We start from the raw sequence: 57671 nt of genomic DNA, 5'->3' as shown, positions 1-57671 counted from the left end.
TCACGATAGCATATTGCCTTTTCTAAAAAATCTATGTTCATTCCTTGTTATGAACTATTGCCATTCATATATTGTTAATCTGGATTTACTCAACTCAAATCTTATCCAATTGACTTCATATGAGCAATGGTGCATTTTATGAGAGTGAAAGACGTCAATTTTTCTGTTAATAGGCTTTAGCAAAATACGATTAATGTCGATATTTTTTAATAAGTTAATATGTCATAAGGAGTAGAACATGGAAAGAAGCACTAAAGATGAAGGTTTTGTAGGAAGAGCCTTGGACATGTTGGAACCTAATGATGCTCGTGTTATAGCGAATCAAGATTATTTCAATGGACATGATTCAGAGGAAGTATGTCAGATAGTTAAGGCTACACTTGTAACGGCAACTAAGATTTATATTATTAAATACAAACTTCCTCCTGAAGCTATGAAGGAGGCAATCAATGTTCAAACACTTGGTGAAACAAGAGAATTTATAGATAAATGTGATATTAAACTACGAAATGGGTAAAAATGATAACAACTGTTAGTTGTGCTAGTTATGACTAGATCTGACACAGATTTCTAAACACTACCGAGTAGTCGGTAGTGTTTAGCACTGCTTATTTTCTTTTTAATTCTTATTTTGTATGTACGAACTGACGTTTCGTACCACTTTAGTAGTTAGACCCAACACTTATCAATAGTCCAGCAATAGGTCGAACTTAGTATCAATCTTAACCTTGGCTACAATATCCTTTTAGTTATTAAACTAACATCTATTTTCACAAAAAGTTTGTGCTTTATAGAAAATTATCATTTCTGCTTTTTTCATTAAAGACAGCTCTAAATCTACTTTGTAACATGGTGTTCTGTAGACTGATATTTTTCCGAGAACTATCATGGATAAGGACTAACATAATGACAAAGCTAGGAAAATTTGCGTCAATTGCAACGATTATTGGTACCGCAATTGCTGGAGTAAGTTACTTAAATGCGTCTCCGCAAGTGGTGAACAACAACCAAAACAACTCTGGTTCTATTGTTAATCAAAGTGGTGAGTCCTTTACGACGAATAACTTTAACTTAGCACCGCAATCTGAGCCTAAGCTTGTAATCGATTCAATAAACAATGGAAGTTGGCTTTTGAGGAAACCTGATATTCTTGCAGCCCATGGAGTAAATAACAAAGATTTACATATTGAGCGCGTTAATAACGGAAGCAGAATTGAAGTTATTGACTCTGCCAAACTTGACGTCGAAGGGCAAATGACATCTTGGTACCAAGTGCGTGTTATACAGGGAATGCATAAAGGAAAAGTTGGTTGGGTAATGCAACCGGACGTTAGATATCAATAATAAATATCAGTCTCATACATAAAAATACAAAATAGGTCACATATTGATATTGATTCATAGTTGAGCGTTGACAATCACCCAAAAATGGAGCACTATTTCCAGGATGCAAAACCTCGCCCACCTCGGCGGGGTTTTCTTTTATCTACGGTTTATTACTTAAATGCGCCCCTTTCTTAACCGAAAGTCGGGCGCTTTTTTGTGGGCGCTATATATGTCAAATTCATGCAGCGATAAACATACTCAAGTTCAGCACGATTCTAACCAAACTAAAATTTTGGTTACCGTTGCCTCTGCAGTGATTGCTGCACTACTTCTTTGGATTGGTGGAACGGTGAGTAGTAATCAAGTTTCTCTCGCAACACTCCAAGCTGACATGCTCAACCTTCGAGTAGATATTCAAGAAGCGGCTGATAGAAGTGAGCAGTTTCGAAAAGAATACAACTCGGATAAACGAGATCTTGAGCACCGCCTACGAGCATTAGAGAGAAAGCAATGACTCAATTCTTTTTAGGCAAACGCAGCCTAACTCGTTTGCACAAACTACACCCCAAAATAGCAGCATGTGTTGCTCTTGCTATCACCTTTCTTGAAGAGGTCGATATTTCAGTTAGTGAAACAGTACGAACTAACGAGCGTCAACGCCAACTGTATTACGGCAAACCAAAAAGAACATGGACGCTGAATAGCAAACACCTTATTCAAGATGATGGCTTTTGCCACGCGGTTGACCTTGTTCCTCTGCTTGCTGGCAAAGTGGCTTGGGATAAATGCCCGGTAGTAGCCGAGGCGATGTTCAAAGCCGCAGAGGTGATCGGCATTCGTATTCGATGGGGTGGAGATTGGAACCAAAACGGCTCTAGTAAAGATGAGCACGAACGGGGCAGTTATGATGGCCCCCACTTCGAACTCCTGAATGAATAGATAGGAATCTTATAACCAGCAGCCAATTGGCTGCTTTTTTTATGGAGGTGATCTGTGAAGCAAACAATCCAATTCGTCCTCGCTGCCTTTACGATGTTGGCAGCATCCGCCGTGTTTGCGGCCTCAGGCTTAGCACCAGACCCAGAAGTACCCAATTGGGTATATATGGCTATTGGTATGCTAACCACTATAGTGGGCTTTATCGCCCATGCAGATGCTCAGGTAAGCGAAGAGTTCAAAGCCAAATGGCCTTGGTGGCTTCGCTTTGTTTGGGATTTTGCCGCAGGTAACTATAAGCACTCCCAAAATATCGGAAGTGTTTAGATGAATCGTGCAGCCGAGGTGCTAGCAAGGTTCTTTGCAGCAGCTCTTAACCTGTTAAACCGAAAAAAGGCCAAAGAGTATGCGGATGATCCTGCTGCTGCTATCGCTAATTCTGATGACGGCGTGCTCAAGTCCGATAAGACCTTTGCCGAGCTGGCCTCAGAATCTAAACGTGATAGATCTGAGTGATGGTGGTGTTTGTTTGGACAAAGATAGCGCAATTCGCCTCGCTGAGCTCCGGGCTCAGTTAGAAGCGATGTAAATCACTTCGAGTGTTTTACTGACCGCACTTGTTATCAGTTAGCGTCAGCATGTGATTGCAACGTATCCCGCATGTAGCCAATAGGCAGGGATGAGGTAGGGCTAGCAACCCTTTAAGGCATAAGTAGCTTCAAGACACGATGTTTTACAAATGGCTTTCGAACGAGAGCCATTAATAAAGCAACAATAATCACCACTTGGGCAGTCAGTGCTAGTGACTTTGCGATGCCGTCGAGCATTGCCAGGCTTCGGCCATTTAACAGCAGTGCCCAAAGTGGTGACCCTATTCCTACGCCTATCTAGGCAAGCGTTGGTTTCTCGCTGTTTCTCTATGTTAGCTATAACCATGAAGTAACCTGACCCGTTGCTTACTCCTTACATGTGAGCGCACAGAAAAAGTCAAAAAGAAACAAGCCAAGGGCGAAATCCCCTCATTACGGCTAACGTCAAGCTCAGGCGAAAAAGGCGTGACACTCGGAGAGACGAGACAACCAAATTTAACCAGTTCAGGGGTCATTATGAATAATGAAAAGCGCCTCTGGAATCTGACTGAGCTAGAGGTATTTGGCTATCATCGTTCTACCATTCGCAAAAAGCTCAAAGCAGCAGGCATAGAGCCATTGGCCTACAAAGGTCAAACGCCACTTTATGATCTTGTTCAGGTGATGCCTTATTTAGTTCAAGCTCCACGCAAAGAGTCTGATGCACCAGATCTTATGGGTTTCAAAACCGCCGCTGAGTTTCGCGCTTATATCCAAGCGCAAGGCGAAAAGCTCAAGTTTATGAAAGACACTGAAGAAGTTGTTGATGTTACGGATTATGAGAGTGAGTTAGGTCGGTGCATAACGGCTATCAAAAGGTTTAAAACGACTGCAATTACAAGGGTAGAAACCGCTGTTTCCACGATAACGCCACAGCAACTTGAAGAACTAGAACGACTATTTAATTTTGATCTACAGGCGGTAACGGATGAGCTTGAACAAGTTTGATGATTGTTTAGGGGTAAAATTTGCTGATGCTGCAGTTATTCGCCGGAAATTGGCTTACTTGTGTAGGCCAGAAGACAAAACCCCAGTTGAAGCAGCAGACGAAGACTTGTGGATATCTAACGGTACAGATGTGACCAAGTTCCTGTCCAGCCAAGTTCCCTATATGTGCGAACCCATGAATAGCTTACCGCGTCGAATCTATGATGTTGTCGGTTTGATGGGACCTGCGCGGAGCGGAAAAACCAAAGCACTGGTAGAAGGTTGGATCAATTACGCACTTACCCAATCCCCTGGTGATATGCTGCTGATCTACTCCACCAAGAAGAAAGCAGAGAGCATGGCAAAGAAAGACCTTGCTCGTTGTTTTGCTGCTACTAAAGGGATTGCTCAGTTAAGAACGGGGCGAAAGTCAGACGATACGCTGACTTATAAGCACTTTCTTAATAGGATGAACCTTAACCTAGATTCAGCAACCGAAACCAGTTTATCAGCCGAAACCTATCGCTATGTTGCTTGCTCTGACTATGACCGTGATGATGACGGAATAGGGCAAGAGGGTGATAAATTCTCGCTGATGCGCAAGCGTGTTCAAAATGCTAAATCTTCTGGCATGACAATGGCAGAGAGTTCACCTGGACGATTAGTCAAATCCCCCATTCCTGATGAACAGTTGGGCGCACACCAGTCGCAACCATGCGGTGGTATTGCGGAGATCTATAATCAAGGCGATCGCCGCCGCTTTTATTGGTGGTGTGGTGATTGTGATCACTGGTTTATGCCTGTGTTTGAAACTCTGCACTGGGACGATTCACTAGAAAACGACATTGACATTTCAAAAACAGCGCATGTGAAATGCCCGCGGTGTATTCATGTTATCCGTGAAGAGCAGAAACAAGATAAAAATCTAGAAGGTCGATGGTTCCGAGAAGGCGCTATTGATCAATATGGCAAAGAAGTGACTGATGAGAGCCAGATAAGGAAGTCCAAATGGGCGACATTCTGGTTTGAGGGTGTGGTAGCGACTTACCAAAGTTGGGACGAGCTTGTTCGTCTGTATCTCGCGGCACAAAGGCAGTTTGAAGAAACGGGGGATGAGAATAAGCTAATGTCCTTCTACAACGTTGACGTTGGTAGGCCTTACATTCTCCAAACCGAAAGCAATGATTTTGGTGCTCATGAGTTGATGGAAAAATCGGTGGATTACCCTCGCGCTGTTATTCCTAAAGATGGTCGATTCCTAATTATGAGTATTGACGTGCAAGGCGGTAAAAAGAATGCTCGTTTTGTGGTTCAAGCTCAAGTCTATGGTGAAGGTTTACAGCGTTGGGTCATTGATCGTTTTGAAATTCTAACCAACTCAAACCGCAACAATGAACGTTTGAACCCTGCAGTGTATGCAGAAGATTGGGAATTGCTCATTGAGCAAGTCATTAAAAAGACTTACCCACTAGGAGATGGCTCTGGCCGTGTCATGAAGCCAGTGCTTACCCTATGTGACTCAGGTGGTAGCGGTGATAAGAAAGACGGGAAGAAAACGTCAGTAACCGATCAGGCCTATCAGTTTTACAACAGCTTAAAGCCTAAGAGCTTGGCGCACCTGTTTCGCGTGGTTAAGGGAGCAAGTCGAGACATCGACAAGCTAGTAAAAGAAACCCGTCCAGATAAGCGCAGTAAGATCGCGCATGGTGAAGTACCTTTACTTCTGCTCCACACTAACCGATTAAAGAACCGCGTGGCTGCCAGCTACTCTCGTTTAGAGTTCGGCTCTCGTTACTTCCACTTACCCAAATGGGCAAGCCGCGAGTGGTACGAAGAACTCACTGCTGAGTTTATCAATGACAAAGGTGATTGGGAGTGTCTAGCGAACACGGCCAACGAAACCACAGACCTTTGCTCTTATGCAGAAGCAGGTATGCACTACTTAGGGGGTGATGATATCGACTGGTCAAAGCCACCTCATTGGGCTACCGAGTGGCAACTAAATAGTAATGTGGTAGACGCCGATGTTAAACCCGAATTCGAGCGCAAACCAAAGCGCCGATACAACCATTCAAGAGGCATTTACGGATGACACCAATAGTAACCAATCGGGAACGCCTTGCATGGTATTTAGCTGCTGAACAGAAAATCTTAATGCAACAGTCAGTCGAAACGGCAGAGGGAGAAAAGCTTACTCTTGCTAACCTCAGTACTGTTCGCGGTGAAATAGAGCGTTTGCAGCGATTGATTGTAAGTGAAAAACGCAGTGTGGTACGGAGGAACTACCTTGAATAGTCCATTAAATGTTGTTGACCGCATTGTTGCCGTATTTAGCCCAGAACAAGGCTTAAAGCGGTTGTATGACCGAAGTTTGCTAAACAAGTACAGAGCTTCACTGCCTACTGACCCTAAAACTAAACAAAAGCGAGGCTTTTCCAAAGAGACTCCGAATCAGCTAAATAAGGGAGCAAAAGCCATTGCGCAGCGAGCGCGAGACGGGGATGAAAACAACCCGTTTGTGACTGCGATTCTTGATGAGTTGTGCGCGAATGTAGTGGGGCCTAACGGGATCATGGTTGAGCCACAACCGCTTGATCTTGATGGCAACGTACATATCGAGTTTGCACAAGAAATTGCCCGTTGGCATGAGCAGCATTCTCTTAGTCAGAACATTGATGCAGAGACATCCCGAAGTGAAACAGAGCTACTGGCCTGTCGAACATGGTTACGAGATGGTGAAGTGTTTGGGCGAATGTATTTAGGAAAGCACCGTGATATTACTTATCCAGGTGAAACGCCTTTTGCTATTCAACCGTTCGAACCTGACTATATCCCTCGCCATATTACGGAAGAAGAAGGCGGGATCATCGAGGGCATTAAACGTAATGCGCTTGGTCAGGCGATAAGCTATTTAATCCAGCGTAACTCAAAGGGCTTTGAGTTTTCTGAGGTGGGTGCAGAGTATATGTGCCACCTCAAGTTTACTCGTCGATTGCACCAAAATCGCGGTATCTCTTTGCTCCACTCATCACTTGACCTGATTGGTCGCTTAGAAAGTTACGATCACTCTGAAATGGTCAGCGCAGAGATTGCTTCTCGTTTTGCTTATTTCATCAAACGAGACGTCAATACGCCAGATGGTGACGATTTTGATCGTGGTGGGGATATCTTCCTTGGAATGGGTAACTCGTTTGAGTTGAGCCGTGGTGAAGATGCAGGGATTGTCGAATCAAACCGTAAAGAGGCAATGAGTTCTCCGTTTCGAAGTAGTCAGCAACGTTTAGTGAGTGGCGCTGCAGGGGTGAATAACTCTTCAGTAACACGCGAATATGACGGTAACTACTCATCGCAACGACAAGAACTGGTTGATTCGTTTGGGCGCTATCGCGTATTGCAACGTAAGTTCGTACTGAATTGGACTCGTCCTCAGTATCGCCAAGGATTAACGATGGCGATATTTAATGGTGAACTGCGTATTCCTAACAGTGTTGACCCAGCGAGCGTGCTCAACGCTATCTATCAAGCGCCAGTTATGCCGTGGATAGATCCTGCGAAAGAGATGACGGGCATCGAGAAAGGCACTCGTTTAGGTCTGGTTTCACTCAGTCATTCTCAGCGTGAGCGCAACATCAATCCATTATCTACTCGCAAGGAAATTAAAGCAGAACGAGAGCAAATGAATAACGATGGCATCGTTAGCACCTCGGACCCTGCTCATAACCTTGCGGATAAAGTTCAAACCAACTCCAAAGGTGAGGGAACATTTAATGCCTAAACAAGTGCCAACGCCAACCAAGAGTTGGTATACGTTAAAGAATGAAGCTTCAGATAAAACCGCCCAGCTTTATATATACGGTGATATAGGTGGCTGGGACATCGAAGCGATTGATTTGGTGAAAGCACTTCAACAAATTGGCGACAAAGATTTGATGATGCGTGTTCAAAGCTACGGTGGCAGTGTCTATGAAGGCTTAGCGATGTTCAATGTCATCAAAGCTCACAAAGGCAAAACGATCGGTGTTGTTGATGGCCTAGCTGCGTCAATCGCCACTTACATGTTGATGGCTTGTGATGAAATTCATATGCCAGAAAACTCAACGTTTATGATTCATAACCCAAGTATTGGTGCATGGGGAGAAGAGGACGAGATTGAGAGCGCATTAACTCAAGTCAAAAATGCGAAAACGACGGTCTCTAGTGCCTACGTGGAACGAAGCGGGAGGCATCTAGAAGATGTTCTCGCAGCAATGGCTCAAGAAACATGGTTCACCGCGCAACAGGCTTTGGAGTGGGGGCTGATTGATAAGGTCATTGACTCTGTCGATCTGACCAACTGCTTTAAAGAATCAGACGCCAGTGAAATCGCCAAGTTCAAAAACGCGCCAGAATCCCTATTGAATTGCATCACGTTTGGTAAGCCAGAATTGCCATCCAACAAAACGGCACCTGCCGAACACTTTCAACCAGAATCAACCCAATCTGAACAGGTAAGCGACATGCCGAAACCAAATGAACTAATCAATGCTGTAAAGGCAGAGAACCAACGTCAACAAGCGATTCGCACATTGTGTAACAAGCATGGTGTTAAAAGCGAACTGATGAACACCATGCTTGAAGACATGGACTGCACTGTTGAAATGGCCTCCGCTCGTATTCTCAGTAATATGAACAACGACCGTGAGAATCTGCAGAATCTCTGCAATACGCTCAACTTAAGTGAAGAGCAAACCACTAAGGTTCTAAACGATCCTAATTTTACGATGGAAAATGCGTCGCAAAGTCTCATGAATATCATCGGCCAACAAAGCGCTGATGGTGGAGCGAACGGCATTACACCAACGCAAATCCATACAGGCAACGGCAACCACGTAAAAGATGAACTGCAAAATGCACTCAATGCACGTTGTGGAGTGGGTAAACTAGAAAAAGACAACAGCTTTGGGCATGAATCTTTGCTTAACATGGCGCGTGCATCCCTTGGTGTAAATGCTCGTAGTGCCATGACCAAAAACGAATTGGTCAACCGAGCGATGAACACTCAAGACTTTAGTGAAATCGTCACTGAGTCTGTTCGGACTGTTATGCGTGATGAGCGTGAAGCCAGCTCACCTCTATGGCGTGAATTAGCGAACGTTGAAGACTTGCCAGACTTCCGTGAAACCGAACTGACCATGGTGAACGATGCGCCAGACCTGATGAACGTTGGTGAAGACGGTGAATACAAAGAAGCGATTTTAAAAGGTAGCGGTGAGCGTATTCAGCTTGCGACGTTTGGACGTGAAATTAAGTTTACTCGTCAGTTCATCATTAATGATGAGATTGGCCTTATCTCGAAAGTACCACGTAAGTTTATGCAAGCGGGATATCGTCTAGCAGATAAGCTGATGTTTAACGCCATTCTCAGTGGTCAGATGGGTGATAGTAAATCAGTTTTTGCGAAGAAGGTACTAGGTGAATGGGGTAACTTAGTCGAAGGTGTTACAGCAGGTAAATACGAAGAATTAATTATGGAGTTACATAAGGTCTTTGCAACTGCGACTACTACCCCACTTGAAGGCAAAAAAGAGGGCGACCCTCTCGACCTTCGCGGGCAAATTCTTGTTGCGAGTCCAGACCATGCATCCATACTTGAAGCTGTGTTGAATACCGCAAGCAAGCCGGATACATTCAATGCAGCCTACAAGAAGTTTGGTAAGGTCATTGAAACGGCCCGTGTTAACTCAATCAATGGTGCGATTGGTCTGACAGGTAAAGATTTTGACACCGTGTTAATGGGCTTTTTAGACGGTCAGCAAGACCCTTGGCTTGAAACGGGCGATGGTTGGAGTAGTGACGGTGCCAAGTTCCGTATTACTTACGACATCACCTCTAAGGTGTTGGACCGTCGTGGTATTGCGAAAGCGACTTTCGCTGCTGCTAGATAGTTGCTGGAAGTTCTAATCGAAGAGAGTACTTAGGTGCTCTCTTTTTGTTTGTCATTACAAAATTCAGAGAGATTCCTATGCAGATTGCAGAAGGTAAAAAAATTGCTGTTGTGGCTCCGGCAGGTGGTTTTGTGAAAGATGTGCCTGTACTCGTTGGGGCACTGGTTGTTGTACCAAGCTTTAAAGCTGAAGTTGGTGAAGTGGTCACTTGTACTTATAAAGGCTTTTACGATGGGCCAATCAAAGAAGGTGACTCGCCATCGTTTGGTTGTGAACCTGCATATCTTGAAGCTGGATCATTCACCAAAACGAAGCCAGCCATAGAAGGGGAAGTAGAACAACCCATTGGTGTGTTCATTGATGGCGGTGTATTGCTTACAGGTGAGGTAATCACCCAACTGGTTGCTTAAAATGAGTAGCTTTTTTGATAATGCTCGGACACTTGTTCGGGCATCCATTGCTGATTGCTTTAGCTCGCCTCAACAGGTGTTTGTGAGTGATGGTTCACCAATAAAGGTGACGGGATACGTGAAAAAGCAGCAAAAAGGCGATCATATTGTTAGGTGCCTGCTTACTCACCAGACCTTGCCTGAGAACTGCTCGATGCAATACGAAGGTAAAACTTATTCTCTGGTGTATGAAGCGCCTCTAGAGAAGCATTCTAAATCTAGCCAAATCACCAATGAATATACCTTAGTGATCAGTGTGAAAGGATCATCTAATGGTTACTCAGAGTTTGACTAATACTAACCGCGCACTGCTCGATACCGATTTTATTCAGCAATACGCTGCATTCGAAAAAGAGCTACCGCAAGTTGTTCAGCGAGCGGCTAGAGCGACAAATATGTGGCTGAGAACGGTGGTTAAAGCAGAGCTGGGTTATGAGTTAAAGGTAAGCAACAAGGCGTTGCAATCTCGCTTTCGTATGTACAAGAACGGTCGAGTATCCAAATTGTGGATCGGCATGGATGACATCGCTGTTCACCGGATCGGAATGCCTATGCAAAATAGAAAGGGTGTTCGAGTTGGTAGCCATTTTTACGAAGGTGCATTTATCTCACCAATGGACAGCGGAGAGCTATTAGTGTGGCGTCGTAAAAGTAGTGCTCGGTCTGACATTGAATTAGTGAAAGAGGATATCTCGCAAGACGTTGAGCACACCTTAGGTTTCTATATACCAGAGATAAACCGCAAGTTTCAGGAGTTTTTCAGTCGTGAGTTCAGAACCGTATTATCGAAAGCCGCGTGAGTGGGTGAAAATTGTCATCAAGCACCTTGAACATAAGATGGGTATTAAGATTGAATCTATCTACAAGCGTGTAGCGAATGAGCTAACCGATGTCACTTTCACTTACCAGGTGGGAGAAAGCGATCCCTTTAACCATTTGAGCAATGAAGAGCGATCTCAACATCGAATTGAGCTACGCATTATGATTGAAGTGCCTACCTCAGTTGATGAGTTTGATCTAGAAGCGTTGGATGCTTCTTGCCGTATTGAGCGAGAAATTTGCAATCAGTTCTTTAGTGATGACTTTAATCATGAAGATGCAGAATTGGTGTCTAATCTGCCAAGTAAATTTGCCCCAGAGTTGGGGGTATTTGCTCGCACAATAACAATGCGCCAGCAAATCTACGTAGGCCCGCTAGAAGATTAAGTAGAACTGGAAGAGGAAAGCTATGAATTTAGTCCAGAGACTGTTAAGCCTTGAGAAGAAGTTCAAGCAATTCGTTGAGCAGCTTCAGGACATCGAGCGGCGATTAGCTAACATCATCCGTATTGGGACAGTTCATGCGGCTTATGAAAATACCGTCGATGTTAAAAGCAGTTCGAATGATGCTAAGAGCATCCCATTTTTTGTTCCTGCGATGGGCCGAGTGCGTGACTATCGAAGGCCGACTGTTGGTGAGCAGTGCATTCTTATTAATCTTGGTGATGGGGATAACCTCAACAATGCGGTTGTGTTAATGGGACTTCGTTCCACACAGTTTCCTTTTCCTTCTTTCAATGAGAACGAGGTCGTTAGAGACTACGGCGGGGGGATGAAGGAAGTGTACAACCTTGATTCGGGATCACTGACTTGTATCTACCCAGGCGGTAAAACTCTGCGAGCTGATTTAACGCACGAAGGTAACCAAGAACACACTGGCAACACCAACCGAACTGGAGACACGATCTCTACAGGTAATATTGTGAGTACGGGGGCGTTTAACCATCAAGGTGCGTTTGCTATTTCTGGCGGATCAGGCGGTGGCGTTGCGACCTTTGCAGGTGGTATGGATGTGACCAACGGTGATGTGGTTGTTGATGGTTATAGCGTCAAGTTGCACCACCATATTGACGACGAAGGCCGACCAACAAGCGAGGCGAAACCATGATCGGCATCGACCAAGAAACGGGCAAGACGGTTTATAACCTTGGTGCCTTGAAGTGCCGAATTAATCGTGTGTTGACCACTCAATTAACAGAGCGGGTTAAGCGGCGAAAAATTGGCAACCGAGCACTTAGCCGGCTAGGTAAAAACCAAACGCCTTACGAAGCTTTAATTGTTCAAAACCTTTCTATAGAAGCGCTCACCAATCCACATAGCCATATTAAAGATGTAGTGATAGTCCGTTGCAAAGCGACCCCAAACAGCAACGGCTTTCGCGTGCAGGTATGGGGCAGTTGGAATGGAGAGCCTTTTGACGTGAGTACGAGTGTATGAGCACATCAACCCCACAAGCTTTTCAAGTGCCAGATTTTGAGGAAACACTGGCAAGTTATATCAACTTCGCTGTGGAGCATTGCGCAGGTCAAGATAAAGAAAAGTCAGCCTTGTTACGCGAAAGTTTAGAAAATGATGGTGAGCTACTTGCTCAAGTGACTCAGGCCTTAACGCTTAAATACATCTCTGATGTCCGAGAGAAAAACTATTGGGCGTTGCAGATGTTCCGAAAGTTTGTGACTGAATCGGACATGGTTGATTTACTTGCGCTGCAATACGGCTTGAAGCGCCAAACACTGGTGAAAGAAGATACCAGTGTACATCCTCCTAAGCCTGCGGTGATGGAGTCAAATGAAGATTTGCTAACGCGCTTTGACATGGCGCCGTTTCAGTTTCATACCACAGGAACACGCATGGGGTATCGTTTTCATGCGTTAACGTTAGATGAACGCCCGAAGATCACGATGGAATCTGAAGAGAATGTAGTAACGGTTCGTTATGAGTTCCCAACTGAGGTGGTGAGTAACCCGGTTAAAGATGCACAGCCGAGAATGGTTGAGCCAAATTCAGGCAAAGTATCGAATGCTATTTTAAGCCGAGAAACACCAACGGGTGAGCCTTCTCAAGAATTGCTCAATAGGGTAAAAGCCTACCTAAACCGTGATGACATTGCGCAAGAGTCAGATGAGATTTCGGTTAAAGCACCAAAGTTCAAAGATTACACCATTTGTGTAATAGCAAGAACGGGAGCCGATCCTAACAATGACTTCACCAAAGAGCAGGGTATTGCCATTGCCAATGCATTTGCAGAGAGCAAGTTCAAATTGGATACGGATGTAGAAACGGATGAGCTTGCTCACAAGTTTTACGAACAAGGTGTGCGCCCCATCATAAAGGAACCTTCGCAGAATATTGTGTGTGAATGGGATGAAGTACCACGGTGTATAGGAGTGGTGATTGATGTCAGAGCAGAATGAACCATTCAACAGCATTCAACCTTCTAACCGGACCATTATTGAAGAGTCTTTAGAATACGCCTGGGTACTGGTGCTTGAAAAGCTTGAGTCTCCTTACCCAAATCTTAAGAACCCGTTACTTTGCCCAGACGAGTTTGTTGCTGTGCTTGCTGGTGAGCGAGGTGTTCAAGATTGGCAACCTGGTGACACTTTAGAGCAGCAACGCTCAACAACAGACAAAGCCTTTGAGATCCACAGCAAAGCAGGAACTCGCTATGGACTTCGAACGTCGCTGAATGCACTGGGTTTTGATTCCACGATCAGTAAAGGAATAAAACCTTATTCCTTAGAAGTTGAGGCTTACCTTCAGGACAAGCCGTTAACCGAGGAATCCAGCCAACGAGTGGATACCCGAGTTGGAACGTACAAGTCAGAACGTGATGATGTGAGCATCAACATTTCTCGCCAGTCATCTGGTGAAGTTTATGTTGGAGTTACAACTGAAATAGGCGTAACAATGACTTCAAAGCCGTATGTTCCCGATGGGTTTACCAGCGAAGCAGTACCTAGCATTGGTGTTTATAACCACATTAGAGTAATAGCCACATCGGAGCCAGCCAGTCAATGACAGTAAATACTGATCGATACCGCACCTATGTAACGCAGACGGGTTTTGGCCTTGAAGCATTGGCTAAACAGCAAAGTAAACATGTAGATTTTGCTGTATTGGTCGTAGGTGACGGGGAATTGCCGGATTCTGAGAATCCAGCTAATCAAACAGACCTTATCAATCAAGTTCACCACTATCCAATCACGATTGAAAAAGACTCAACAAACTCAGGAATCTGGATTGCTCGTGCAGAGATTCCTGCAGAGGATGGAGATTTTTACATTCGAGAGGCAGGAGTTAAAGTTGTTAATGAAAATGGGGATTTATACAGCTACGCTCGTCAGCCTGGTGATTATAAGCCAGTTCTTGAAGAGGGTTCTGCGAAAAGTTATACAATTCGTTTGAAGTTTATCCCAGGCAACACTTCGGTGATTGAAGCAAAGATTGATCCATCAGTTCAGTTTGTTACCCCGATTGATTTATCCAACGCGATAAAAGAGCAGGATGAACAAAACAAGCAAGATTACGAGCGAAAAGATAATGCAGCAATAGATGATGATATTGACGATGAATCAGTAGAGCTAAAACATCTAAAACTGCCGCAACTGTGGCGTGCAATTGCGACTCAACGATTGGTTGATAAATTGTGGCTTGGCTTAGCAGCTAAGATATTCCCTGTTGGTGCTGCTATCCCTTGGTTTACTGATGTAGCTCCTGAAGGGTTTGCGATCATGAAAAGTCAAGCATTTGATACTGCTGTCTATCCAGAGCTTGCGAAGGTGTTCACCGATGGCATTATTCCTGATATGAGAGGTTGCGGTGTTATAGGGAAAGAAAATAACGAGGTAATTGGTGTTTTTGAGGAAGGTCAGGTTAAAGAGCATGGGCATCCCAATTCAACGGTAAGCTCGACAGACCTCGGATCAAAAAATACGAATGTAGCTGGTAACCACCGTCATTCATATGGAATAAATGCAAATCACTTTAACCCCAGCACTCAAAGACCAGTAACTGGCAACCATGGGCCCCAAACAGGACATACAGACTATGCAGGTGCTCATGCTCACTCTGTATTTATAGGTTCCCACGCTCACTCTGTCATGATTGCAATGTTTGGGGCATTAAAAAACACCATAAACCACCGTAAAGTTAACTGGATTGTGAGGATGGCGTAATGAAACATTTTTTCTCTGAGTCTAAACTCGTCAATGTTTCCCAAATAAGCATAGACGGATGGTGGTTGAAAAACACTCAAGAGTATGTGTCCAAAGGTACAGCTCTAGGTGATGAGTTTACGCAAAATATCTACACCCCATCCCTAAGCGGCATGATTGCACGATATGATCGTGATACCGATACTTGGTCTGACGAAATTCAAGACATGACTCTCAAGCCTTATTGGAACGATAAGGGTGTTAAATATGCTATTGGTAACCCTGATGATAATTACCCAGAGTGGGCGATTACTCAAAACCCACCAAAGTATGATGTCGAAACTCAAACAGTTCTTCACACAAAGGATAGTGGTTGGAAAGTCTATGATGATCTTATTGGTAAAGCTTATTTTGATAAGTTGGGAAATGAGTTTCTAGTTGCTGATTATAACTTTGAACTTCCATTAGATCATACTTTTGAGGAACCACCTAAACCGACAGACAGTTATGGTATTAAATTGGTCGATAGTAAGTGGTTAGTATTAGTCGATTTCCGTGGAGAAATGGCTTATGCAAAAGACCGAGATAATGAAGATATTAACGATTATCAGATTGAGGAATTGGGCGATATCCCAGATGCTCATACTCTTGATAAATATGGTCCTTACGATTCATGGTCACATATCAATCAATGCTGGGAATATGACATTGATCGGCACCTTCCTTTTAAGATTTTAGAAGAAAAAGCATGGCGAGATAGTGAGCTAACCAAAGTTTTAAATAGAATCGATCAATATGAAAAAGATCAAGGTTATCCAGAAGAACTTAGAACATCGCCCATAAAATCACACGATAATTTTCTACGTCTTTTAAATGACAGAAAAGTTCTAAGTGATTACCCTGAATTGGAAACATTTCCCTATGGGGAGCGTCCAGTCCTATCTAATATAGCTAACTAAAGCCTGCTCATTCAGCAGGCTTTTTTGTACCTATTCAAACCTCAGACCCAGCCTTTTATGCTGGGTTTTCTTTTATCCAAAGACTTTGACCGAAAGAAAAACCGGAGCTTATCTATGGCGACAACCGCTAAAACGAAAAGCAAGATGCAGGATTACCCAATCCTCAAGCCATTGCGCCTGAATGGCCGTTGGTATCAGCTGGAAGAGAAAACCATCTCTCTTTCAGCAGCACAGGCCCAATTTCTGCTGTTAAGTGGAAAAGTGGGTAAGCCAGGTACTAAGCCGGCTATTGAAACCCAAACACAAAAGGAGGCTAAATAATGGCTGAATCAGCATTAGCTCCGATTCAAGACTTTGAAATGAATGGTGCAGAGGTCAATACCATTGAACCTCTTGTCAGTATGGGGCCGCTTGCTCAGCAGGTGGTCCACTTAACCGGTACTGCGACAAACAAAAATGTAGGTCTGCCTCTTAACGAATCAACACGGCTATGGGATTACGCTCATGCAATGTTGATGCTTGATAGTACTGGTGAACGCTCAGGTTCTTTACCACTTGTGGTTGAATACTTGCTCAAATATTGTCAATGTATTTTGTACGTTACGGTCGTGGCCGAAGGTGCGAACAATGCAGCAACTGAAGTCAATATTATTGGTGGTACAGATACCGATACAGGCGCTGTCACAGGTATTCGAACAGCAACATCTTGTGCGGAGACACCAACCATTATTGCGGCTCCTGGTTTTAGCTCGATTACCTTAGGGCAGGAGCTTTCGCTGATCGGTCGTGATGTACGTTGTCGTCCAGTGATAGATGGGCCAAACACTAACGATATGGCAGCGGCGGAATTTGCGGCCAATTTTGGTGCAGAAGGTACAGGCCAAGACAAGCTGGCGATCATCGATCCTTGGTTTGTTACCAAAAGTAACGGTCAAGAGGTGACGCTACCAGCTTCTATCGCCTTGGTGGCTGCAATGGCCTCTATCGAGGGGCATCAATCACCACAAAACAGAGGGGTGAACTGCGAGTACACTTCACGGCATATTTCTTATGTGATCAATAACAAAACGACACAAGCTAACTTCCTGAATAAGCATGGTGTGGTGACGATCTGTCGTACCCGAATGGGAGGTTATTCAATCATCGGTAACCGTTGTAATACAGGTCGCTTTATTGCTCACGTTGGCTTAGAAGATTTAATGGCGCGTAAGGTTGAAGAAACCTCGCAGCCGTTAATGGGAGAACTGCTAACTGCTGACTTCATGAAGCAGGTGATTGATCGCTTAACCAACTGGGGCCAAGGGCTGGTTGCAGAAGAAGTCATCCCTAAGTTTAAAGCTTATATTCATCCAAGCAAAAATACCGTAGAAAACTATACCTCAGGCCGTTGGTTTATTTGTTTGGACTACGGGCGCTATTCTCCGAACGAGCACATGGTTTACGAGATGTCAGTAGATAATGGGCTAATCGCACAATTCCTTGAAGAGGTGACACAGTAATGGCAGCAGATCGCATTGCAAGACGAATAACGGCACTGCTTGAGGGTGTGCCGTGGATGAATGAGATTGTTGAGATCTCTATGCCAGAAATCACTTTTAAAGAGCAATCGACAGACGGTTCTTTTCTAGAAATGGATGACATGGTTCGCCTTAACAAACTCACCTGGTCGGTGAAAGTTCGTGGGGATCGCAAAGCGATTTCCCGAGCACTTCGTAAGTTTATGATGAAGCCCGGGCAGTTTAACGTGACAGAGAAAGGGATCACCCGAACAGGTGAGCGGTATGAAGAGCTGCACTCTCTATACACCACTGTAAAAAGCGTTAAGCCAAATCCTAAAAAGATGGGTGAAAAACCAGAAATGACCATCGAAGGCACCTGCGAGGCTTATAAGCTGATTGATACGGGTGAGTTGATCCATGACATTAATGGTCAAACCGGACAGATGATTGTGTTCGGTGAAGACCTAATGGCTGAAGCGGGGATTTAAGATAAACAGCCAAACCGATTCATTCAACAATAATGAAATATATCTACACACCAAACCCTCGCATTTGCGGGGGCTTTTTTTATGGAGCAAATTCAATGCTTAACAACACCAGTACCCTTAAATTTTTCAGTCGTGACCATGATCAGAGCAAAAAGTTGGAAGCGCAACTTGCTGAGCTAAAGGCCAAATTAAAATCGGTAACCGAAGAAACCCCAGAGCAAGAGCTAGAAAGCCTGCAAATCCAGATTGATAAAGTTCAAGCAGAAGCGAAAGCACTACGAATTGTGCAGTTAAAGACTCTGCCAATCGCCGAGTTCAAACGCTTACCTCATATAAAGCTGGATGAAAAGAAAATGACTCACCTGCAAATCTTTGAGCAGCGTAAAGCAACGATTCTTAAGTGCAGCAAACTGACAGAAAAACAGTTTGCGGTTATCAAAGCACCAGATTTTCACAAGCTCTATGCGGATATTTGTGAGTTTGTTTTAACTCCTGCTGATTTAGCACAAGGTAATGCTCTAGACATAAATAAGTTTGAGTTTGATTTGCTTCATCCATTCTCAAATGAGGTAGAAGAACAAATTAAACACATTCGTTTTAATGTGCCGCTTACCTCGCATTCAGAAGCGTTGGCAGAATTGGTTGATGACGAAGATCGTGAAGACTTTATGTTTCGCGTTGTAACTGGCCTTGAAAAGTCAGACTTTGAATTCCTTTCTACTAACGATTACCTAGCGCTAAAACCGCAGGTGGGCGCTTTTTTTTAACGATTGGCGGCATTCTCGCGGCTGAGGATGTCGAAGCACTGATCGATTATATCCCCATGTACCGCAATACATCCGAGAGCGAGCTGCTTAAGTGGCCGCAAGATGTTGCGGTGCGTCGTTATCACCTCATCTTAGAGAAGCTTGGGGTCAATAAAGATGTCTGAAAAAATCAGCATAGTGCTCGATACGGTCGTAAAGGGCGCTGAAGATATACTCTCTACCACCTCTGCGACTGAGCGCTTAACCGCTGCTATTGCCGAGCAACGCAATGAAATCAAGCAGGTTAATAGTGATTTAAAGAGAGTCGAGGGCTATCAAGCCGCGATCAAATCGATAACGCGAACTCGCGAGCAGTACAAACGAGCGGCAGACGATGTGGCTCGCCTTTCTCAAGAGCAGGAAGAGCATAAACAGCACACTCGTGGGCTATCTGTTGAGTACAAGAAGACAGAAAAGCAGATCCAGTCCCTCAATAATGAGCTAAAGAAAGTCTCTGGCGATGGCGCGATTAAGATTCAGAACGAATTGGATTCTGCCACTAATCGCCTTAATTCACTCAACCACAAAATGGCTGAGGGGAAGGTTCGTACCTCTGAGCTTAATCAAACTTATAAGAACGCGACCAAACGAGTAACCAAGCTAAGTGATAAGCAGGTTAGCCAAACAGATACTTTACGTCGTCTTGGTGGTGAGCTGAAAAAAGCGGGTGTTGATACCAAAAAGCTTACTACTGAACAATCAAGATTAGAGAAGCAATCCAAAGAAGCGACTGCAGCTATTGCAAAGCAGAATGAGCACTTGCAAAGGCGCAAAGCGATCACCGATAGGATTGATAGCCGTAAAGCCAAGCTTAGCCAGATCGGTGGTGAGGCAACGAGTTTAGCGTTCAAGGCTGCACCGATAGGTGCCAGTGTTTGGTCTGCGGTTAAGAATGAGTCACTGTTCGCTGATATGAAAAAAGTGATAAATGCAGACCCAGAAGACGCGGCGCGGTTACGATCAATAAACTCATTAGATGATTGGTCTCTGAGAGTTGCTGCATCGGAACAAGGTGGTGGTCTGAGCAATTCAGAAATAAAAGCCATGATGACAGCCACATTTCAAAGTGGCGTGCAAGATATCGAGCAGGCAAAAAAAATAACGTTAGACACCATAAAAATGGGTGTAGCTCTAGACCTTGAAGGTGGGGAGGCTGGTGAAAAGTTGGCTGCTGTAGGCAGTTCATCGGGTTGGACTCATGATGAGTCCATGGAAGCGATCGCAATGGCAAACACGCTTTCTAATAATTTTAATGCTAAAGGTCGCGATATAGTTGATGTTATTGCTGCTCAAGGCTCAATGCTAAAGATGGCTGGTTTTGACAAAGCAGAAGGTGAAGCGCTTACAACTGCAATTTTAGCTACAGGAGCACAAAAAGATGTTGCTAAAACAGCGGTAAAGAACATATCTGGACGTTTAACTACTGGCTCTGCTGCTACCTCTTCACAACGTGAAGGTTTAGCCAAAATAGGCTATTCCCCGGAAGAGTTAGCAAAAATGATGCAAGAGGATGCGTCTGGGACTCTGATGGAGGTTCTTAACTCAATTGGTCAGCTTGATTCTGCCGAGCAAGGAGCAACAGTTAGTCAAATATTTGGTGAGGAAGTTAAAGGGGCAGCGTCTTCGTTGATCAAAAATACTGATTTGTTCAAGAAGGCTTTGGCTACAGCAAGATTATCTCCCGAAGATCACATGCGTGGTTTTGAAGAAGAATTTCAAACTCGCATAAGTTCTACTGAAAATAACACTGATAAATTTTTGAATAGCTTAAACAGGCTGAGCGTAGTATTTGGTGATGCGTTGCTGCCGACTTTCAATAATGTTCTTGATACCGCAACAGTCGCTACAAATTGGTTAGGAGATTTCGCCAAAGCTAATGAGAAGGTTACTACCGCCATTGCTCTTGGCACCGCGGGGTTCATCACCTTTAAAGGTGCAATGCTCGCGGCAAAGGCAGCCTCATTAGTGTTCGGCAACTCTATTGATAAAGGCAAACTGTTCCGTAATGGACTTGAGCGTGAGACAAAGGCTAATGGTAAGGCCGCTGCGTTTGCGACTAAGCAGATCCGCAAAATGAATGCTGCTATGTATGACGTTGGTTCTCGCGGTCGTTCAGGAAGCCTTGGTAGCGAAGCGCGTAAGCGTTCAAAACGGGGGCGAAGGGCGCGCACACGTTCAAAAGGTTTGTTGGGCAAAGCGATTAATTTGGGCTCATCTGTATTTACTGGCAACCGCGGAGCAATCCCTCTCTCTATGGCTGGCGGCGGTTTAGCCATGATGCCTATGGTGGCCGGTGCGCAAGATGCGATTGATATTGGTGGTGTTCTTGCCGAAGGCGCAGGAAAGTTTGGGCTGAGCAAGTTGCTAAGGCCACTGTCTATGGCGATCTCTGCAGGCAATATTGCGAGTGCTCTAGCAGGTGGTGATACCAAAGGGGCCATTGAAGAAGGAGGTGGATTGTTAGGTGGCTTAGGTGGAGCTGCAGCAGGAGCGGCCTTGGGTACGGCCATATTTCCCGGTGTAGGCACTTTGGTTGGTGGGTTAGCGGGCTCGTTAGCCGGTGACTTTTTCGGAGGTTCAATAGCTGGCTGGATTGGTGACGGCCTTACACCGGGTTCACCAAACAAACTGATGCCCCCTGAGGAAGTAGAAGCTCGCTTAGCTGAGAACCGTAAAAAGGAAGCCGCAGCAAAAGCGGTTCCTCCAGTAAAAATTAATGCACCTATTCAAATACATGCCGCACCCGGTATGGATGCAGAGCAGATCGCTATGGAAGTAAAGCGCCAACTAGAAGAATCACTTCAAGTACCTGGCCTTACCGTTGAAGAGGCGTTATCCGTTTCATACATCGATACCTAATCATATAAATCCATTGGAGGTCTTATGTACCACTTAGTTGTCGGTGATGAGGTGTTCTCTGTTCAAGACCGAACGCCTATTTCTCGCTTAGCTCGTACCGATTACGGCTCTTACTCCGAAACCGCATTGATTGACGATGCCGATTCAGAACCGACCGGATCGGCGCTCAGTAAACTTGCTCTATCTGCTACATGGACACGGCCAAAAGCAGCCGATGCCGTAAATCGTATTCGCAAGTTGCTGAATGAGCCGCAGCAAGTGAGTGATGGAGACGGCTACAACCTTGGCCGTTGGACTATCTCATCTATCGAGGAGGTGAAAACCAGTTTGGTCCATAACGGTAAGGCGATGAAAACCGAAGTTAGCATTCAGTTCTTGGAGAAACGCGGTGCAAGTACCAGCTAAAGCGGGTGAGCTAATCACCGATCTGCTACTTAAAAAAGTTGGCTCGGACAGCGATGAGGTAGAGGCGGAGTTCTATCGCCTTAACCCTCACGTTCGGGTTGATATCTTTCCACATGATTGCGTAGTGACGTTACCAAAAAATGTCACCAGTTCGCGCAAACAATCAGTAACAAGGAGTTGGAACTAATGCTCAAACTTGTCGGCAAACATTCAGAGATGATCATAGCAAGTTTAAAAAACTGGTCACTCACAGACGGTAACGGAACAGAAGGGGATAGCTTGACGCTGTCCCTTTTTTCTGAGGGGATTACAGGTATTCCACCAAAAGGTGAAAAGTATAAGGTCTACCTTGGTGATGTGTTCCGTGATGAGTTTCAGATCAGTAATCGCAAGGCCAAACTAAGCCCAAAAGAAGTGTCTTTAGTGCTGTCTGTGGCCCCGTTTAACAAAATTGACAACGATGGTTTCCGCGCTAAGAAATCTAGCAGTTGGCATGACGCACCATTGGCAAAGATCATGCAGAATGTGTTGTTGCCACACGGCTATTCGGTTTTTGTCCATCCAAAATTACAAAATATCAAAATCGACATTGGTCGAACGGATGAAGGGGTCTCGGCTTTTTTGAATCGTTTAGCGAAAAAGTTCGATGCAGTCGCTAAGCCTATTGGTTCAATGTACGTGATGGCCCCAAAAGGGGAGGTAAACAGTGCAAGCGGAAAGGCAATAGAAACGATTACGCTGTCACTTCCTTCAGGCAACAATCCTAAGCTACCCAATTTTGTGAATGTAGAGATCGATCTTGATGGCCGTGAAGATTTTGATGGTGTTCGAGCATTCTACCTTTCTACTGATGATGGTAAGCGGATTTCGGTTGAAACAGGTAGTGCCCCTTTTAAAGAACTTGGTAAAGACTTTGATACCAAGAAGGAAGCTGAGCAGGCCTGCTTAACAGAGCTAAGGCGTATCTTACGAGAAGGCCGAAAGGTCAACATTACCGCACCTGCCAACGCCGCTGCGTTTGCTGAAGGTATTGTTGTTCTGGATGAAACATTCGAAAAGCTCTATCAGGGCACTTGCTCAATAGATTCAGTTCAGTTCAACGGCCAAGGCAAACAGGCCAGAACCATGACAATTCAAGCGACATTAACGGGGGTATAATGGGTATTCGTTTAAATTCTAATGCGTTAATGGCTCAAACAGTGAAGTGTAAAACCTCAGATGCCAAAATCCGGCAGTATGCCAAAGTGCCTGGTATAAGGCAGTTGAAAGATGAACGGTATTCCTTGTACTTGCGTTATTCCAAAGATCGGAGCAAAGGCTCTTGGGTGTATATGGAATATCGAGGGGGAAAGCAAAAAGGTCATACTATCGGCAAATATCCCAATCTATCTTCTGTGCATGTGTTCGATGTGCTTAATGTGTATGTCGCAGATCTTGCAACGGGCAAACGTTCAGTTTTTAATGAGTTTGACACTGTAGGTGAGCTACTTCAGTGGTATTTGGACTATGAGATGAAAGCTCAAATCTTAGATCGTGCTAGATTACTTGCTATTAAGTCGATGTGTGAGAAGCACTTAATCTACAACCTAGAAGGAGTAAAGATTGCAGACTTTGACCATCGAGTGATGGAAAAGCGTTTGATGAAGGTATTGCGGGAGTCTCACTACTCACCCAGTTACATGCGTACTTTGTTTCAAACAGTGAAAGTAGCATTCAATAAGGCGAAGCAGCTCCGGTTCTTGGGTTCAAATCCGCTTAGTGATATGAAGTTTACCGATTTCGTCAAAGCCAAAGTTGAAGTTAAAGGGTGCAAACTTCGTCCGGGTGATACGCCTTGGGCGGTTGAGTCTTTTCAATCATCCGATCCCTTTGGTCGAATGCTATGTTTAATGATGTTGGCCCATGGTACTCGGATTGGTGAAACGCGGCAGGTAAAGTGGAGGCACATCTGCTTTGCGACAAAGCGTTGGACTATTCCCAAGCAATACACAAAAACGAAAAAAGAGATAGTCTACCCGCTAACGGATGAAATGGTAGCTTTGCTAAGAGCGTTTAAAGATTGGCAGTTGGCGAACTACTACAAGGGCAATAATGTTTTTCCTCTGACAAAAAGAGATAAACAGGCCATACATTCGACTAAGGCAAGCGAAATGGTTCGTGAAATCAGTAAAGGGCAATGGAGCGCCCATGATTTACGTAAACTAGCACGTACCGTTTGGGCCGATCTTGGGGTGGATTATATAGTCGCTGAAACGTTGCTCAATCATGCTAAGGGTAAGTTAGATCAAGCTTACATTCACACGCACATGGAACTTCAGAAACTATCGGCGCTTAAAACGTACCATTCGTGGCTAAAAAATTGCTGGCGAAGCTGTTTTAGGGCTGATTTTCAATAAACATTTCATTCTAAATTGATCATTCAGATCAACGATTAAACTCAATTTCAATTCTTAATTACAGGGGGTAAGCCTGTCATGTCGTTTTTATACCCAAATGCACCAATAAACGAGGCCCTTATAACCGCTGCGCGCAATTGTCCTCATCAGGTGGTACGAGTGAAGCCAACCAAAACTCAGCTTAAAGTTCTTGATGCGATCAAAAAGGGGGAAAGTGTGACAGCATCACAAATTTCAGGCCGATGTGATTTATCACCCAGCTTTACTAGTACGCAGCTAAAAGGGCTGGTTGAAAAAGGCTATCTCTTAAGGAGAAGAGATAGCCGATCGTTTGGAGGGGTGGAATTTAGTTATTGTCTATTAAGTTGAGTTCTAGACGGCCCGCTTCCTTATCGATATCAAAACCAAGGCGCTTATAAAAGTTATGAACTTTGTTGTTAATTCCAGGAGTGCAATACCCATACATTTTCAAAAAACCATTTTTTTTAGCTAACTTGATTGCGTGTGACAAAACTGCTGTTCCTAAGCCATTAGAGCGACCTTCTTCGTCATAAATATATAGGTCTGCAATGTAGAGTACTTTATCTTGTACTTCGATATTCAGGTATAGGAGACTTTTGGGGTGATCCGTGAGAGATAGAGTAAAGTCCCAAAACGGCTCCATATAACCTGCTTCCAACACATAGCATTGTTCATGCACTTCTAATCTATTTTTTGAACTGGTGACCATAATTGTCTGATTTATAGGGTTTTAGGTTCTTTCTAGCCCTTCAGGATAGCAAACGAGGGTGACCCTCGTGAAATAAAAATTTATCAGGTTCCTAAGTCGCCACCACCAAGGTGCGGTATGTTGAACTATATGGTTTTTTAAGGCTCAGCGTGATGCGTAACGCTATGCTTGTAATGTTTAATTTCATGAGCTAACTTAGATTTGCCCCATTCTGCGCTACGAGCCGGAGTTTGAATAAAGGTCATCGGGTAGATTTGATATAGAAAAACTCATGGGTAACAAGAAGCAAGACTTGACCCTATTATATTCGAATACGTTGTTTAACGTGTTTCTAAGCTATTGAATAGTCGATAACTAAATGGAAGTTCTTCAGTGATAACGTGCCTTGAATAGGAAGCAATGTGTGTTTACACGGCTTGCACCTGAAAAATCGGATTTATACTGTATTATATGCTTATTTTTCAGTTGGTTAAGCAATGAGTTTGGGATATGCTGAAAGTGTGAATTCGTGCCTGCACGATATTAAAATGTTAGGTGCCCTTCGGGTTTTCACAATTAAGGAGTAAATGTGACAGATCAAATAATAAAAGTCCCTAGGGCGGCAGACAAATCCATCATTGGATGTTTCAAAGAGCTGGCGAAACATACTAATAACAACCAGATAAATATTTCAACACTTGGATTTAACTCTATTGGTAGTGTTGATCTAAATGGTGAAACTCCGGAAGTATTTGATCTCCTAATAAAAAAGAACTCAGCTATCATCGAAACAGTATCAATGAACCAGCCAGGACTAAATATATCTTTTCATCGAGGTGGAAATTATCAGTCACAAAATAAGTCTGGGATATTTGATGAAATTGTACTTCGTCAAAACAATAGTGCCACTATGGACTTTGAAACAGCGATCGAAATCGTTACTACGATTAACCGAAAGCTAAAGGCGTTCGATCCTAAAAGGTCCTCATCTGGTACTACCGATGAACAAGCGCAATTCAACGCAATACATATTTCAAATATTGAGAGGCTGGAAGCTCTCAATGAGAACCTAGTAAAGAGTACTCATGACTACAGAATTCAGTTAGATCGAGAATTCGGCGAAAAAGTAGATAAATCTGAAGAGGCCGCTGAAGAAAAACGAAAACAGATTGAGGCTGAGTATCTTGCTAAAGAAGAGGCGTTAAAAGAAGAAGTTGACGAGCTAGAGAAAAAGAGAAAAGAGTTAGATGACAGTAGCAACACTCATGCTCGAAGAGAAATTCGTAGAGACATCCTCAAGGAAATCAAAGCAAGACAAACCAAGTTTAGCCTTACCGAGGGTACAAATAAGCTTAGAACACCAATTGCTATAGCTATGCTTGGCCTTATAGTAATTTTCGTTGCGTTAGGTTCCGTTTCAGTTAAAGAGTTTTACGATGTTCTTCAAGGTGATGACATAAACAAAATAATCATAGCGGGAATAAAACAGGCAATTTATTCCGCTGGCGCGATTGGTTCGGTTATTTTTATGATTCGTTGGATGAATCGTTGGTTCGAGATACACTCGCAGTCTGAATTTGAACTTAAACACTTTGAGCTTGATATGGAGCGAGCAAGTTGGCTAGTTGAGACAAGCTTGGAGTGGAAAGATGCAAAAGGCACTGCTATACCGCCTGAGTTGCTGGAGAGCTTGTCGAACAACCTATTCTCTAAAGAAAAAGAAAAGATAGATCCACTGAATCACCCAGCAGATCAACTGGCATCAGCCTTAATGGGTAGTGCGTCTACAGTAAAATTAAAAGCGGGTGACTCATCGATTGAAATAGATCCTAAAAAACTAGCAAAATCAAAACCAAGTAATGCCAGCACCTAAGAAGTTGCTGCACGCGGAAAAATTACTCGCTTCGCTTCCAATTTTCCAGTGAGCAAGGCGTTATATTTTTAGAGGATTAAATGGAATTTCCAACAGATCAGTTATACAAATTTGCATCATTTAATGAGAACTCATTGTCTGCATTAGCTGACCAAAGCGTTTGGTTCTCAGACGTAGACTCACTTAATGACCCCTTCGAACTATCTTTCGAATATGTAGTTTCGGAAAAGGAAGAGGAGAATATTGCGAAATTCAAAGAGATTGGAGCTAAAGAAATAGAGCATTCTCTGTCAAAATCAACAACCCAAGCTAAGCAAATGGCTGAAGATATTTATGACAAAAATCGTGATCTATTCGTTAAAAAAATGTACGAAGCGATAGAGTTGATTCAGAGCCAACAAGAGAAAACACTTGGAAAACTGAATATATTTTCAACTTCATTGGACATTCCCGAAGAGCCTGAGCATTACAAGAATATGTTAATGTGGGCTCATTATGCTGTAAGTTTTACTGGATTCTGCTTGCAGTTCTCAGCGACAAAGTTACTGGATTCATTTAGAAGTCATAACTCAGAGAGTAAAATTGGACACTGCAAAGTTGATTATTCTGATGTTACTCATAAAGTAAATCCATTTACCTATATGAATAACACTGACGAGTCGTATTTTGCTCCAGTGCAGTTTAAGCATTTGCAATGGAAATATGAGGGTGAGTTCAGGTTCATAAGCAGTGTACGCGGTCTTCATAAGTACTCACCAGATGCTCTAGAGCGCATCTATCTCGGATGCAAAATGCCTGAGAGTAAGCAAAAAGTTATTCTCGCGATTGCAAAAGAGTACTTCCCACATGTTGAAGTTTATAAAACATCTATTGATAAAACCTGTTATGAGATCGTCGCAGAAAAAATATAACAAATAAGGATTAAGCGTTGCGCAGCCAACGTTAAATCCCGAGTGTTGAACAAGCCAGAAGCCATTTTATTAAGTAAATTATTCGATGATGATCGAGGGGCATTGCGCCTTGAACTGGTCTATTCACGCATGGCACCAAGTTAGTGACTTTCCATACCTGTAGTTATTCATGAATTGCTAATTTAGCAAAACCACTGACACAGAATTGTCCAAAAGTCATAATCAGAACCCACTCTGGTTATGTTAACGCGCACAACCTCTACCCATATTTACTCTTTAAGACTAAGTGCAAAGAGTTACTTTGAGCGTTTCAGTAGTCAAAATGACTATTTCGTTGGTTAATGCATCAAAATGCTTTATTAGGTATGATAACTAGCTGAAACTATTGGTATCATCGCTTTTATTTTTTCTATAAGAGAATTCATATGCGGTATAAATCTTTCCCATATACCCCTGAAGAAAGGCAAGAAACCACAAGAGAAAGAGCGGCACGTCACCGGCAACAGCGCAGGGAAGAATTAACCTTTACAGAGAAGGATGAGAAACGTTGGGCTGAGAACCGTGAACGGGTTATTGCTGAGCGCGAGAAGGCAGCACGAGTTTTTGAACTTGGCTGGTTGCAGGCACCAACCACGCAACCTCAAGAGGCTTTATGGGCAAGTTTGTTTACTGCTGAAACTAAAGAAGATCAAAAACAGTATATCAAAAGCTGTAACTCACACCTTAACGAGCCTGTTCGAGAGGGTGAGATTGTGCTTCTTCCTACAACAGAGCCCAAAACACCAGAAGATAAGAAGCTCTTTGATGAATGGCTTGAGCAAGCCAAGATTGCGAGTAAGGAATTAGGCAAGCTACTCGATGAGGAAGTCGATACTCTAAACCGGCACTTTGAGTTGTTCTCGCATCAACTCGACGAACGAATTCGGACTGATGGTTTACCTACGGACTACTATGCACAGGTCTCTACAGGTGTTGGGACTACATCGGCACTTGTTGAGCAGAATCTGAAAAACATCCAAGGCGTGCTTTTAGAAATAAATGATTTGTACGCTGCTCAAGTAGCGATGGCAAGCAGAACAGGCGGGGTCAACTACGGAACCTTTGTTTCTGAACGTGCGGGCCTATTTAAAAAGCTTGATGGCTCATTTGCCATGCTGTCTAAACGTAGCGTTAAACTCCCAATTTATGCGCAAATCAAGCGCAATCTAAAGTTGTCCACCAAATCGGTAATTCACAACGCGGATGAAATTCTAAAGACAGGTTTTGTGAAAGATTTAGGTAAGCGTATCGGCAATATTTCTATTGGCATTTCAGCTGCGAGAGGATTGGGATACATAGGCTTAATGGTCGGTGCGGTCAGTGGAATAGATAACATCTACGAAGCCTGTAAGGTAGATGGTCAAGGGGATTGTGGTAAGACAACGACTCGTGAAGTTATTGGCTTTATTGGTGGAATTGTAGGAGGTGCGCAAGGTGGAACTGTTGGTGCAGGGGTAGCTGTCTCATCTGTCACTGGTTTTGCTGTAATTATTGGCGTAACCGCTTCTGCTCCTGTACTTGCTGTTGCTGCAATTGCAGGAACAGTTGTTGGTGGTGCTGTCGGTGGTGTGGCTGGTTCGACCGCTGGTAAATGGGGGGCTGATGTTATTTATGAAAAGGTTGAAGACGTTTGGGGAAATGAATAGATGTTAGATTGGTTGATAGCTGTTTTCGGTGTTATTGCTATTGTCTGGTGCTTTCCATCAGTGCTTGTATTGCCTGTAATCTCGTTAGGTAGCTTTAAACACATTATTTTCATAGATAAACAGTTAGCTAAAGATTTGAATAAGTATTACGACGATAAAGGTTATATGCGACCGAAGTATCAAGCATCTTGGGATGTAGGGAGTCGGTTTACTAATTATTGTATTGCTTATCCTTTTATTAGGCATCGTGAAAAAACGAATTCTAAAAAATTTAAGGCTTTTATGTGGTGGAATGCTTTGGGCTTTTGGAGTTGGATAATGGTTTTTTTTCTAGCATTTCTTGAGAGAGGATTAGGTCTTTCATTTTGATTTGATTTTTAACTCAAATCAAAGTTAGTTGTTTAAGGTAGTGCAAGTTTTTGGCTTGCGCTAGCTCTCCACAATTCAATTTGCAATACTTGTTATTATTCATAACTTGCTAAATTAGCAAAATCACTGACAAGGTTCGAATTGTCCAAAGTCTACATTGGTATTTTATCTACCGAGGTTTTAGTATGGCTACAAATCTATATTGTATCAGCAACTGGTTCAGTTACTTTTTGGTCGAGGCCAACTCACCACTCGAAGCAATTGCAAAAGAATATTCTCGCGAATATCGCTATCTTGATAATGAATCACTTTCTGATGATACAGTGGTAAGCGTTATGTGCTGTGAGTACAAAGGCTATGTTGAAACATGTTTAGAGCAATTAGCTTTTGATGCAGACAGAGTTCTTTGGATGGATGCTTATCCTGAAACGTTGCGCTTTCAATCTTATAAAACAGGTGAAGCAAATGTTATTTCTTGAGTGCTTTACCGATTGATATCAGAAACTGTAAATGTTTTTCTTGTGCATCTCTCGGCAATAGTTTAGCCGCACTTTCTACTTGTCCTGTCTTTGAATAACTACCAGTTTGAACCGTTACCGCTAAATCTAGCAAAGTGATATCCAAAGCTTTCATGTACAGCTCCATGTGGGCAATGGTCATCGAAGTTTTACCCGTCTCAAACCTTTGAAGGGTTCTTAATTTAATTCCAGTTTTCTCTGATAACTCTTGCTGAGTTATCTCGGCTTGTTCTCTATAACGGCGTAAAACAGCCACAATGGATGATATCACTCTAGTGCTTCTCGTCAAATGTGGCGTTGTGTATCAGTAGATAAGCCATATATGGCGTACAACTTATAAAACATGAACGTAACCCAGTAAATTAATTTTAAAACGAATTATTCTTCCATTCGTAAAATCTCTCTAATAGTATTAATAATATCAATTACTTACTAACTAGAGCTATTCTTACAATTAGGATAATTATTATTAAAATTAGTACCTAACAATATTATTTTAGTCAGTAATAAGAAAGAAAAGCTAGGATGTACAAAAATGATCAACAGAGTAGTAGTTAATTTGGACGATATTGAATTAGGGCTTGGACACTTGAGCACTATGGCTTCAGAGTTACATGATCAGTCGACGGAGTGCGGCTATCATGATATCGCTGCGAGGGCAGAGCGTATTGCTTATTTAGCCTGGGTGCTCTCAAAATTGAGTAAATTTACGTAGTTTGTGGGCGCTCTTAGAGAGCCATTTTTTATGAAGAAAACAAGCTGAATTTAGTATTGGAAAAATACTGTATAACGACACCATATCTACACCCATAAAAAGAAGGAGTACTAAATCCAACTAGGAAAAGCTTACTAGATAAGAGCTGCAAGATAGGTGTGATATTTTTGTGGCCCTATAAACGGTGAAACCCCGATGTTGGTAGCATCGGGGTATTAACGGTAGTTTGTGGGGAAATTGATAAAACTTACTGAAAACATGTGTCCTATTTGCGTCTGTATGTTCTGGATTTTGATTTTAAATTATTTTAAATCAGTAACTTAAGTATTTGGTTTCATAATCGAAGAAGAAGAATGTGGGTTGTTCTTTTTTGCTCATGTTTTATTGCTCTATTTATGATTCTTCACCGCATCTATTGTATATCAGTTGATTAGTTAAGGCCGCTGTTTTCTGGCGTGAGGTTGTATTTTTTAGTTAAGGGATACGACTAGTGATGGATTTCCAATAATTGTAATTTTGATACCTAGATATGTGGCAGAAAGGCACTTCCAGGGGCAGCGAGTTTAAGTGGTATTACTATTTAAATTTCTCGACGATCAACTGGTACTCTGGGGTTTTCTTAAAGGCATCTAGGGCAGTTTGCATTTTGTTTACAACTGAAATAGGGGTGGTTTTATTTACTGCGAAGTAGTTATCATTGAATTTGAATTTATATACTGGTTCTATTAACGTCGTTGATATATTAAGTTCTTCTAACAGAGTTTTAGCGCCTGTCCAGTTTGTTGCCCACAAATCGATACGCCCTTTGATAAGTTGCTCAGCAAGTAGCTCTGGGTCGTGTGAGCGTATGATGTTTTCGTTAGGGATTTCTAACTTCTCGACACGTTTTTCTAAGCTATCTCCCCTGATTACACCGATGCGATATTTCATTAAATCCTTACTTGAAACAATGTTAATGTTACTTGTTTTTCTGGCAATGAGGAAAGAAGGCGTACCTTCTGATATAGGGCCTACCCATAAAAATAAATTCTCTCGTTCAGGTTTTCGCGATGTGGCAAATAGAACTCGACCTCTTCTCTTTAGTGTGGCCTTATAAGCTCTAGCCCAAGGTAATACGAAGATATCTTCTCGGCTGAGCCCCGACTTGGCATGTTTGGCGGTACCTAATAAAACTTCAACAGACAGCCCTGTTAAATTCCCATTAGCATCGATATAGTTTAGGGGAGGGTATTCTTCGGTCATAAACTTGAGTTCTCCCCACGGGTCATACAGTGGCAGACCAGCTCTCGAGACAAAGGACAGTAATACTAATGCTGTTACATAAAGCGTTCGGAGCATAATAAACAGTATCGTTAAGGGCTAAGTAAAGGTTCTATTATCGAGGATAGGCCAAATTTGAACAATCAGCATTGTATCTAGGGTAAACAAGCCATATATAAACTTAAAACAAAGGCCCCGAAGATTGGATTCGAGGCTCACAAGTTGCTAAATTCAACTTAAGCTTTTTGTGTTTCTAGCTCTTCGTCATTGAAGCCTTTACCAATCAGCCTGCTGGTAATGGTACCTGCTGTTATTGCACCCGAGACATTCAAGGCGGTCCGAGCCATATCAATTAAAGGCTCAATTGATATGAGCAATGCAGCAATCGTGACTGGAAGGCCCATTGCTGGCAACACGATAAGGGCTGCGAAAGTTGCGCCTCCACCAACGCCAGCGATACCGAATGAACTCACAACGATTATCGAGATTAGAGACACGATAAAATGAATATCAGTGGGGTCAATACCTACAGTTGGTGCGACCATTACAGCGAGCATGGCAGGGTAGATACCCGCACAACCGTTTTGCCCAATGGTTGCGCCAAATGATGCCGACAGGTTAGCAATCGCTGGTGGAACGTTCAGCTTATTGATTTGAGCTTCTACGTTAAGTGGGATGGTTGCCGCAGAGCTTCTAGAAGTAAACGCAAATGTAAGGACTGGCCAAATTTTTTGAAAGTAGCTCTTGGGGCTGACACCTACAAAGGAAACCAGAATGCCATGCACAACGAACATTAGAGTGATAGCGACATAAGATGCGATGATAAAACCGAGCAGGTTGAGAATATCATTGGCACTGGAGGTTGCGACGACTTTTGCCATCAGTGCAGTGATACCATAAGGTGTTAAGGCCATAATCATTTTAACAAGACGCATGATGATAGATTGAGTAGCATCGACAAATATGCTTATCGGTCGTTCTAGATCCTGGTTTTCCATCATTACTTTACGGGCTGCAATGCCAGTAAGAACGCCGAAGATCACCACGGCAATAATTGATGTTGAACGTGCCCCTGTGAGATCTGCAAATGGATTGGTCGGGATGAAGCTAACTAGCATCTGCGGGATAGTCAGTTCGCTGACAGTTCCAGCTCTATTTTCTAATATTGCAATACGGGCGGTTTCTCTTGTGCCTTCAACTAGGCCTTGCACAGTCAGACCAAAGGCCTGAGTAATCATGATACCGACTAGCGCAGATATTGCAGTTGTTGCCAATAGTATTGATATGGTTAAGCCAGAGATTTTACCCAGTGAGCCTCCTTTTTCTAATTTTACGACAGCAGAAATCATCGACACTAAAACAAGAGGCATGACTACCATCTTCAGCAGGCCTACATAACCGCTACCAACAATGTTTATCCATTCAAGCGTCTGGTTGATAACCTGAGGATTCTGGTTAAACACCAGTTGCATTACAAGTCCAAATGTACTTCCCGTACCCAAACCGAGAAGCACCAACCTAGGCAAGCTGTGTTTTTTGTTTTGCTGCCGCATAATAAAAAATAAAATGGCGACAAATATCGCCAAAGAAGCGATAGATATAAGTGACATAGAAATTAACCTTTATTAAAAAAATGATGACAGTATTTGATGCTGTATTGAACGATAATGATTTGCCAAGTAGCAATGAAATGAAAATTAGATATCATATATAACAAATAGTTATTTGCTAGTAAGAGCTGCGCAGTTCTTTACAGAGTTGAAAAATATCTCGCTTATTGGTATTGGTTGATTAGATTTCTCATTTGAATACTATCTAGTGTTCGGATTCTATATTTAGAGTTAGAGAACAGGCTATACTGCATTGCTTTCGCCACTTCGCTTGCTTGAATAGGGATCAGTTTAGCCAGTTTTCCAAACATCAATGGGCGGACGGATTTAAGTACCAATTGAATCACAGCTTCATCTTTGCGTGGTGAATCTCTTAAACCTACAATAGGACCTGGCCTAACAAACGTAATATATTCAAAGCCCATACGTTCTATCGCTATTTCCATCTTCCCTTTACATCGTAAATAATGAGAAATTGCATGAGTAGAAGCCCCATAGCTTGAAACTATAGCAATATGAGTTACGCCGAGGAGTTTCATCGTTTGAGCAACTTCACATACTAAGTGATGATCAACGCGTTCAAGTTCTTGCTTAGATCCTGCTTGCTTGATGGTTGTACCAAGGCAGATAAAACCATATTTTGGAGAGGGTTTTTCCGTTTGCCAGTCTTTTACCTGCAGTTGGGAATCTTTTATGACCTCGAGTTTTGGATGAAAAAAGGCAATAGAGCGACGGCTCAATGCATATATATGTGTGATTGGCTGTGCTTCTAGCATCTGTTTCAAAAGCTCGGTGCCGATTAAGCCCGTTGTTCCAGCAATCATAATTGCACGCTCGTTTTTCTCAGACAATGACCATGTCCTCAATACCACATTAGATTGGTAGAGAATCTACTATCAAGTTATAAAAATCTGTGATCCACCTTTGAGGTTGCGAGTTTTATAGGCCTCGACCACCGAGGCCTTTGAATACGACAGTCGCTAAGTGAGTGAAAAAGGAACGCGTTTTAGCGTTTTCGGAGTTGATTTAGGGTGTTTCTGTTTCTTTGATTTTTGATTGGCAAACATACAAACCTCCATGCAATATCAAACTTTGCCCAGCAAAACAAGCAGCCTTCATGCCATCAAATTAGTCGTATTATACATTTCAATAGGTTACAAACTAACTAACTTGTATCCACTTAATAAGATAGCAAAAATTTTGATAAAGACTCATTTTTCTTGTCAATTTGATTTTTATAATGATAAAAAGGTCATCTTTTCGTTGTTTAAGCAAAGATTTATAACTTGATTTGACATAGAATTTATATTCTTAATCTCGCTATGTTCAAAGTTAAATTCACCAGAAATATGATATGATTGACAATAAGTTTGTTTACTATCCAACTGGCAAATTATCATTTATGGGAAATGAGTCGTTCTATAATTGCTCTGCTTGGAGTGTCAAAGCTAAATTTTATAGTTAAACATGATTTTTCTCTTTAATAACTGAGATCATGTCAACATACTTTAATTACACAATTTATTAACATGCTTGCTGTGCAATAAAGGAGTAGCGCATGACGAAAACCCTCTTTCGCCAATCTTTTCTTTTTGACAGCTTAGATTTAGAGCAACCTATGTTATCTGGTGAGATGACCGTTGCTAATGGAACCCTATTTAAGCTCCATGAGCGTGGAATTTTGGAAGTCATCCCGCCTAAGTTGGACGAGAACAGCAAACATATTATCTTTTCCTCTGGTATCCATGGTAATGAAACTGCGCCTATGGAGCTAATAGATAAAGTTATTTTGGATATCCAAACAGGGTTTCAACCTGTAAAAGAGCGTTTGTTATTTATCATTGCTCACCCTGAGTCGACAAATGCTCATACCCGTTTTGTTGAAATGAACTTAAATCGTTTATTTGACGAAAAAGAATATCAACCAACAAAAGAACTTGCTATTGCGCAGAACCTTAAACGTATAGTTAGTTCTTTTTATCACAACACACCGCAAGATAACCGTTGGCACTTAGATTTACACTGCGCGATCCGATCTTCGCAACATTATACATTTGGAGTTAGCCCTAAAACTCGTCATCCTGTACGAAGTAAAGAATTGATGGATTTTTCAGCAAGCGCTCATCTAGATGCCATGATGTTTTCCAATGCGCCTTCTAGTACATTTAGCTGGTATAGTGCCGAAAATTATGCAGCACAGGCTCTTACCGTAGAACTTGGGAAAGTGGCTAGAATTGGAGACAATGCCTTAGATAAACTCGCTGCATTTGAATTGGCAACGAGAGATCTGATTGCCTCGAGTGAATCAGAGCATATACCCCGTCCTCCGGTTATGTATCGTGTAAGTCGGACTATCGTTCGACTTCATGATGACTTTGATTTTCTCTTTGATGATGACGTGGAGAATTTCACGGCATTTAAACATGGTGAGGTTTTTGGTCATGATGGCGATAAACCATTGATGGCAAAAAATGAAGGTGAAGCGATTGTTTTTCCAAATCGACATGTAGTGATTGGACAAAGAGCAGCACTTATGGTGTGCCCAGTTAAAATTCGTTTTGAAGCCGATCAGCTCGTCTACGATTAACATACCTATTCAATCGATGCTTTCTATTTAAGCCGCTTCAAGGTATGGTTGAGCGATTATCACGTATACTCAGCCATACTAGCTTGTAAAGCTCTAATCGAATGTATTTAACCCAACTACTTGATCGCCAACATATTCGCTGGAAGCGCTATGCATTGGTGATCTGCTCCATTCTTATTTGCGTGTCTGCGCTCCATCTGATGGTCGGTGATGTTTTTATTTCACCGTTTTCTGAATTGTCGATGTTCCAAAAAAAATTGGTCATCGAATTAAGGCTTCCTAGATTATTTGCTGCAATAGTCATTGGTAGTGCGTTAGCTGTTTCAGGGGGAGTGCTGCAGGTGCTACTCGGAAATGTCCTTGCTGAACCTGGAGTATTAGGGGTGTCAGGAGGAGCTAGCGTTGTCATGGTCATGCTATTATTCTTGTGGCCAACATGGGCTACACCTGTAGGTTTCATGGTTGCTGCCATTATCGGTGCTTTGCTATTCACTCTGATTTTGGTTTGTGTGGCGACAATGATGAAACTGACGACGACTCGCTTACTGTTGGTGGGTTTTACTTTGGGCATTCTCACTGGGGCGATTGTGACTTGGGCATTTTATTTTAGTGATGACTTAAGTTTGAGACAACTCATGTATTGGTTAATGGGTGGTATCGGTGGCTCCAGTTGGTACCATCACGTTCTCACTTTGTTTTTGTTACCAGTTTTGGCTTGGTTATGTCTAAAAGGTCGAATGCTTGATAAGCTGATGATGGGGGAGCAACATGCCAAGCAGCTTGGCGTAGATGTGACTTCAATTCGATGGAAATTGATTGTTGCCGTTTCTATTTTAGTCGGAGGTGCTGTTGCATTGGGTGGTGTAATTGGTTTTGTCGGTTTAATCGTTCCGCATATAGTTAGGTTGACTCTGGGAGCAGGAAATCGCTACTTATTGCCTGTTTCTGCTTTAATGGGAGCTACTTTAGTTGTGTGCGCAGATATTATCGCCCGTATCACATTAGACTCAGCAGAGCTTCCACTGGGTGTAGTAACTACTAGTATAGGAGCTCCAGTTTTTATTTGGATGCTAATAAAACATCATGATTCGCGTTGATCATTTATCAGTAGGCTCACGAATACTGCCGCTGTCTTTTAGTCTTAATAGGGGTGAAGTACTGCATGTAATAGGGCCAAATGGAAGCGGGAAAAGCACTTTACTGACATCTATCGCTGGGTTACTAGATTTTGAAGGTGATGTGTTGATGAATGATGTAAATGTAGGGGAAAGCTCACTGGAAGTCTTGGCAATGAATCGAGCATTTTTAAGCCAAAGTTCTCACCCTGCGTTTAACCTTGATGTTTCATTTTACTTATCACTGTCTCTACCGCATCACAAAGTAAACGCTGACGCAGAGCAAGCGTTGAAAGAATTGACAGACTTGCTTGAAATTACGGATAAACTTCATCGTTCAATACACCAATTATCTGGTGGAGAATGGCAAAGAGTGAGGTTATGTGCGATATGTTTGCAGATCTGGCCATCGCTCAATCCTAACGCTCAACTTCTTATTTTAGATGAGCCAGCCGCGTCATTAGATATAGGGCAAGAAGTCTTTTTATATCGCTTAATTCGTAAGTTAGCGGATAAGGGCGTTTCGGTGATTATGTCCAATCATGATTTGAACCGAACTCTTAAATATGCCGATAACGCTTTGCTGTTAGATAATGGGGTGATGCAGTCATACGGATCAGTGGCAAAGGTGTGCACTGCTGAAGAATTATCTCGGGTATTTAAAGCCAGTGTTGAAAAAATTCAGTTTAAAGAACAACCTGTGTTGATTTTTAACTGAATAAAAAATGTGGATTTGGACCACCTCAGATATCACGGTCATGAAAACTGAGGTGGTTAGTAATCCGTTTAGATGATCAATGGAGAAAGATCAGCGGGACGATAGTAAACAGATTTAAGTACCTTGCCTTGGCGTATAGTTTTTGCTTCAGAGATAAAGTCTTCAGCACATTTTGCGATGATATAATCGCCTTTCTGGACGGCCATTAGTTTGATGCCTTGTTGAGCGTAATGGGCTTCTGTATCAGCATATTGTTGTTCGCTGCAACATACTTTGCTCATATTACTTGAATGAACTTCATCCCAACATGATATAAAGTCAATGCCTCTGTTTACTGCAACATTCAACAATAAGTCGATAAGATAGGTGATAGAAAGATTTGATTCCAGCGTGTGATCACCCAAGTGGACCAACCGTCCCATTAGTACATATACGGTATCAACAATGGCATCAGCTTGTTCAGTTTTACTATCTGCTTCAGCAAGCTCTGTCAACTCTTCGATTGCTAAAGAGGTATGCAGTGTGTCGGCTTTAGTATCTAACGTTTCTGGATTAGCAACGGGCAAATCAAACGTGGTGCGAAACTCGGTAATATCGCGATAAAGGTGGTCGAAAACTTCTTGAGTGAGCTTAGATAAGAACATGAATGAAACCAGAATTCGATTATAGTTGCCTTATACTACCAAAGCCCCTCTCTAGGTTCTATTGCAGTAACAAAATAAATAACGCATGAGCCCTCTATGCTGTTTGACATATGCTAATCTATTGATAATGACATTGATAGTTGTCATATCTCTAATGGCAGCTGAATAGGAAATGAGATGGTTGCAACAAGCGAAACGGTGATCCGTCGTCTTTACCAGATCACCAATGATTACCAGAAAGGCTTTGACATACAAATCACTCAATTGATTATGCTGGGTCTAGAGCGATTCAACCTTGACATTGGTATTTTGTCACGTGTCGAGAAAGACGTATACACTGTGCTGTATTGCATAACTCCGGAGGATGTCGAATTAAATCCCGGTGACATATTTGATTACCATTCAACATACTGCCAAATAACTTGTAGCTCATTCACTCCAGTCGCTATTGAGCATATGGGAAAAGACGATAAATATGCCAAACACCCTGCTTATGAAGCTTTTGGGCTTGAGTCATATATTGGCGTTCCTATTTTTATTGACGATGAGGTTTTTGGCACACTTAATTTTTCATCTGCAAGACCTCACACAAGATCTTTTGAAGATATTGACATTGATGCATTGAAGTTAATGGCTTCTTGGATTGAAGTCGAGTTGATCCGACGCAAACAAGAAGATCGCTTGCGAGAGCTTAATAGTCAACTGGAATATCAGGCTTTTCATGATGCACTCACCGGAGTTGCTAATCGTCGATGCATGTTTAAAACGATCCATTTAGATATAGAACGAATGTTATTGGCCGACGGAAAAGGCTCAATAGCGGTGTTAGATATTGATCACTTTAAGAAGGTTAATGACAAGTATGGTCATCAAGTGGGCGACGATGTGCTCAAAAAAACCGCTCAAGCTTTGAGGTCTAGGCTTGGTGACATGGATTTTATCGCTCGTTTTGGTGGGGAAGAGTTTGTGGTTTGGCTGCCTGAGCGTGATGTTGATGAGCGGGATAAAATATTTGAAAGACTCCGTCAATCTGTATCAGAGGTTGTCTTAGATAGGGATCCAATCAGCATATCTATCGGTGTTTGCCACTTCGATTTTGGCAAAAAAAAGGACTTAGAATGTAAAAGAACCGTTCTTGAGCACTTAATCGATCGAGCGGACACCGCTCTATATGAAGCGAAGAGGCAGGGACGTGATCGTGTTATAACGGTCACGAGTTAAGATAAATGACGTGCATGCATCCCCCTGCCATGTATGTGAGTTCTGAACTATTCACTGTTCTATTTAAACAAATAAGGAAATAACTTAACCAGCTCTTTCTGAGATAGGTTTTCGACTCTTTCAATATTTGTCTCTGGAATCGATTCAGGGTTTGGGTAGTGCTTGAGCACTTTTGCCATACTGTCTTCACGAATAAGATGAAAAATCGGGTAAGGCGAGCGATTGGTTAGGTTCTCAGCATCTTGCGGGCATGTACCTGCAAAACAATATCCTGGATGGAAGGTGGCCAATTGGAATATACCTTGCCAATTTTGTTGTCGCATCAGCGCCTCAACCCAATCAATAAATAAATTATATTCATCAAAGTCATTAAGCATCTTAGGTATGACTACAAGTGTTGTTTCTAATTCTTCAACTGGCTTTTTTTCTAATTCCAATAATTGATTGAGAATGTCTTCTAATAAAGTGTGCTCATTTTCTGCATTACTGACGAATATTTTGATCTGATTATTGCGTTGTGGCTTTGCTGCAAATGGACATAGATTAAGCCCAATAACCACATCCTTTAGCCATTGGTTGACATGTTGAACAACCATATTATTTGTATTTAGTGCTGTCATTTTGCTGATATTTTATTTTTGGTAACCAAGAATAGCAGAACCGATTCATTGCTGTAAGCGATTAAGTTTGGTTAATGCAGTACCATCTATGGAATCTTGTCTAAGTTGATAGCAAAGAACATAAATGACTAGATAAAGTATCAAACCTCCACTCATAACAAAGAGCCAACCGCCATGTTGCCAACAGTAAATCAGTAAAAAGCCTCCTAAACTACCGCCAACATAGTAGTGAACGAGATACAGAGCGGTGGCCGTTGCTTTAGCGGTCGTGGACTTTTGGCTCACCCAAGCGTAGGCAAGTGTATGGGTAAAAAAAGCCCCAAAGCTGATTAAACATAGCCCCAAAACCATCCAAGGCATGTGATCAACATAGGCGACTAGCATTCCAACCAAACTTATCGATGTACCTACAACCATCCCCAAAATGGGGTGGTAGTGACGGTTCCAGATAGAAGTTAACTTTGAGCTGATCGTTCCGGGTAAGTAACAAAAGAAAATCAGTGAGGCAAGTCCAATGGGAAGCGAATGTGGAACCTCGACTAAACGAAACCCCATTACTGAATAAAGATTAACAAATAGTGCGAAGTTTATTCCACCAATCAACATAGCCAGCATAATGGTTTTGTTTTTAAAGTGTTTTATCACTGCTCTATTGTGAAACCTCAGCATACCACCTTGAGGTGAAAAATGACGTTGTGTAGGTAGCATAGTCATAACAATCAGCGCGCCAAAACAGGTGATTATTGCCATGGCGATCACCGCTTGCTCCCAGCCAAAGGCATCTGTAAGCGTTCCACCAATAACTCTGCCACTGATCCCGCCTAATGAATTTGCTGCAATATAACCTCCAATGGCTTGATTAAAAGCCTTCGGAGACAGCTCCTCTGCCATATAAGCAACAGCGACTGAAGCAAATGCCGCAATCGCGACTCCCATCATTGCTCTCATCACGATTAGATTGATTAAAGAAGGGGACCACAACATACCAATTGAGATGACAGGCATTGAGAACAAGCCTAAGACCATGACTTGCTTGCGTCCAATAGTTTCAGATACTACTGCCCAAGGAACCAAACTGAACGAAAGTACAAGGGTTGTGGCGGCAAAGAGCCAGTTTATTTGAGTTTCTGTTACCGCGAAATGCGCAGCCATATAAGGAAGCATGGGTTGGAATAGGTAGAGGTTACAGAAAACAACAAAAGAACCAAGAGCAAGGGTGAAGATGACCCGCCGATATTCATTAGTTCTAAGCTCAATCATTTCATTAACTGCCTCACTAAAAACAACCAGTATTGTGATCAAAATATCACTCAAAACATGATTAATAAAATATATTAACCATATCGAGTTAATAAATAATATTTATGAGGCTGTGGTGGATACCAGACATTTAAAGCATTTTGTGGCAGTGGCTGAATTGAAGCATTTTACACAGGCAGCAAGAGAGCTCCATATTGCTCAACCAGCTCTTAGTATGTCAATAAAGAAATTCGAACAGCAGTTGGGAGTTGAGCTGTTTCGTAGAGACGATCGCCATGTGTCGTTAACTAATGAAGGCAGGGTATTGTACCAACATGCCAAGCGCGTGTTGCAGCAAATTGACGATGCTAAATTGGCTATCAATGAATTAAAAGGTCTTGAGAAAGGAGAAGTAAGGCTTGGAGCACCAAGTATGATGGGCTCCTACTTTTTTCCTCAAGTGCTAATGGCTTTTAAAGCACATTACCCCAATCTTAAAATTACTCTGGTTGACGCGGGGGCTCGCTCCATTCGACAAATGTTGCTTGAAGGTGAATTAGATATTGGCGTTATTGATGGACAGAATGTGCCAGAAGATCTTGAGACGGATTACTTATCTGAAGAGGAGATGGTGGCTGTTGTTGGATCGGAGCATTATATTGCAAATCGAGAAAGTATAAGTTTTGAAGAGTTCTTTGATCATGAGTTGGTTATGTTCAAACCGGGTTATTTTCATCGTGATTTTGTGGAAGACAAAGCTCGGCTTTATAAACGGGAAATTAAGTTTTCCTTTGAAACCAATTTACTGCCATTAATTTTGAGTGTTGTAAAACATGAATTTGCAATTACTGCGTTGCTAAAACTAGTTACAGACAATGAGACTGATGTTGTCGCTATTCCTTTTGATGATCCAGTTTGTATCCGCCTTTCACTTGCTTGGAGAAGAAATGGCTATTTATCTATTGCTGACAGAACTTTTATTGAATTCGTCAAACAATACGTTTGATAGAGGTTAAGTTTTGTGCTGAAAATAGCCAATCTTTGTAGTTGCAAGTCAATAAACTACTGGAAAAATGGCCGTACTTTCCTAGTCTAGATATAGAAGCAAATTCTAATAAACATGGATGCAAACTATGGCTAGACTGTTTTGGACGCTATTTTTCGTGTTATCTGCATCAGGTGCGCAGGCAACGAAGCCAGATATGATGAGAATCTACCTTGACGCAGACAGAACAGGGCATTTAGAGTCAGCTTTGTCGATAGAGCATGGTATTAAAGTCGCTTTTTCTCAGCATGGCGATCAAATTGCCGGGGTTCCAGTAGAATTTATAACTACAGACCATAGAGGTAATGTGTTGAGAAGCAAAAAAAATATGCAACGCTTCTTGGAAGACAGCCAAGGACTCGTCTACGTTGCAGGTCTGCATTCTCCTCCATTGATAAAATATCGAGAGTACATTAACAAGTCTAAAATATTGACTTTAGTGCCTTGGGCAGCAGGGACACCTATTACACGCTATCCAGTGGCTGAAGATAACTACGTATTTAGATTATCTGTCGATGATTCTAAAGTCGGTAAAATACTGGTTAATTACGCGTTAGCCCAAAACTGTAAACAGCCACACTTGCTGTTGGAAAATACAGGATGGGGAAAATCAAATCACAAAGCAATGATGGCGGCATTACCAGAGCCGCTTCAGGATAAAGTCAAAACAAGCTGGTTTAACTGGGGCATTAAAGATGTTGATGCACGCGTATTAATCCGAGAAGCTCAATCGAGTGGCGGAGATTGCGTATTATTAGTTGCAAATAGCCGTGAGGGTAAGCTCATTGTAGAAAGTGTCTCAGAAGTTAATATTGAACTTCCAATATACAGCCATTGGGGTATCACAGGTGGACAGTTTGCTCAAAATGTATCTTACGAAGTAAGGGAAAAGGCCAAATTGCGCTTTATTCAATCTTGTTTTAATTTCTACAGTTCTGAAAGTAATAGTTTTAACCAAGCGGTTTTTGCTAAAGCCAAGAAAATGTTTCCTGCCTATTTTGAGGACACAAACATTAAGGCACCTGCTGGTTTTATTCATGGGTATGATATTGCTAGCGTTTTAATCACAGCGACAAACAAGGTGAAGTTAACCCAAGACCCAGAAGCAAATAGAATGGCGGTAAAAGCCGCATTAGAATCGATGAGTGAACCAACTCAAGGTTTGGTAAAAAAATACCAAAAGCCTTTCTCCCCTTTCAGTGAAGATAACTTTGACGCTCATGAAGCGTTAGGCAGTAACGATTATTGTATGGCCATGTATGATGATAAAAATGCTGTCAAACTTTTACCTAAGTCTATTTAAACCTTAAGGTTATTTCACACTATGTTCAGGTTTGATAAGAGAAATGGAATGCACTTATTTAGTGTGTTTCTCGTTGTTGGTGCCTGTGTGTTTATGCTTGCCAGTTTTGCATTTGTTCAACACCAAGCGCGTGAGACGGCCCAAATTATCATTAATGAAAGTTTGAAAGTGAAGTTTGTCGCAATAGAACGCTACGTTTTTGAATTTTTTAAACTCCATGAACAGAGGCTAGATAGGGTAGCGTCACATTCAGTTGTCAAAGGAGCGACGTTAGAAGGTATCTCGAGTAAAGAATCTTTTGCTGACCAATTAGCACAGTTAAAAGGAACAGGTACAAGCTCGTATATAAATATTTATGATTTTTCCGGCGGAGTGATTTATCAAGAAAGAGAACTACCCACAGTAGTTGATGAATATTTAAAATCTGGTGTGGAGAAGGAAACTTTAATGCAAAGCGTTTCTTACTTTTTTTTTAAAACAAATGGACGTGATTTTTTATTACTGACTCTACCTGTTTTATATAACGGTTATGCAGAAGGGCTGAGCACATACGTAACACCACTCGATGAAAGTAATTTCTTTGAAAGCCTCGGTACCGATAAGATGCACTGGTTTGGTATTGCTCAAAACCGGCTTGGTTGGAACATGGATCCCCCCAACACTTGGCAGGTAGACATGTTTCCAATTGAGGGCACAGAACTCTCTCTTCTTTATTCAGTCTCCCCTAAGCTAGTGAGCAATGCTGAATCAAATCTTACTCAAAGTCTTTTAGAAGGTATGGTGGTGGCGACGAGCATCTCGCTGGTCGTTATGTTTATCTTTGGCCGACAAGTTTTAGTTTCACCTTTCCGAGCTCTGGCCGAATCAGAGCACCAACTATACCAGCAATCTGAAGAGCTTAAAGTGAAGGAGGCGGAATCAGCTCAATTAGCAAGAGTGGTTAAATACATGCGAGATGCTGTGGTCTTTACTGATTTAGACACCAAAGTCACTTGGGTTAATGGTGCCTTCGAACGCTTAACGGGTTATTCACAAGCTGAAGTGATGGGTAATAAACCAGGTAAAATGTTGCAAGGTGAAGATACGGACAAGGAAACTACTCGTAAAATACGTGAAGCCATAGATAGCAGAGCATCAGGCTTTTTTGAGCTACTGAATTACACTAAAAGTGGCCAAGCTTATTGGATTGAAATTGCTCTAACGCCACTCTATACAACAGACGGTAAGGTCGAAGGGTTTATGGCAGTAGAGAGAGATATTACTCAACGTGTAGAATTAGAATCTTCTTTAAAAGTCAAAGCTGTTGAAGCTCAGGCAGCAAACATAGCAAAGTCACAATTCCTTGCTGCAATGAGCCATGAATTGAGAACACCTATGAATGGTATTTTAGGTGTAGGTGAGTTGCTGAGTAATACGTCTTTAAATACTGAGCAGCAAGATTATGCTGATACTTTAGTTGGGTCCGGTCAACATATGCTCAATGTGTTGAATGATATCCTCGATTTTTCAAAGATTGAAGCAGGTAAGTTTGAACTGGAATTTGCTGACTTTCAGCTTAAAGACTTAGTGGACCGATTAGAAAGGTTGTATCAGCCATTATGTACCGACAAACAGCTTGAGTTTACTTGTGAATATTTTCAGCCCTGCCAAAAAGAACTTAACGCAGATGAAACGCGCATATCTCAAATTTTGCAAAACCTATTAAGTAATGCGGTTAAATTTACCAGTGAAGGCTCTATCGGTTTGTCAATTGAACTGCTCGAAAAAGATAAACAGGGTAAGTTGACGATACGAGTTTCGGATACGGGTATTGGTATCAGTACAGATAAACACTCGTCTATTTTTGACCCATTTTCACAAGCAGAAGCAGATACTACAAGGCGATTTGGTGGCACGGGGCTCGGTCTTTCAATCACACGCGATTTGGTCAAAGCCATGAACGGGACCATTGAGATGACTAGCGTGGTAGGTGAAGGAAGTCAGTTTACGATTGTTTTACCGGTTACCTTAATTGAAATAAAAAGAAGTGAAGTTAATGAGAAAGTTGTTCTTGAATTTGATGGAACCGGTTTAAGTGCGCTTATTGCTGAAGATACGCGTGTTAATGCTCTCGTATTAGGGAGGTTTCTCGCTAACAAAGGCTTTGAATATGAAGTAGTTGAAAATGGCCAGCTAGCTGTTGAGAGAGTCCAGCAGCGTCATTTTGATTGTGTGCTAATGGATAATCATATGCCAGAAATGGACGGCGTAGAAGCCACTAAAACCATCACTTCGCTCGATTTAGATAATCCTCCCATCATCATCGGATGTACCGCTGATGCATTTGAACAGACTCGCCAGCGGATGATTTCAGAAGGCTGCGCCGAAGTGATAACCAAGCCCATTAATTCCGCGCAACTTGATAAAGTGTTCCACGCCACATTTACTCCAAATAACACTAATTCGGCAAAACAGGCTTAGAATATTCCTAAATGGATAGCCTTTGATGCATTTTATGATCTTCTGCGTTAAAAACAATAACAATTATCAATAAAGTCTATTTTAAATATTTCTATAACTTGCAATAATTCAACCCCTGAATGTAACCAAGTTTTTTAATGCAATATGTAGAGCTTTGGCTGAAATAACACTCTGGTCCCCTTAGGTTAAACTCTGTTTTTGACGTAGCGTTCAGAAACTGGTTTTTACCAAAGTTACTTTTTTGTTAACGCTATCGCTTACTGATTTTTCACCTTTCAGATGTAATCAACTTAATATTATGAAATCAATTATTACAAAAGTCTGTTCAATACTGTTTATTGGAGGGGCTACGGCGTTTTCAATAACGTCATTGAACGCCATTGCCGCACCAGCCGGCTCACCTCCAGTCACATGGCCTAATACTCAATGTGCCTTGCCTAACGCCACTTTAGTTGATGGGGTATGTCAAAGCGCATTTAAGTTTGAGCCTCATTATACGTGTCCTGCTAATGCCAGCTTAAATCACAACAACGCTCAATGCTATGGCAGTGAAAATAAACCTATGTTCCTTTCATGTCCGAGTGGTTATAGTTTGGTCGACGGGAAAACGGGGAAGGAATGCCGTAAGGTTAACTATAGTAATCATTGCAGTGATTTTCTCCATGATCTAGATGGTCTTCATGCGAATCGGTATCAACATTGCGTGAATAAACGACTGTACGAATATGTTAGTAGGAGGTACCCTGCCGTTGTCGCACGACATTATTCCGGTATCCGATACTATGACTCACCAGAACCTGGAATCTATTGGGGAGACATTCAGCCCCCAGAATGGGCTTGCCCTCCAGGCTTTGAAGTGAGTGGCGGTTATTGCCGTAAAAATACCACCACAGCAGCGCAGCCGGTGTGTGCGAGCAATCAAACACTCAGCCGTAGTTTTGGCTTTACTGCCTGTATCGAAAATCGCAAACTGCCCGAGCAAACCTCACTTAAAGGCTACCTTGGCGATGGTGAAATTGCCCCAAGTTCGCAGCTTCAATCGACGGCGATTTACGGCCAATCAGCAAATCAACTACTGATGATTGATGCTGGTAATCAGAGCAATGTCTCACATATGCGGTTTGGGCATTTCAACCAAGATGGAAAACGCTTGGCATTGGTCAATAGCCCCAAGCTTAATGCTAACCTTGTTGACCAATCGCCGCCTCAGTTGATCGTGATTGAACACACGGGCAGCGATCCTATGGTGCTTGGTAAAGTTGAAGTACTTGGCCGTGCAGCGGATTTGCTCTTTATTAGCCAAGCGGGTGTGATTTGTCAGTCCTGTCAGTTTAGCAATACCCAGCGTGTCACGATTGCAAGCGGTGAGGCTGAGTTTGACCGGCAAGGTGCACTGGCAAACATCTCAACCAATCAAGGTGAAATTCAAGTTCGCGGCACTAATGGCTTGATCACTGATGATGCACTTATGGTCACCTTACTGGCCAACCGTATCAATCTTGATGGTCCTATCTCTACTTTAGCTAAAGTACATAAAACCATTGATGGTGAGATTGTGCTTGACCCTAATGGTGAGCTAATTGCCTCGCAAGGTAATGTGCAAGTCATTGCTGGTCGTATTACCCATGATTATTCGACAGGTAATAACCAAGTCGATGTGGTTGAGAACAGTGTACCATTAGTCGTCAAACACCCGATTGATGCGGGCAGTGTTTGGCTTCAAACCACCAACCAATACAGTGATATTGTGGTGGAGGATCATATTAACACTAAAGCCGATATTACCGTGCTCAGTGATTATCAGACTCACCAAGGTGATGAAAGTACCTCTCAACTGCTGCTTTCTAACGGTGATATCCATATTCAAAGCTTTGCTACGGCAGTATTAAAAGACGCGACCTTATCTACTTCTTCCAATGTCAATTTGCAAGGTCAAAATGTTCGAATCCGCCCGCGAGACAATTTCCAAGCGGCCAGTATTGAAGCGGGTTTGGTTAGCGTAGCTGCTGAGTTTGAATTTGAAAGCCAAGGCCTGGTCAGTGCTGATGAGATAAAAGTCGCGGCCAAGTTTGTTAACAATGTTGGCGGTGAGTTAATAGCGGCCAACAATTTATACGTTAACGGTGAAGAAAACATCAATAACTATAATCAAGGACTACTCGCGGCAAGTGATGTCACTCTAGTGAGTAAAAAATCCATTACCAATGGTTGGCTTGAAGGCTTTCAGTGTCAATATCCCGCAGATAGCTTTGACCAAGCACCGACAGCTTTGCGTCGCTCAAAACGCTCGCTCAGTGACAGCGCTGCTGACTCTCGACGTGGCGGTGGTGATATTCATATCAACCAAAATCAGATCCAACTCGGTACGGCTTCTGGTTTGGTAGCCAACGCGCAAAAAAAATGCGCTGAGCAAGGTAAAGTGGTTTCACAGATTGATGTCGATAACCGCCGCTCACTTATCATAGGTTTTAACATTGCCATGCAAGCCCCAAGCGTGCTCAATGTAAACCCACAGCTTAAAAAGCGAGTGAATAGCAGAGCCGCCAATGATGAGCCGATAGCCTTTGAACTAAAAGATACCTTTGAAACTCTGATTTCGGCGGAGAATAACCTCTATATTGAAGCGTCGAACTCTTTAAAAAATGTGTCATCAGCGCTTGAAGTGCTGACGGGTAACTTAAGTGTTCGCACGCCAAGAATTAGCAATGAACGTTACTTTATAGAATCAAATACCAATGTCGATAAATCTCGCCCTCATCGCGATATCCATATCACAGAAACGACTCAATATGTGAAATCCTTGTCGCCTCCACCTTATTTACTGGTTGGCGGCAATTTCTATATTGATGGTGGTAAAACTGCCGAAGATGAAATGGCCAATTCATTTGCTTCCGCCATCATCAACGAAGCAGGCAGCGTTGAAGTACTCGGTACGCTTGCGGGTAATATAGCCAGTTTGCGCTCACTGGGTTTGGTCACCCAAGAGCGAGTAGATCGCAGAGTCACCCATCACCATGCGCAGCGGTATTGTTCACGGAGGATACGTACGGGAATTAAAAAAATATGTGTCCGTCATAAAACACGGCGCTGGACCACCACCAGTTTTCATATCGATAAAAACCAAATCAATGGCCAGCTTATTTCACTGTTTGATATTCAACACCCTGACACCGACATTCAAGGTCTACTGACAACGGGTGATATTTCTTACGGCAAAGACTTCTAAAAAAGAATAAAAATAATGATGGATAAAAATCAATTAAACGAGTCGAGAGACAACTTGCCTCGTTGGAAAAAAATTACCGCGAGTGTAATGCTCCCCGTACTCACAATGACGTTTACTGCGCCGACTCTGGCGAGTATGCGCATCAATCAAACTATCGATCAGCTGGAAGATCATTTAGCGTCTTCTAGCCGCTATCTGCTTGACGCTCAGGTTGATAATTATATTGATCAATACAATCAAAACCTTGGTCAATTAGAGATTCGAGATGGTTTGACTGACTTACTAGGCGCCATCCTCACTGACAACCCACAATTTGAACCAGAAAAAGATTGGTCACCCATTCATGGTGACATTACCTTTTTTGTTCCCTTGCCGACACCAAAAGCTTATGGCAATGGCGCGATACAACGTGAAATCGTACGTTTTCAACTTAAACAGCTGATAGGTAGCAGTCGCATATCAGAGCTAGGTTTTAGCAGTTATGAGCAAATGCAGAGCGAATATTATCAAAACGCGCTCTCGTATATGCAAGATACTGGACATCGATTTGGTGACAAGTTATCTCAGCAAGACATCGATAATCTGCAATACGATATCATTTGGCCAGAAAAACGTTTTCTGCCGGGTGTAGGACGCGTCTTTATACCTTTTGTCTATCTCACGGCAAGAACTATTGACGCTCAATCAAGCTGCGTAAAAAGTGATATCCAAACTCCGCGTTTATCTGAATTTGATAAAGCTTCTCTACAACATGCTATTGCAAAAGGCATGTCTGACTTGGTGCACGAGTCACGCGACAGCAGCAGCCATTATTACGAACGTTTTTCTTCGCCATTGACAGAGTTAACCGATGGGCTCACGCAGTTTTATCAGCAAAGCAGTGAGGATGCTAATGTCCGCTTTGAAAACTACGATTGCCAAACCGGAGAGCCTGTAATTCCCGATTACATTGGTTCAGCTTATATTCAGCGTGATCTCGTACGTCAGCAGCTGAATGGCTTACTTAATCGCAGCTACCTTGTCGCGCCTAGAGCTTATGACACCTATGAAGATATGGCGCAAGAATTGTATCAAAATGGTTTTCAATACCTGCAAACCAATGATCTGATTTTTGGCCAAAAACTCACCCAAGTTCAAATGGACAGTTTGCCTAAGGATATGCTCTGGCCTGAGTTTGAAATTCTTGCCAATGGCTCTAAGGTTTTGGTGCCAAGAATTTATCTCACGGCACAAACCGTTGCAGCCAACAAAGTCGATGGCACTACATTTAGCCTTGGTGAAGGCACCATTACGGCCACTGATTTTCTCAATAAAGGCGGTAAAGTGATTGCCATGCGGGATACGTTAATTCGTACTCGTAACAGCTTTACCAATGACAAGGGCTATTTGAGTGCCAAAGAGGGCATTCAGCTTGAAGTGGGCGGTTTATTGTCTAACCTGTCTGGCACGATTGAAGGCAGAGACGTTAAACTCACCGCTTATGCACTGAAAAACCAGACCTTAGTCTACCGCTATGATCATGCTTACGGGTTTAATGAACAGGCGCAGCAACTGGCGAAAATTGAGTCTTTTGGCGATCTTAATATTCAGACTGCCAGTCACTTTGTCAGTATAGGTGGCCAGTTCTCGTCCCAAGGTGACTTGAAAGTCAATGCTGGCGGTGCGGTACATCTACTTCCAGCCGAAGTGCGCCATAGTGATGCACAAAGCGGCAACGGTTGGAGTCAATCGAGTCAATCATTGACTAATATCCAAACTAAAATGTCAGCAATCGATCTGCTGTCTATTGCCACTAAGCAAACTATCCTATCACGAGGTTCGATACTCGAAAGTCAGGGCACATTGGAACTTCTTGCCAGCCAAGGCATTCATTTACTCGCGGCGCAAGATCATTATAGCTGGCACAAACTTTTTGAAGTCAATGGTAGTGGTGCTTTTGACACATCACTCAAAAGAGAGGAGAGTGAACAACGCTCGCAGGTTGTCTCTACTTTGTTAAAAGCGGGCTACGATCTCATCCTTTCAACGGAAGCTGGCCCTGTTCAGCTAAAAGCGACGCATTTAACTAGCCACGGGTTAACTCGCGTAACTGGAGATACAATCGATTTAGAGTTGGAACTTGAGAAGTACTTCTACAGTTTTGCCGAGTCTTCTGAAGATCCGATTGTCGTAAGTCAAAAAGGCCATGGTATTTCGAAAGAAACCGCTCATATGTCGCAATTTCGCGCTCAAGGAGGTTTAGTCCTTGATGCAAGAAATGGTATCACCATTGAACTGCCAAGAAATCCTGACCAAAAACATATTGATCACCATGCGTTGATTGATCAATTAGCGACGAACGACGGCTTAAGCTGGATAAAAGACATAAGAGATAATCACCCAGATGCACGATGGGAAGAGATTGACTTAGTTCTTGAACAGTGGGATTACGACCAAACCAGTCTTAGCCCAGCCGCAATGGCGATATTGGTTGTTATTGTGGCTATCGCTACTTCAGGTGCTGGAACAGGAGCTGCTGCCGGTGCTGGTGGAGCTGGCGCGGGTGCCACTGCTGGTGGAGCCGCTGCTGGTGCAGGAGCCGCCGCTGGTGCAGGTGCTGCTACTGGTATGAGCGCTGCTGCTTCTGCCGCATTAACTGCAGGGACCAAAGCACTTATTGTTCAAGCGTCGGCTTCAATGATTGCAAATGATGGTGATATCTCAGATACGTTTGATCAATTAACGTCATCTGAATCAGTGACCAGTCTTGCGACAAGTATGATCACCGCAGGTGTTATGCAGGGGCTCGATTTAAACTTTGTTTCTGATGGTCTTAATGGTGTTGGCGTCAATGAGGTTGTCGTTGATATTGCTCAACAATCGGCAAACTCAATTTTTTCATCTGTGGTTGCAGTTCAAGTTAGCAGCATCCTTTCTGGTGAAGGCTTAAGCGGCATCGATGATTTTGACAATATGGTCGTCAACGCTGTCGTGACTTCTTCGATTGCAATGGTTGGCGAGAAATTAGCCAATAAGATCAGTGAAGCCAAGAGGGGCGACAATCCTATTTCAACCGCGTCTGGTTACATTGCGCACGCTGCGCTTGGCTGTGCTCTTGGTGCCGCACGTCAAATTGCAGCTGGGGGTGATAGTGACGAAAATGTATCAGGTTGTGGCAGTGGCGCTGCTGGAGCTGTGGTTGGTGAGTTTACGGCAGAGTTATACAAAAGTAATACGGACTTTGAGGAAAAGCTTGCATTACTTGAATCTGAGTCACGAGTCTTCACAGACAAGTTTCTTAATGACATGAATAACCCAGAGGTTAACCCGCAATCGCTTCAATACCGTCAGCAGTTGACTCAAGATCTGCTAAAGATACAAAAGATGGGTGGGGATGTTGGTCGATTAGTGGCAGGGATCACCCTCTTTGCAACAGGGGCCAATCATAGCAACATAGATCATGCCATGTTTGCTGCGGGGAATTCAGCCGAAAATAATGCTTTCTTTATACCGGTTCTTATATTTGCGTTCAACACGTTAATGGTCGCCCTCTTAGCGGAAAGCATTAAAGAAACCGTAGAAGAAGTTTGGGATATTATAGAAAATCCTGAAAGCCTGACCGATGAGGTTATCGAAGCCAAAGTCAAAGAGTTATTGGTTGATAAGCTGATTGAGATGGGAATAGACCATATCTTGAGATTAAAGCTGGTCAAGAAAGGGAAGGAGGCCATTCTTGAGGCAATAGAAGATTGGTCCGCTGACGATGTGCTAGATAAGATGATCGACCATGCCAAGACTGATGGCCAGATGTCACCTCATCTTGATAAGTTAGAGCAGATCCGAGAGAAAGTCAGTGACAAAGCGTCTTCTAGTAAGCCAAAGCCGACTATCTTTAACTCAGCAGGGGCAACTGTACCTGATCATTTGCCTATTTCTCAAAAAGATTATGACGCTATCATTAATCTGGAAAGAGGCAATAGACCTAAAGATCCACGTTCGTATTTGAGCAACGAACTCGTGGATGCTCACGAAGCGTTGTTTAATCAAGAGGGCGCGGCTTTTATACAGTTTGAAGCAGGTTTGGATAACTTTGATTTTCCGTCCCTTGTACCAAGGAAGTTTGCGGGATTGCCAAGTGAGATGGATCAAATAGTAGCTGAGTACAAAGCATCTGGTAATGATATTAGAGTGTTGAATAAGCGGCTCAGTTTGGGAATGAGTGATGATGCAATCAAAATGGCCTCAAAACGTAAGATAATATATGTAAAAATTAAACCAGATGATGAACGTTTCCAATTTGAAATGCCCAATGGAAACGAATTTGGAGCATTTAAGAATCAATGGGTACCAGGAGGACTAACAAAGGATGGAACAAAAGAAATTGTAATTGAAGGTGCTCACAATATAGAACACAATAACAGTATAGAAACCTTGAAATCATTTTTTACTGATGCGGAGTACTTATAGATGGAATATAGCTTATTCGAGTATGCGCTTAAGAATGACGAATGTAATAGCTTCTTTAAAGGAAAGGATGACTATTATCAGCGTTCAGAGAGGGATGAACATGAATATGGTACCAATATATGGATAGTGCTAAATGACATAAAATCGGGGCGAGTTTCTTGTGAGGACTTTTCGAATCAGTTTGGTATTTTTGTGCAAAGTTTGAACTTTTCGGATGAAGATCGAAAACACTTTTTCCAAAATGTTCACTGTTACTTAACAAATGTCTACAAGTATAAAGAAATTGATAAAGATATTTTATTCAGTAATCCCAAGGTCGAATTAGTGGTGAAAGATTACCTTAAGAACAACTGTCATACAGAGTACGCTCAGCGTTTTATTCGGAGTGTCCAAGATAAGTTTCCTAAAGCTATAGTTATCAGCTACACAAATAATGAAGATTAATTTTGCAACAAAAATAATTTTTCCTTATAAGCTTTAATAGATGGACAGGTACGAGGTTGGATACCTTGAGCCGACCATTGACAGTGAATATATGCCGCTGTGGTTGGTAAAAGGGGAGTTTCCAAGCTTTTACGCTCTAGACCCAGAGTATAAACAGCTATTCCCTCACCAAGCTGAAGATGCCTAATAGGCCATAAACCCAAAGCCCCTTAGCTTAAGTGCTAAGGGGCTTTTTTGTGCTTGAAAGTAACTTTTGGTGCGTATGAAGGAGAATGGGTACTTGGCGGCTTTACCAAAGGTGGAGCAAGAGAAATTGCAATTGAGGGCGCAGAAAAAATTCAGCATAATGGCGATATCGATTCCCTTAAGGCGCATTTTACTGAATCGGAGTATTTGTAAATGAGTAATGAATCTTTTGAGTATGCACTGGTGAATAATGAGGTTGATCAATATTTTAAAGGCTCAGGTAACTACTTATGTTTAAATAGGGATTACGGAGTGCACAACTATGGTCCTGCTCTGTTCTTGGTGTTACGTGATGTTCAGTGCGGTAAAATTGATACTGAGCTATTTGTGCACGAGTTTACATCGTTTGTAAAAAGGCTAAGAAATAACCCAGAAGATCAAGAGCATTTTTTTGGTAACATTGAAGCATACGTTCGAAGAATTTATCTAAGTAAATCAATCAATATAGATGTATTGTTCGATAGCGAAGTTTCGTGCTCAGCGATTCGACATTATTTGAATGACAATAAAGATAGCGATGTAGCAAAGCGAGTGATGTCTTATATCCAACGGGATTTTCCGCAGGCAAAGATTCTGACTTATCTTGAATAGACGACTGCATAAAAGATAGGCACTGAGATTAGGTGCCTTGAGCCGACCATTGACAGTGAATATATGCCGCTATGGCTGGTCAAAGGTGAGTTTCCAAGCTTTTACGCCCTAGATCCAGAGCATAAACAGCTATTCCCTCACCATGCTGAAGATGCCTAACAAGCAATAAACCAAAGCCCCTTAGTTAAGGGGCTTTTTGTGCGCGAAAGCTGCTTTTTAGAAGATTAAGAAGATAGTCTAGACAAGCTTAAAGCGAAGTTTACTGATGCGGAGTACTTATAGATGGAATATAGCTTATTCGAGTATGCGCTTAAAAATGACGAATGTAATAGCTTTTTTAAAGGAAAGGATGACTATTATCAGCGTTCAGAGAGGGATGAACATGAATATGGTACCAATATATGGATAGTGCTAAATGACATAAAATCAGGTCGAGTTTCTTGTGAGGACTTTTCGAATCAGTTTGGTATTTTTGTGCAGAGTTTGAACTTTTCGGATGAAGATAGAAAACACTTTTTCCAAAATGTTCACTGTTACTTAACAAATGTCTACAAGTATAAAGAAATTGATAAAGATATTTTATTCAGTAATCCCAAGGTCGGATTAGTGGTAAAAGATTACTTTAAGGACAACTGTCATACAGAGTACGCTCAGCGTTTTATTCGGAGTGTCCAAGATAAGTTTCCTAAAGCTATAGTTCTCAGCTACATAAATAATGAAGATTAATTTTGCAACAAAAATAATTTTTCCTTATAAGCTTTAATAGATGGACAGGTACTAGGTTGGATACCTTGAGCCCACCATTTCATTTGTTCTACCGAAAACTGAAGCTGACGCCCTATTAAAATCAACAGGTGGGAACCCTAGAGCCTTAGAAGAAGCTTTAGGCTTACCTGAAAACTTCTTAGATGGAAATACATTGTTGCGTGTTAATGTAGCCAGACCTAAAGAGCTTAATCTTAGAGTTCCATCAGGTAATGAAGCTGGGGCTAATGATTTATGGTTGCCCGGAGGTAAACTTCCTAACGGAAACAGAGAGGCAATAATAGATGCCGAGGACATTAAGCCAGAAAATTTATCTGTAAAAGAATTACTTTTTGAGAAATAAATATATGAAATTTGAAGATACTTTTTTTAGTAGAGGGCATAGATTTTCTGTTGGTGTTGAAAAGGAATCTGGCAGATATTATCTGTCTATTCCTGTGAGTAACAGAGTAGTTGATTATGAAGAATACTATGAAATTGGTGCTGATAACTTTAAGTTATATCAAGAGCATCCTGAGTCAGCAAATGAGTTTGTAAAACAGTGTAGAAACCGACAAAAAGATGATCTTTTAATTTTAAAGCCGGGGAATAATCGAGGAGTGGCTTGCTAGAGAAAGAAAAAATAAATAAAGGAAAGGCACCTAATGGCGGTGCCTTTTTTTATAGAAGTTGATAGTACAAACACGTAAGCTCTATAAAAAAATACTAAGAGAAAGTACTAGAGGGCTATAGCCGAAGATTTTTTCTTTGATATGGTGACAGAAAATCTATA

General features: G+C 42.3%; 61 protein-coding genes. 53 read left to right on the top strand and 8 right to left on the bottom strand.

Annotated elements, in window-relative coordinates:
- Positions 1-238 precede the first annotated feature (238 nt).
- From KO511_RS13490 to KO511_RS13340, 31 genes are all read left to right on the top strand, one after another.
- Positions 239-517, top strand: coding sequence for a hypothetical protein (locus KO511_RS13490; RefSeq protein WP_215987935.1), 279 nt, complete (start codon positions 239-241; stop codon positions 515-517).
- Between the two features lie 389 nt (positions 518-906).
- A complete protein-coding gene (locus KO511_RS13485; protein ID WP_215987934.1) occupies positions 907-1344 on the top strand; it encodes a hypothetical protein in 438 nt (145 codons plus the stop codon).
- A 211-nt stretch (positions 1345-1555) separates the two neighbouring features.
- Positions 1556-1840 carry a hypothetical protein gene (locus tag KO511_RS13480; protein ID WP_215987933.1) on the top strand — a complete coding sequence of 95 codons (285 nt, stop codon included), beginning with the start codon at positions 1556-1558 and terminating at the stop codon, positions 1838-1840.
- 35 nt (positions 1841-1875) lie between these two features.
- Complete coding sequence (locus KO511_RS13475; RefSeq protein ID WP_215987932.1) at positions 1876-2265, top strand: M15 family metallopeptidase; 390 nt, start codon at positions 1876-1878, stop codon at positions 2263-2265.
- A gap of 54 nt (positions 2266-2319) precedes the next feature.
- A complete protein-coding gene (locus tag KO511_RS13470) occupies positions 2320-2589 on the top strand; it encodes a hypothetical protein (RefSeq protein ID WP_215987931.1) in 270 nt (89 codons plus the stop codon).
- The gene (locus KO511_RS13465; protein WP_215987930.1) at positions 2590-2778 is read left to right on the top strand and encodes a hypothetical protein; all 189 of its coding nucleotides are present in this window, start codon (positions 2590-2592) and stop codon (positions 2776-2778) included.
- 590 nt (positions 2779-3368) lie between these two features.
- Positions 3369-3839, top strand: coding sequence for a DUF1441 family protein (locus KO511_RS13460; RefSeq protein ID WP_215987929.1), 471 nt, complete (start codon positions 3369-3371; stop codon positions 3837-3839).
- Positions 3820-5910, top strand: coding sequence for a terminase gpA endonuclease subunit (locus tag KO511_RS13455; protein WP_215987928.1), 2091 nt, complete (start codon positions 3820-3822; stop codon positions 5908-5910). Before KO511_RS13460 ends, KO511_RS13455 begins: the two co-directional genes overlap by 20 nt.
- Positions 5907-6113: a hypothetical protein gene (locus KO511_RS13450; protein WP_215987927.1), complete on the top strand. Its 207-nt coding sequence runs from the start codon at positions 5907-5909 to the stop codon at positions 6111-6113. The genes KO511_RS13455 and KO511_RS13450 overlap by 4 nt, the downstream gene beginning before the upstream one ends.
- A complete protein-coding gene (locus KO511_RS13445) occupies positions 6106-7593 on the top strand; it encodes a phage portal protein (RefSeq protein WP_215987926.1) in 1488 nt (495 codons plus the stop codon). The genes KO511_RS13450 and KO511_RS13445 overlap by 8 nt, the downstream gene beginning before the upstream one ends.
- The gene (locus KO511_RS13440; protein WP_252724369.1) at positions 7586-9742 is read left to right on the top strand and encodes a head maturation protease, ClpP-related; all 2157 of its coding nucleotides are present in this window, start codon (positions 7586-7588) and stop codon (positions 9740-9742) included. The genes KO511_RS13445 and KO511_RS13440 overlap by 8 nt, the downstream gene beginning before the upstream one ends.
- A 77-nt stretch (positions 9743-9819) precedes the next feature.
- The gene (locus tag KO511_RS13435) at positions 9820-10152 is read left to right on the top strand and encodes a hypothetical protein (RefSeq protein ID WP_215987925.1); all 333 of its coding nucleotides are present in this window, start codon (positions 9820-9822) and stop codon (positions 10150-10152) included.
- Between the two features lies 1 nt (position 10153).
- The gene (locus KO511_RS13430) at positions 10154-10486 is read left to right on the top strand and encodes a hypothetical protein (protein ID WP_215987924.1); all 333 of its coding nucleotides are present in this window, start codon (positions 10154-10156) and stop codon (positions 10484-10486) included.
- Positions 10464-10991, top strand: a complete 528-nt coding sequence (locus KO511_RS13425) for a phage tail protein (protein ID WP_215987923.1) — start codon at positions 10464-10466, stop codon at positions 10989-10991. Before KO511_RS13430 ends, KO511_RS13425 begins: the two co-directional genes overlap by 23 nt.
- The gene (locus tag KO511_RS13420; protein ID WP_215987922.1) at positions 10957-11397 is read left to right on the top strand and encodes a hypothetical protein; all 441 of its coding nucleotides are present in this window, start codon (positions 10957-10959) and stop codon (positions 11395-11397) included. Before KO511_RS13425 ends, KO511_RS13420 begins: the two co-directional genes overlap by 35 nt.
- Before the next feature lie 22 nt (positions 11398-11419).
- Positions 11420-12118, top strand: coding sequence for a phage baseplate assembly protein V (locus KO511_RS13415; protein ID WP_215987921.1), 699 nt, complete (start codon positions 11420-11422; stop codon positions 12116-12118).
- A complete protein-coding gene (locus KO511_RS13410) occupies positions 12115-12447 on the top strand; it encodes a phage baseplate protein (protein WP_215987920.1) in 333 nt (110 codons plus the stop codon). The genes KO511_RS13415 and KO511_RS13410 overlap by 4 nt, the downstream gene beginning before the upstream one ends.
- The gene (locus KO511_RS13405; RefSeq protein ID WP_215987919.1) at positions 12444-13424 is read left to right on the top strand and encodes a baseplate J/gp47 family protein; all 981 of its coding nucleotides are present in this window, start codon (positions 12444-12446) and stop codon (positions 13422-13424) included. The genes KO511_RS13410 and KO511_RS13405 overlap by 4 nt, the downstream gene beginning before the upstream one ends.
- Positions 13408-14031 (top strand): phage tail protein I, encoded by a 624-nt coding sequence (locus KO511_RS13400; protein WP_215987918.1) that lies wholly within the window; start codon positions 13408-13410, stop codon positions 14029-14031. The genes KO511_RS13405 and KO511_RS13400 overlap by 17 nt, the downstream gene beginning before the upstream one ends.
- Complete coding sequence (locus tag KO511_RS13395) at positions 14028-15188, top strand: phage tail-collar fiber domain-containing protein (RefSeq protein WP_215987917.1); 1161 nt, start codon at positions 14028-14030, stop codon at positions 15186-15188. Before KO511_RS13400 ends, KO511_RS13395 begins: the two co-directional genes overlap by 4 nt.
- Positions 15188-16126 carry a hypothetical protein gene (locus KO511_RS13390; RefSeq protein WP_215987916.1) on the top strand — a complete coding sequence of 313 codons (939 nt, stop codon included), beginning with the start codon at positions 15188-15190 and terminating at the stop codon, positions 16124-16126. Before KO511_RS13395 ends, KO511_RS13390 begins: the two co-directional genes overlap by 1 nt.
- A gap of 114 nt (positions 16127-16240) precedes the next feature.
- The gene (locus tag KO511_RS13385) at positions 16241-16447 is read left to right on the top strand and encodes a hypothetical protein (protein ID WP_215987915.1); all 207 of its coding nucleotides are present in this window, start codon (positions 16241-16243) and stop codon (positions 16445-16447) included.
- The gene (locus KO511_RS13380) at positions 16447-17625 is read left to right on the top strand and encodes a phage tail protein (protein ID WP_215987914.1); all 1179 of its coding nucleotides are present in this window, start codon (positions 16447-16449) and stop codon (positions 17623-17625) included. Before KO511_RS13385 ends, KO511_RS13380 begins: the two co-directional genes overlap by 1 nt.
- Positions 17625-18113: a phage major tail tube protein gene (locus KO511_RS13375; protein WP_215987913.1), complete on the top strand. Its 489-nt coding sequence runs from the start codon at positions 17625-17627 to the stop codon at positions 18111-18113. The genes KO511_RS13380 and KO511_RS13375 overlap by 1 nt, the downstream gene beginning before the upstream one ends.
- 95 nt (positions 18114-18208) lie before the next feature.
- Positions 18209-18880, top strand: coding sequence for a phage tail assembly protein (locus KO511_RS13370; protein ID WP_252724368.1), 672 nt, complete (start codon positions 18209-18211; stop codon positions 18878-18880).
- 156 nt (positions 18881-19036) lie between these two features.
- A complete protein-coding gene (locus KO511_RS13365) occupies positions 19037-21778 on the top strand; it encodes a phage tail tape measure protein (RefSeq protein ID WP_215987912.1) in 2742 nt (913 codons plus the stop codon).
- Between the two features lie 24 nt (positions 21779-21802).
- Positions 21803-22183 (top strand): phage tail protein, encoded by a 381-nt coding sequence (locus KO511_RS13360; RefSeq protein ID WP_215987911.1) that lies wholly within the window; start codon positions 21803-21805, stop codon positions 22181-22183.
- Positions 22167-22370, top strand: coding sequence for a hypothetical protein (locus KO511_RS13355; RefSeq protein ID WP_215987910.1), 204 nt, complete (start codon positions 22167-22169; stop codon positions 22368-22370). The genes KO511_RS13360 and KO511_RS13355 overlap by 17 nt, the downstream gene beginning before the upstream one ends.
- Positions 22370-23341, top strand: a complete 972-nt coding sequence (locus tag KO511_RS13350; protein ID WP_215987909.1) for a hypothetical protein — start codon at positions 22370-22372, stop codon at positions 23339-23341. The genes KO511_RS13355 and KO511_RS13350 overlap by 1 nt, the downstream gene beginning before the upstream one ends.
- A complete protein-coding gene (locus KO511_RS13345; RefSeq protein WP_215987908.1) occupies positions 23341-24579 on the top strand; it encodes a site-specific integrase in 1239 nt (412 codons plus the stop codon). The genes KO511_RS13350 and KO511_RS13345 overlap by 1 nt, the downstream gene beginning before the upstream one ends.
- A 159-nt stretch (positions 24580-24738) precedes the next feature.
- On the top strand, positions 24739-24948 hold the full coding sequence (locus KO511_RS13340) for a MarR family winged helix-turn-helix transcriptional regulator (protein ID WP_354668164.1): 210 nt from the start codon (positions 24739-24741) through the stop codon (positions 24946-24948).
- On the opposite strand, the gene KO511_RS13335 is transcribed toward KO511_RS13340, so the two are convergent.
- On the bottom strand, positions 24926-25309 hold the full coding sequence (locus tag KO511_RS13335) for a GNAT family N-acetyltransferase (protein ID WP_215987906.1): 384 nt from the start codon (positions 25307-25309) through the stop codon (positions 24926-24928). The two genes, KO511_RS13340 and KO511_RS13335, sit on opposite strands and share 23 nt — an antisense overlap.
- A gap of 568 nt (positions 25310-25877) precedes the next feature.
- On the opposite strand from KO511_RS13335, the gene KO511_RS13330 reads away from it, so the two are divergent.
- From KO511_RS13330 to KO511_RS13310, 5 genes are all read left to right on the top strand, one after another.
- Positions 25878-27161, top strand: a complete 1284-nt coding sequence (locus KO511_RS13330) for a hypothetical protein (protein WP_215987905.1) — start codon at positions 25878-25880, stop codon at positions 27159-27161.
- 80 nt (positions 27162-27241) lie between these two features.
- Positions 27242-28072, top strand: coding sequence for a DUF2971 domain-containing protein (locus KO511_RS13325; protein ID WP_215987904.1), 831 nt, complete (start codon positions 27242-27244; stop codon positions 28070-28072).
- 425 nt (positions 28073-28497) lie between these two features.
- Positions 28498-29757: a hypothetical protein gene (locus KO511_RS13320; RefSeq protein ID WP_215987903.1), complete on the top strand. Its 1260-nt coding sequence runs from the start codon at positions 28498-28500 to the stop codon at positions 29755-29757.
- A complete protein-coding gene (locus tag KO511_RS13315) occupies positions 29758-30126 on the top strand; it encodes a hypothetical protein (protein WP_215987902.1) in 369 nt (122 codons plus the stop codon).
- 185 nt (positions 30127-30311) lie between these two features.
- On the top strand, positions 30312-30605 hold the full coding sequence (locus KO511_RS13310) for a hypothetical protein (RefSeq protein ID WP_215987901.1): 294 nt from the start codon (positions 30312-30314) through the stop codon (positions 30603-30605).
- Here the strand turns inward: KO511_RS13310 and KO511_RS13305 are convergent.
- The gene (locus KO511_RS13305; RefSeq protein WP_215987900.1) at positions 30595-30915 is read right to left on the bottom strand and encodes a helix-turn-helix domain-containing protein; all 321 of its coding nucleotides are present in this window, start codon (positions 30913-30915) and stop codon (positions 30595-30597) included. The two genes, KO511_RS13310 and KO511_RS13305, sit on opposite strands and share 11 nt — an antisense overlap.
- A 264-nt stretch (positions 30916-31179) precedes the next feature.
- Here KO511_RS13305 and KO511_RS13300 point away from each other — a divergent pair, with 264 nt between their 5' ends.
- Positions 31180-31359: a hypothetical protein gene (locus KO511_RS13300; RefSeq protein ID WP_215987899.1), complete on the top strand. Its 180-nt coding sequence runs from the start codon at positions 31180-31182 to the stop codon at positions 31357-31359.
- A gap of 576 nt (positions 31360-31935) precedes the next feature.
- Here KO511_RS13300 and KO511_RS13295 read toward each other — a convergent pair.
- From KO511_RS13295 to KO511_RS13285, 3 genes are all read right to left on the bottom strand, one after another.
- The gene (locus KO511_RS13295; RefSeq protein ID WP_215987898.1) at positions 31936-32601 is read right to left on the bottom strand and encodes a substrate-binding periplasmic protein; all 666 of its coding nucleotides are present in this window, start codon (positions 32599-32601) and stop codon (positions 31936-31938) included.
- A gap of 254 nt (positions 32602-32855) precedes the next feature.
- On the bottom strand, positions 32856-34229 hold the full coding sequence (locus KO511_RS13290; protein ID WP_215987897.1) for an L-cystine transporter: 1374 nt from the start codon (positions 34227-34229) through the stop codon (positions 32856-32858).
- A 164-nt stretch (positions 34230-34393) separates the two neighbouring features.
- A complete protein-coding gene (locus KO511_RS13285; RefSeq protein ID WP_215987980.1) occupies positions 34394-35053 on the bottom strand; it encodes an NAD(P)H-binding protein in 660 nt (219 codons plus the stop codon).
- 734 nt (positions 35054-35787) lie between these two features.
- Here KO511_RS13285 and KO511_RS13280 point away from each other — a divergent pair.
- The 3 genes from KO511_RS13280 (at position 35788) to btuD (ending at position 38649) form a co-directional block, all read left to right on the top strand.
- On the top strand, positions 35788-36816 hold the full coding sequence (locus KO511_RS13280) for a succinylglutamate desuccinylase (RefSeq protein WP_215987896.1): 1029 nt from the start codon (positions 35788-35790) through the stop codon (positions 36814-36816).
- Positions 36817-36917: 101 nt separating this feature from the next.
- Entirely contained in the window at positions 36918-37913 is a 996-nt protein-coding gene (gene btuC / locus KO511_RS13275) for a vitamin B12 ABC transporter permease BtuC (RefSeq protein ID WP_215987895.1), read from the top strand.
- Complete coding sequence (btuD, locus tag KO511_RS13270; protein ID WP_215987894.1) at positions 37900-38649, top strand: vitamin B12 ABC transporter ATP-binding protein BtuD; 750 nt, start codon at positions 37900-37902, stop codon at positions 38647-38649. Before btuC ends, btuD begins: the two co-directional genes overlap by 14 nt.
- A 68-nt stretch (positions 38650-38717) precedes the next feature.
- On the opposite strand, the gene KO511_RS13265 is transcribed toward btuD, so the two are convergent.
- Complete coding sequence (locus KO511_RS13265; RefSeq protein ID WP_215987893.1) at positions 38718-39293, bottom strand: nucleoside triphosphate pyrophosphohydrolase family protein; 576 nt, start codon at positions 39291-39293, stop codon at positions 38718-38720.
- A 177-nt stretch (positions 39294-39470) separates the two neighbouring features.
- On the opposite strand from KO511_RS13265, the gene KO511_RS13260 reads away from it, so the two are divergent.
- A complete protein-coding gene (locus KO511_RS13260; protein ID WP_215987892.1) occupies positions 39471-40514 on the top strand; it encodes a sensor domain-containing diguanylate cyclase in 1044 nt (347 codons plus the stop codon).
- Between the two features lie 59 nt (positions 40515-40573).
- On the opposite strand, the gene KO511_RS13255 is transcribed toward KO511_RS13260, so the two are convergent.
- Both KO511_RS13255 and KO511_RS13250 read right to left on the bottom strand, forming a co-directional pair.
- Positions 40574-41134, bottom strand: coding sequence for a DUF1415 domain-containing protein (locus KO511_RS13255; protein ID WP_215987891.1), 561 nt, complete (start codon positions 41132-41134; stop codon positions 40574-40576).
- 45 nt (positions 41135-41179) lie between these two features.
- Complete coding sequence (locus KO511_RS13250; protein WP_215987890.1) at positions 41180-42394, bottom strand: MFS transporter; 1215 nt, start codon at positions 42392-42394, stop codon at positions 41180-41182.
- Between the two features lie 115 nt (positions 42395-42509).
- On the opposite strand from KO511_RS13250, the gene KO511_RS13245 reads away from it, so the two are divergent.
- The 12 genes from KO511_RS13245 (at position 42510) to KO511_RS13190 (ending at position 57510) form a co-directional block, all read left to right on the top strand.
- Positions 42510-43379: a LysR family transcriptional regulator gene (locus tag KO511_RS13245; protein ID WP_215987889.1), complete on the top strand. Its 870-nt coding sequence runs from the start codon at positions 42510-42512 to the stop codon at positions 43377-43379.
- A gap of 127 nt (positions 43380-43506) precedes the next feature.
- A complete protein-coding gene (locus tag KO511_RS13240; protein WP_215987888.1) occupies positions 43507-44721 on the top strand; it encodes an ABC transporter substrate-binding protein in 1215 nt (404 codons plus the stop codon).
- Positions 44722-44769: 48 nt separating this feature from the next.
- A complete protein-coding gene (locus KO511_RS13235; RefSeq protein WP_252724365.1) occupies positions 44770-47181 on the top strand; it encodes a PAS domain-containing hybrid sensor histidine kinase/response regulator in 2412 nt (803 codons plus the stop codon).
- Positions 47182-47479: 298 nt separating this feature from the next.
- The gene (locus tag KO511_RS13230) at positions 47480-50407 is read left to right on the top strand and encodes a two-partner secretion domain-containing protein (protein WP_215987886.1); all 2928 of its coding nucleotides are present in this window, start codon (positions 47480-47482) and stop codon (positions 50405-50407) included.
- A gap of 15 nt (positions 50408-50422) precedes the next feature.
- The gene (locus KO511_RS13225; protein ID WP_215987885.1) at positions 50423-54853 is read left to right on the top strand and encodes a DUF637 domain-containing protein; all 4431 of its coding nucleotides are present in this window, start codon (positions 50423-50425) and stop codon (positions 54851-54853) included.
- Positions 54854-55297 (top strand): hypothetical protein, encoded by a 444-nt coding sequence (locus KO511_RS13220; RefSeq protein WP_215987884.1) that lies wholly within the window; start codon positions 54854-54856, stop codon positions 55295-55297.
- 40 nt (positions 55298-55337) lie between these two features.
- Complete coding sequence (locus KO511_RS13215; RefSeq protein ID WP_215987883.1) at positions 55338-55484, top strand: hypothetical protein; 147 nt, start codon at positions 55338-55340, stop codon at positions 55482-55484.
- A 53-nt stretch (positions 55485-55537) separates the two neighbouring features.
- Entirely contained in the window at positions 55538-55696 is a 159-nt protein-coding gene (locus KO511_RS13210; RefSeq protein ID WP_215987882.1) for a hypothetical protein, read from the top strand.
- The gene (locus KO511_RS13205) at positions 55697-56134 is read left to right on the top strand and encodes a hypothetical protein (protein ID WP_215987881.1); all 438 of its coding nucleotides are present in this window, start codon (positions 55697-55699) and stop codon (positions 56132-56134) included. It begins immediately after the preceding gene.
- A 282-nt stretch (positions 56135-56416) separates the two neighbouring features.
- Positions 56417-56860 (top strand): hypothetical protein, encoded by a 444-nt coding sequence (locus tag KO511_RS13200; RefSeq protein ID WP_215987880.1) that lies wholly within the window; start codon positions 56417-56419, stop codon positions 56858-56860.
- Positions 56861-57053: 193 nt separating this feature from the next.
- Entirely contained in the window at positions 57054-57242 is a 189-nt protein-coding gene (locus KO511_RS13195; protein WP_215987879.1) for a hypothetical protein, read from the top strand.
- 4 nt (positions 57243-57246) lie between these two features.
- A complete protein-coding gene (locus KO511_RS13190) occupies positions 57247-57510 on the top strand; it encodes a hypothetical protein (protein WP_215987878.1) in 264 nt (87 codons plus the stop codon).
- The last annotated feature ends 161 nt before the right edge of the window (positions 57511-57671 follow it).

This window comes from Vibrio hepatarius, assembly GCF_018860525.1.
In the GTDB taxonomy this organism is placed as follows: Bacteria; Pseudomonadota; Gammaproteobacteria; order Enterobacterales; family Vibrionaceae; genus Vibrio; species Vibrio hepatarius_B.
Note: the sequence above shows the minus strand (reverse complement) of the source record. Positions and strands in the feature narration are given on the sequence as shown.

Excerpts from the sequence above, each read along its gene's own strand:
- KO511_RS13450 (WP_215987927.1), top strand. The coding sequence starts at position 5,907 with ATGACACCAATAGTAACCAATCGGGAACGCCTTGCATGGTATTTAGCT.
- KO511_RS13385 (WP_215987915.1), top strand. The coding sequence starts at position 16,241 with ATGGCGACAACCGCTAAAACGAAAAGCAAGATGCAGGATTACCCAATC.
- KO511_RS13410 (WP_215987920.1), top strand. The coding sequence starts at position 12,115 with ATGATCGGCATCGACCAAGAAACGGGCAAGACGGTTTATAACCTTGGT.
- KO511_RS13480 (WP_215987933.1), top strand. The coding sequence starts at position 1,556 with ATGTCAAATTCATGCAGCGATAAACATACTCAAGTTCAGCACGATTCT.
- KO511_RS13290 (WP_215987897.1), bottom strand. The coding sequence starts at position 34,229 with ATGTCACTTATATCTATCGCTTCTTTGGCGATATTTGTCGCCATTTTA.
- KO511_RS13440 (WP_252724369.1), top strand. The coding sequence starts at position 7,586 with ATGCCTAAACAAGTGCCAACGCCAACCAAGAGTTGGTATACGTTAAAG.
- KO511_RS13265 (WP_215987893.1), bottom strand. The coding sequence starts at position 39,293 with ATGTTCTTATCTAAGCTCACTCAAGAAGTTTTCGACCACCTTTATCGC.
- KO511_RS13395 (WP_215987917.1), top strand. The coding sequence starts at position 14,028 with ATGACAGTAAATACTGATCGATACCGCACCTATGTAACGCAGACGGGT.
- KO511_RS13425 (WP_215987923.1), top strand. The coding sequence starts at position 10,464 with ATGGTTACTCAGAGTTTGACTAATACTAACCGCGCACTGCTCGATACC.
- KO511_RS13230 (WP_215987886.1), top strand. The coding sequence starts at position 47,480 with ATGAAATCAATTATTACAAAAGTCTGTTCAATACTGTTTATTGGAGGG.
- KO511_RS13375 (WP_215987913.1), top strand. The coding sequence starts at position 17,625 with ATGGCAGCAGATCGCATTGCAAGACGAATAACGGCACTGCTTGAGGGT.
- KO511_RS13250 (WP_215987890.1), bottom strand. The coding sequence starts at position 42,394 with ATGATTGAGCTTAGAACTAATGAATATCGGCGGGTCATCTTCACCCTT.
- KO511_RS13435 (WP_215987925.1), top strand. The coding sequence starts at position 9,820 with ATGCAGATTGCAGAAGGTAAAAAAATTGCTGTTGTGGCTCCGGCAGGT.
- btuD (WP_215987894.1), top strand. The coding sequence starts at position 37,900 with ATGATTCGCGTTGATCATTTATCAGTAGGCTCACGAATACTGCCGCTG.
- KO511_RS13350 (WP_215987909.1), top strand. The coding sequence starts at position 22,370 with ATGCTCAAACTTGTCGGCAAACATTCAGAGATGATCATAGCAAGTTTA.
- KO511_RS13370 (WP_252724368.1), top strand. The coding sequence starts at position 18,209 with ATGCTTAACAACACCAGTACCCTTAAATTTTTCAGTCGTGACCATGAT.
- KO511_RS13285 (WP_215987980.1), bottom strand. The coding sequence starts at position 35,053 with ATGATTGCTGGAACAACGGGCTTAATCGGCACCGAGCTTTTGAAACAG.
- KO511_RS13490 (WP_215987935.1), top strand. The coding sequence starts at position 239 with ATGGAAAGAAGCACTAAAGATGAAGGTTTTGTAGGAAGAGCCTTGGAC.
- KO511_RS13310 (WP_215987901.1), top strand. The coding sequence starts at position 30,312 with ATGGCTACAAATCTATATTGTATCAGCAACTGGTTCAGTTACTTTTTG.
- KO511_RS13360 (WP_215987911.1), top strand. The coding sequence starts at position 21,803 with ATGTACCACTTAGTTGTCGGTGATGAGGTGTTCTCTGTTCAAGACCGA.
- KO511_RS13390 (WP_215987916.1), top strand. The coding sequence starts at position 15,188 with ATGAAACATTTTTTCTCTGAGTCTAAACTCGTCAATGTTTCCCAAATA.
- KO511_RS13315 (WP_215987902.1), top strand. The coding sequence starts at position 29,758 with ATGTTAGATTGGTTGATAGCTGTTTTCGGTGTTATTGCTATTGTCTGG.
- KO511_RS13430 (WP_215987924.1), top strand. The coding sequence starts at position 10,154 with ATGAGTAGCTTTTTTGATAATGCTCGGACACTTGTTCGGGCATCCATT.
- KO511_RS13380 (WP_215987914.1), top strand. The coding sequence starts at position 16,447 with ATGGCTGAATCAGCATTAGCTCCGATTCAAGACTTTGAAATGAATGGT.
- KO511_RS13225 (WP_215987885.1), top strand. The coding sequence starts at position 50,423 with ATGATGGATAAAAATCAATTAAACGAGTCGAGAGACAACTTGCCTCGT.
- KO511_RS13300 (WP_215987899.1), top strand. The coding sequence starts at position 31,180 with ATGATCAACAGAGTAGTAGTTAATTTGGACGATATTGAATTAGGGCTT.
- KO511_RS13255 (WP_215987891.1), bottom strand. The coding sequence starts at position 41,134 with ATGACAGCACTAAATACAAATAATATGGTTGTTCAACATGTCAACCAA.
- KO511_RS13200 (WP_215987880.1), top strand. The coding sequence starts at position 56,417 with ATGGAATATAGCTTATTCGAGTATGCGCTTAAAAATGACGAATGTAAT.
- KO511_RS13335 (WP_215987906.1), bottom strand. The coding sequence starts at position 25,309 with ATGGTCACCAGTTCAAAAAATAGATTAGAAGTGCATGAACAATGCTAT.
- KO511_RS13415 (WP_215987921.1), top strand. The coding sequence starts at position 11,420 with ATGAATTTAGTCCAGAGACTGTTAAGCCTTGAGAAGAAGTTCAAGCAA.
- KO511_RS13485 (WP_215987934.1), top strand. The coding sequence starts at position 907 with ATGACAAAGCTAGGAAAATTTGCGTCAATTGCAACGATTATTGGTACC.
- KO511_RS13215 (WP_215987883.1), top strand. The coding sequence starts at position 55,338 with ATGGACAGGTACGAGGTTGGATACCTTGAGCCGACCATTGACAGTGAA.
- KO511_RS13320 (WP_215987903.1), top strand. The coding sequence starts at position 28,498 with ATGCGGTATAAATCTTTCCCATATACCCCTGAAGAAAGGCAAGAAACC.
- KO511_RS13325 (WP_215987904.1), top strand. The coding sequence starts at position 27,242 with ATGGAATTTCCAACAGATCAGTTATACAAATTTGCATCATTTAATGAG.
- KO511_RS13205 (WP_215987881.1), top strand. The coding sequence starts at position 55,697 with ATGAGTAATGAATCTTTTGAGTATGCACTGGTGAATAATGAGGTTGAT.
- KO511_RS13465 (WP_215987930.1), top strand. The coding sequence starts at position 2,590 with ATGAATCGTGCAGCCGAGGTGCTAGCAAGGTTCTTTGCAGCAGCTCTT.
- KO511_RS13455 (WP_215987928.1), top strand. The coding sequence starts at position 3,820 with ATGAGCTTGAACAAGTTTGATGATTGTTTAGGGGTAAAATTTGCTGAT.
- KO511_RS13190 (WP_215987878.1), top strand. The coding sequence starts at position 57,247 with ATGAAATTTGAAGATACTTTTTTTAGTAGAGGGCATAGATTTTCTGTT.
- KO511_RS13220 (WP_215987884.1), top strand. The coding sequence starts at position 54,854 with ATGGAATATAGCTTATTCGAGTATGCGCTTAAGAATGACGAATGTAAT.
- KO511_RS13400 (WP_215987918.1), top strand. The coding sequence starts at position 13,408 with ATGTCAGAGCAGAATGAACCATTCAACAGCATTCAACCTTCTAACCGG.
- KO511_RS13365 (WP_215987912.1), top strand. The coding sequence starts at position 19,037 with ATGTCTGAAAAAATCAGCATAGTGCTCGATACGGTCGTAAAGGGCGCT.
- KO511_RS13405 (WP_215987919.1), top strand. The coding sequence starts at position 12,444 with ATGAGCACATCAACCCCACAAGCTTTTCAAGTGCCAGATTTTGAGGAA.
- KO511_RS13345 (WP_215987908.1), top strand. The coding sequence starts at position 23,341 with ATGGGTATTCGTTTAAATTCTAATGCGTTAATGGCTCAAACAGTGAAG.
- KO511_RS13460 (WP_215987929.1), top strand. The coding sequence starts at position 3,369 with ATGAATAATGAAAAGCGCCTCTGGAATCTGACTGAGCTAGAGGTATTT.
- KO511_RS13295 (WP_215987898.1), bottom strand. The coding sequence starts at position 32,601 with ATGACCGAAGAATACCCTCCCCTAAACTATATCGATGCTAATGGGAAT.
- KO511_RS13260 (WP_215987892.1), top strand. The coding sequence starts at position 39,471 with ATGGTTGCAACAAGCGAAACGGTGATCCGTCGTCTTTACCAGATCACC.
- KO511_RS13280 (WP_215987896.1), top strand. The coding sequence starts at position 35,788 with ATGACGAAAACCCTCTTTCGCCAATCTTTTCTTTTTGACAGCTTAGAT.
- btuC (WP_215987895.1), top strand. The coding sequence starts at position 36,918 with ATGTATTTAACCCAACTACTTGATCGCCAACATATTCGCTGGAAGCGC.
- KO511_RS13240 (WP_215987888.1), top strand. The coding sequence starts at position 43,507 with ATGGCTAGACTGTTTTGGACGCTATTTTTCGTGTTATCTGCATCAGGT.
- KO511_RS13235 (WP_252724365.1), top strand. The coding sequence starts at position 44,770 with ATGCACTTATTTAGTGTGTTTCTCGTTGTTGGTGCCTGTGTGTTTATG.